Below are 55,060 nucleotides of genomic sequence, written 5' to 3' on the forward strand. Positions count from 1 at the left end.
GACCTGCTCGGCAAGGTCGCCGCCTACCGGCCGGATCTCGTGCTCACCGACATCCGGATGCCGCCCGCTTTCGCCGACGACGGTCTGCGCGCGGCGAAGCGGATCCGTCGAGAGTTTCCCGGGACGGCCGTGGTCGTGCTGTCCCAGTACATGGACGCCACCGGTGCGATGGAGCTGCTCGCGGACGGCGCGAACGGCATCGGCTATCTGCTGAAGCGCCGCATCCTCAACCTCGAGGACTTCCTCGACTCCGTTCAGCGCGTCGCCGACGGCGGATCCAGCATCGACTCGGATGTCATCACCTCGATGGTGCGCCGCGAGGTCCGCAACCATCAGGACGGCGGCATCGCGCAGCTCACACCGAGGCGGCTGGAGGTGCTGCAGTTGATGGCGCAGGGCTACAGCAATGCGCGCATCGCCCGAGAGCTCTTCGTGACGGAGAAGGCGGTCGCGCGCAGCATCGCTCTCATCTTCGTGGCCCTCGATCTGCCTCCGGATCCCGACGACCATCGCCGGGTCCTGGCCGTGATGCGCTTCCTGGACCGGTGACGGATCCGGCACGCTCAATCGGTCCCTGAGCTCGTCGAAGGGCCGCACCCGTGGGTCGGTGCACTATCCCCCGCGATGGCCGAGCTGAATCTCCGCGCGCAGCGTCGTCCCGCCGGGAACGGCCGACTCGAATGTCATCGTCCCGCCCAGCGTCTCGATCCGGTCCCTGAGGCTGCGCAGGCCGAATCCCGGGACCGCCCCGACCGGCCCCTTCCCGTCGTCGCTCACCGCGATCTGCAGGCGGCCGTCCCGCACGGCCAGGTCCACAACGATCTCGCGGGCGCCGGCGTGCTTCACAGCGTTGGTCAGGGCCTCGGCGATCACGAAATAGGCCGTCGACTCGATCTCGGCCTCCATCCGGCCGAGAGGGGCGGCGACCTCGACCCGCACCGGGGTCCGGACCTGGTCGGCCAGCGCGGATACGGCGGCCTCCAGGCCGTGGTCCTTCAGCCGGCTCGGCATGAGGCCCTCGACCAGGCCGCGCAGCTCGTCGAGCAGGGATCCGCAGCGCTCGGCGATCTGTGCAGCCTCCGCCCGGATGTAGTCCGCGTCGTCAGCCTGCCGCGCCATCCGCTGCACGTCGATGCCGACCAGGACGATCCGTTGCTGGGCGCCATCGTGCAGATCCTGTGCGATGCGACGACGTTCGGCGTCCGCGGCCACGACGATCCGGCGCCGAGAGGTCTGCAGCTCCTCCGCGGCCACGTGGAGCTGCTGCACCGCGGAGCGCAGCTCGACGATCAGCCGCTGCTTGTCCATCGCGAGTCCGAGCTGTGCGGCCACGGTCGCGACCAGCCCCCGGTCCGCGATCAGGTCGCGGTCATAGAGGAGCCCGCCCACAGGTGCCTCGACCGGACCGATCGGCCACCAGCCGCGCTCACCGGGTACGGCGAGCTCGCGCCCTGCGCTGTCGACGAAACGCGCTGGGTCTGTGTCCGCCGTCCAGAGGATCCTGGCGCTGGGGTCGCCCAGAGCCCGCACCGCGAGCGCATCGAGCAGCGCCGGCTCCACGGATGCCGCGGAGATGCCCGCGGCCACCTCCGCGACCTCACCCGCGTGACCGAACGCGCCGAAGGTCAGCCCCACGAGGAAGGCGACGGGCAGGCCACCGAGCATGAGCAGCTGGACGACGGTCGCGGCCTGCTGCACGCCGGGGCGGGAGTCGAGGTGCAGCATCACGACCGTCACGCCGATCACCGCGATGGCCGCGCACCCGTAGCCGATGAACGGGAGCAGTTGGCGGCGCGGGAGTGTCGCCATCCGCGAGAGCCGGATGCCCCAGAGGACGACCGTCGCCGCCAGAGCGAGCATGCCCACCGCCGCCTGCAGGGTCCAGACCACCTCGGTCACACCGGGTTGCAGGGCGACGATGATCTGCGGGGCCACGGAGACGAGATAGGCCACCGCCACGATGGCGCGGGCGGCCCTGCCGGGCAGCCGACCGGAGGGGAACGCGAGCAGCAGGTGCAGCAACAGGGCAAGCGGGAGGCTGGACGTCAGCGTGCCCAGGACGCGGAGCGCCGGGATGCTGTCGTCGTAGGTGCCGGAGGCCCACAGCGCCAACGCGGTGAGCAGCATCAGCCGCCCGATGGCGTTGTGCGGGCGCCGGTACCACGCGAGGAGGCCGGTGATGGTGAAGACCGCGACCAGCACGGTGTCGAGCAGGGATCCGCCGGGGCCCCTCGTCGAGGGGATCGCGAGCTCGACCAGGCAGAGGACGGCCATCAGGATGCCGATGCCGACCAGCGCCGCACGCAGGCTCGGCGTTCCCGCCCCCGGAGAGCGCCCGTCCGCGGTCGGCGGGCGCCGGTCGGTCGCCGGAATGCGCCCGTCCGCCGAGCCGTTGAGCGGTGTCATGCGTACAGGATCCCAGGACGGTCAGCGCAGCGGAACGGTTCCGGATCTTCAGGTGGCTCGCTCGGCCTGGAGATGTGTGGTCAGTGAAGGCCGGGGCGAGGCATGACGACCGACGGGTCCGGGCGGAGGATCAACGTGTCCCCCGGAGTCCAGGGCCGCTCGTAGTAGGGCGGCGCAGGATGCGTGCCCACGAAGTTGTACCGCGCGATGGACACGTAGTCCATGCAGAGGCGCGTCTCGATGCCGTCCCAGTTGTCGCCCGCGACCGTCGTGTAGCTCACGATCCGCCCCTGGCCGTCAAGGTTCACGGTGCCGCTCGCGCCTTCGCGCGGTCCGAAATCGATCGGCTCAGCCAGGAGCTCTCCCCGGCGTCCAAGGAGATTTCCGTCGGCATCGACCACGTCCGTGGTCTTGATCTGCGCGGGCGGGTGGCAGTTCTCTGCGCCCCCCACACGCTCCTGCTCAGATGTCGGGAAGCTGGCTGACGGCTCCGGTGTGGGCGTAGCGGACGGCTCAGAGGAGCTCGTCGGCGGAGTCGTTGCGTGCGGAACGGCGGCTGTGATGGCCGCGACGGCGGTGCCTGCGCCAACGGCGAGGGCGGCGACCACGAGCCCGGCGACCGCCCAGGTGGCGATCTTCGCCGCGCGATTCATGGCTTCAACTTAGCCCCGGAGCCAGACAGTTACGAGCCTCGGCCGTGCCAGATTTGCGCAACAGCGCGACCGTGAGCGCGAAGAGCAGCAGCGCCGTCGCCACCGCCCGCGAAAGCACCTGATCCCATGTGCCGCATACCCGCCTACGACCCGACCTTCGGCGTGGAGTCGCCCTGGCGGGCCTCCCACGCGGCGCGCATGAAGCGGCGCACGTCCTCGTCGACGCGGATGTCGCGGGGGCGCAGCGGGCGGGACAGGTACAGCCCGTCCAGCGAGGTCAGCCGCGACAGCGCGACGTAGGTCTGCCCGGGCGCGAACGCGCCGGATCCGAGATCCACGATCGCGCGATCATAGGTCTTGCCCTGGGACTTGTGGATCGTGACCGCCCACGCGAGCCGCAGCGGGAACTGCGTGAACTCCGCGACCACTTCGCGCGAGAGCGTCTTGGTACCGGGGTTGTAGATGTACCGGTAGCGCTCCCAGACCGCGGGTTCGACGTCGACCTCCTCGCCGTCGATCTCCACCCGCACGGCATCGCCGAGGATGCGCACCACGGTCCCGATCGTGCCGTTCACCCAGCGCGGCGGCTCGGGCGCGGCCGAGACGTCGTTGCGTAGGAACATCACCTGCGCGCCCTCCTTGAGCTGCAGCTCCTGGTCGGCGGGATAATTCGCCTCGCCGCGGCCGAAGTCGCCGGAGATGTCGGCCTTGGCCTTCTGCACCTTGCCGGGCAGCGCCGCGAGATGGCGGGCGTTGATGCCGTTCACGATGTCGTTGCGCGTGGCGAGTGTGATCATCGGGATCTCGCCCGGTGCCGGCTCGGGCGGCGTTCTCGCGCCCGCGTCGTTGAGCGCGCCCGCGATCTCGGCGGTCACTCGGCCGTAGCGCACGGCGTTCAGCATCGCCTTGAAGCCCGCATCGGACTGCCGGTGGATGTGCACGAGCTCGCGCACGTGCAGCGTCGCGCCGTGCGTGCCGATGTCGAGCAGTCCGTCGGTGGCCTCACCACCGGTCCACACCTTGGCGTCGAAGAACCAGAAGGAGCGGTAGTGGTCCTGGATGTAGCGCAGCTCGTCGCCGCGCGGCGGCACGGGGGCCAGCTGATACGGATCCCCGAACATCACGACCTGCACGCCGCCGAACGCCTCCGCCTTGCGGCCCCGCGCCTGACGCAGCGACCGGTCGATCGCGTCCATCAGATCCGCGTTGACCATCGACACCTCGTCGATAACGAGCGTGTCGATCGCGTTCAGGATCTTGCGAGTCGCATCCGACTGGTCGATCTCGCTGTCGGCGATGAGGCCGATCGGCAGGCGGAACAGCGAATGGATCGTCTGACCCTCGACGTTCAGCGCTGCCACCCCCGTGGGGGCGCAGACGGCGATCTGCTTCTGCGTGTTGTACGCGAAGTGCTGCAGCAGGGTCGATTTGCCCGTGCCGGCGCGTCCGGTGATGAACACGTGCTCGCGGGTGTCCTCGATCAGTCGGAACAGTTCTTCCTGTTCGGCGGAGAGGGTCGGCGTGCTCACGGTCCTCGAATTCTACCGGCGAGCGCCTTCTCTCACCGCGAGACTGCACTGGAATAACGAGACAGCACTCCGGGGCTGCAGTCTCGTCACTCAGTTGCAGTCTCGCGGACCCGGCCGGGCCACTCGGGCTTCCTGCAGGCGGACTTTCGTAGACTGACGCACATGGTGCAGTCGGCGGGGGTGCTGACGCCAGGCGTGCGGTCGCGCCGGGCGCGGAGCGCGCGTCGCCGTGCCTCGCTCTGGTCTGACCTCACCCTGCTGGCTGTCGTCGGCGCCGTGCTGGTGGCCGCCCTCGCCGCGGGCGGACTCACCGTGTACCGCGAGTTCTACAGCCCCTCCGCCTTCGTCACGCGCTATCTGACGCTGCTCAGCGAGGGTCGCGCGGCCGACGCACTGCAGCTGCCCGGCGTCGCCCTCTCCCACGGCGACCTCGACGACGACGCGTTCCGCTCCGCCTCCGATGCCCTGCTGCGTCATGACGCACTCGGCACACTCACCGACATCGTCGTGACCGACGAGCACCCCGACGGCGACGCCACCTCGGTCACCGTGACGTACAAGGCCGGGGGTCACGCCGGATCCTCCACCTTCCGCGTCGCTCAGGACGGCTGGATCGGCGTCGCACCCGCGTGGGAGTTCGCACAGAGCCCGCTCGCCGTCATCTCCCTCACCGTGCGCGGATCCGACCGGTTCTTCGTGAACGGCTTCGAGCTCGACCGCCGCCAGGTCGCGGCGCAGGGTGCGGACTCATCGGCGCTCGACGCGGTCCCGATGCTGGTGTTCTCCCCCGGGCTGTATTCGGTGTCCGTGAAGACCGCGACCGCGACCGCGACCGGCATCGGAGTGCTGGCCGACAAGCCGCTCGCCGACGTGCCGCTCGATGTGCAGGCCAGGCCCACCGACGCCTTCGTCAAGGTCGTGCAGCAGCGGGTCGACGATTTCCTCGCACAGTGCACGACGCAGCATGTCCTGCAGCCCACCGGTTGCCCGTTCGGTCAGACCGTGCCCAACCGCGTCGTCGACGGCCCCACCTGGAGCATGGTCAAGGGACCCGACATCACGCTGCAGCCCGACGGCGAGGGGTGGAAGATCGTGGCGACCCCGGCCACCGCACACATCGAGCTCGAGGTGAAGTCGCTCTACGACGGATCCGTGTCGCACGTCGATGAGGACGTGCCGTTCGAGGTGGACGGGACGATCCGGTTCCTGCCCGACGGATCCGCCTCGATCAGCATCACCTCACCCGAGCAGTCCGCTCCCCCGCCCGGGTCCGAGGGCTGACGCCGGCTGTTCCGCACGGGGTCGTCAGCGCCCGCGGGCGGCAGCCCTGGCGTCCTTCTCGGCGAGTTCGGCGAGCCGCGCGTTGTACTCCTCGAGCTCCGCATCGCCCGAGCGATCGGCAGCCCGGTCCTGACGCTTCTGCACTTTCGCGTCGCTGCGGCTCCACTGGATCGCGACCGTGATGGCGAGGATCAGCGTCGGGATCTCCCCCACCGACCATGCCACGCCGCCGCCCACGTACTGGTCCTGCAGCGGCGTCGCCCCCCAGGTGCGGCCCATGGATCCGAACCACTCGGCGACCATCAGGCCCGACTGCATCATGATCGCCATGCCGAAGAACGCGTGCGTGGCCATCACGGCGATGAGCGTGATCAGGCGTCCTGCGTACGGCAGCCGCCGCGGAACCGGATCCGCACCGATCAGGCTGAGCACGAACAGGTATCCCGAGATGAGGAAGTGCATCGTCATCCACTCGTGCCCGATGTGGTCGGTCATGGCCCAGCGCACGAGGTCGGTGAAGTAGAACGCCCACAGCGACAGCACGAAGATCGCCGCCGCCACGAACGGGTTGGTGACCACCCGCGAGAACGGCGAGTGCACGGCCCACAGGATCCATTCCCGCCCGCCGCGGGTGCCGTCGTCGCGCTTGTCGATCGCGCGCAGGGCGAGCGTGACCGGGGCGCCGGCCACGAGCAGCAGCGGGATCGCCATGGAGAGCATCATGTGCCCGAGCATGTGCACGCTGAACAGGGTCTCCTGATACGCGTTGATCGCGCCCCCGGTGACCCACACCAGCCCCAGCATCCCGAGGATCCAGAACACCGTGCGGTGGATCGGCCAGGCGTCGCCGCGCTTGCGCAGCCGGAGGACTCCGAGCACGTACAGCGCGATTCCGAACGCCGCGGCGGTCGCCCAGATCAGGTCGATGTTCCACGCCGTGATCCAGCGGATCGGGGTGAGTTCGGGGGGCAGCGGGGAGCCGGTGAGGATCTCGGCCGGCGTGCGCACGGTGGCCACCTCGAGGCCGGTGGGCGGCGCGGTGCGCGAGAGCGCGGCGGCGAGGCCGGAGGCGATGCCCATGAGGGCGAGCTCCAGCAGCACCAGGGTCCAGAACGGGCCGGATCCGCCCGCGTTCGCCGACGCGGAGCCGGATCCGTCCTGCTCGAGCTTCGGGATGAGCCGGGTGCGGTAGCGGGCTCCGAGCGCACCGAGCAGAATCAGCACGATCGCCTTGGCGACGATGAGTCCGCCGTAGGGCGTGAGCAGACCGGCCCAGTCGCCCACGGCGACGATGGAGCGGGCGATGCCTGAGACTGCGACCACGATGTACGCGGCGAGGGCGAGGGAGGAGTAGCGGCGCACGAGGTCCGCGAAGGTGAGGCCGCCCCTGGTCTTCTTCGCGCCGGCGGGCCTCTTGGCGCTCTTCGCCCCGGGCTTGGTGGAGGCGTGCGCACCGGCCGTGGCGCTGCCCTTGCGGGCGCCGCCACGCCCGGCGTCGGCGAGCTCGCTGCGGGATCCGCGCAGCACGATCAGCAGCACGAGGCCGCCGATCCACACCGCGGCGCCGACCGTGTGCAGCAGCAGCGAGTTCACCGCGGCGTCATGGCCGCTGAGCTCGCCCGCATGGCCCTGCGTGGCGAGCGGGACGAACGAGGCGGCGGCGAGGATCGCCGTGAGCAGAGTGGCGGTCCAGCCGCGGAAGGCGAACGCGGCGATCGTGATGACGGCGCCCGCGAGCACCGTCATCAGCCAGGCCTGACCGAGAGGGAGCTCGAGCAGGAACCGGCCCAGCTGCGCGCCGAACTCCGGCCCCGCGCTGAGCTTCACACCGAGCGTCTGCAGGAACGTGAACAGACCCGCCACGGCGCTTGCGACCGTGTAGACCGCGGCACCGATCGAGGCGGTGTCCAGTGCGATCTCGAAGGAGCGCGCCCCGCTGCGCAGGGCGAACAACGCGAGCACGAGGGAGCCCAGCATCGCCGCCGCGCCCAGGTTGCTGATCGTCTTCACGACGGGCAGGCCCCAGCGCACCACGGGTCCGGGATCGAGGAGCAGGTTGGGCGCTGCGCCGCCGCCGAACGCGAGCCCGGCGACGACGGCGAGGATCGCGGCGCCGACAAGGATCACGGGACCGGCGATGCGCAGCGTCGGGGATCCGGCGGGCAGGGCGGAGCGGGCGGCATCCGACCCGGTCTCGGGGCGGACCCCGGTGGCGGGGCGATTCACCCCTCCAGCCTATTCCGGTGTCGCTCGGGGTCTGCCGGGAGCCCGGCCGATCGCGAGGCCCCACGCGAAAGGCCGCCCCTCCGAGAGAGGGACGGCCTTGCGAGGCGAAGCCGGAATTACTTGACGGCAGCCTTGAGCTTGGAGCCGGCGGTCACCTTGACGCGCTTGCCGGCCGGGATCTTGATCTCGGCGCCGGTCTGCGGGTTGCGGCCCGTGCGGGCGGCGGTGGCGACCTGCTCGAAGGAGATCCAGCCCGGGATCGAGACCTTGCTGCCCTTGGCAACAGCGTCCGAGACCGTGGCGAACAGGGCATCGAGAACGCCGGAGACGGCAGCCTGGCTCTGGCCGGTGGCGCTGGCGATGCTCGCGACGAGCTCGGTCTTGGTGATGGACTTGTCAGCCATTTCATCCTCCAGCGACGGGATCCCGTCGCTTCGTATCAGAGTTCCGGATGGGCGGATGCCCCCCGTTGGTCGAACGACCGCCTTGAATGTATCAACCAAACCCCGGATTTCCGCGTCATTTCGCGGGTTTTGACGTTTTGAGACGGCGTGTCGCGCCTCATTCGTCACTCCAGTCACAGGGGCGGGCGCCCGGAGGTCACCGGCCGTGAGCGGCGATGAGGTCTCGCGCGGTGCGGGCGAACGCGGGAGCGACCCTGTTCTGTCCGTCGAGGTACCCGCCGACCAGGGCCGCATCGCGGAGCAGGACGAGAGAAGCCGCCACCGCGTCGGGGTCGCGCAGCTGCGCCCCCTCGGCCAGCTGCCTCAGCGTCTCGCGGAACCACTCGCGGTGCACAGCGATGAGGTCTCGCACCGGGCCCTGATCAGGGTATTCGGCGGCGGCGTTGATGAAAGGGCAACCGCGCGTGTGACGCTCACGGATGTCGTGCGCAATCCCGTCCACGACGAGGTCGAGCAGCACGGCGGGATCATCCGATGCCTCGGCAGCCAGCGCGAACAGTCCGCGCAGTTCTACGTCCTCGCCCTGGAGGTAAGCGAGGACCAGCCCCTCCTTGCCCGCGAACTGCTTGTACATCGTGGCGCGGGTGACGCCCGCCGTCTCGATGATCCGGTCGACGCCAACCGAGTGGATGCCTTCGCGATAGAAGAGCTCGGTCGCCGCGTCGAGCAGTCTCTGCCGCGCCGAGCCGGGGCGGACCGTCGTTGTGGTCGTCGTCATGAATGCCCTTCCTCGTCCATCGTGCCACACGGGAATACTCTTGTGTAGATAGAACGTTCAGTCTACCATGGGCAGCGAAGCAGCAGACGCGGATCCCGCAGACCACTCGAACACCGAATCACCCAAGGAGCACGACATGACCACCTCGACCAAGACCCCGATCGTCCTCATCCATGGGCTGTGGATGACGCCCAAGAGCTGGAACACCTGGGCGCAGCGCTTCCGCGACGCCGGCCACGAGGTGATCGTCCCGGGCTGGCCCGGTATCGACGACCGCGACGTCGAAGACATCCGGCGCAACCCCGAAGCGCTCAATGGCGTGGGCCTGAAGCAGATCGTCGACCACTACGAGCGAATCATCCGCGCCCTCCCGGTGAAGCCGATCATCATGGGGCACTCGTTCGGTGGCGTGATCACTCAGATGCTCGCGGACCGCGGCCTCGGTGCCGCCTATGTCGGAGTCGCCCCGGGGCAGACCGCCGGCATCACGACACTGCCGCTGTCGACGCTGTGGACGGGCACCCCGATCCTGTCCAACCCGTTCGGACGCAACGGCGCGAAGCCGCTGTCGAAGCGCCACTTCCACTTCACCTTCGGCAACGACCTGCCCCGCGCGGAGTCCGACCGGCTGTGGCAGGAGTACGCGGTCAACTCCTACAACCGCGTCTTCTTCGAGGGCGTCTCGTCCGTGCTCAATGAGAAGGGCGGCGTCACCCACGTCGACTACGACCGCACCGACCGCGCACCGCTCCTGGTCATCACCGGCGAGATCGACCACGTCGTGCCCCCGGCGATCGGCAAGGCCATCGTCAAGAAGTACCGCTCCAGCGGCAGCCCGGCGGTCGTCGACTACCGCGAGTACCCGGGCCGCACCCACCGGCTGGTGAGCCAGGACGGCTGGGAGCAGATCGCCGACGACGCGCTGGGCTGGGCCACCGCGAACGAGCTCCGCGAACCGGTGGCGACGCCCGAGGTGTGACGAGACCTCCGGACACGCAGAAGGGGCGAGGATCCGAAGATCCTCGCCCCTTGCGTCCCTGGGATGAACTCAGGGACCGGTAAGACTTACCAGCTCGACTTGGTCACGCCGGGCAGCTCGCCACGGTGCGCCATGTCACGGAAGCGGACACGCGAGATGCCGAACTTCGTGAGGACACCGCGGGGGCGGCCGTCGATGGCGTCGCGCGAACGGACGCGGGCAGGCGACGCGTTGCGCGGAAGCTTCTGCAGGCCGACGCGGGCGGCCTCGCGGGCCTCCTCGGTCGCGTTCGGGTCGACCAGGGTCTTCTTCAGCTCGGCACGACGCTCGGCGTAACGCTCGACGACGACCTTGCGCTGCTCGTTGCGCGCGATCTTGCTCTTCTTAGCCATGGATCAACGCTCCTCTCGGAATTCGACGTGCTTGCGAACCACCGGGTCGTACTTCTTCAGCACGAGGCGGTCGGGGGTGTTGCGGCGGTTCTTCTTGGTCACGTAGGTGTACCCCGTGCCCGCGGTCGAACGCAGCTTGATGATCGGACGGATGTCCTGAGCCTTCTTGGCCATTAGAGCTTCACACCCTTCGCCTGGAGGTCCGCGACGACCCGCTCGATGCCGCGGGCGTCGATCACCTTGATGCCCTTGGCGGACACGTTGAGCGTGATCTTACGACCGAGCGACGGAACGAAATACGTCTTCTTCTGCACGTTCGGGTCGAAGCGGCGCTTCGTCCGACGGTGCGAGTGCGAGATGTTGTGACCGAAACCGGGAACTGCTCCGGTCACCTGGCACACTGCTGCCATGATGACTCCTTCTCTACCGTGAGGCCGGACGGCCCCACCCAAGATCCCTTGTCTGCACGCCTCTCCCCTGCCCGATCGCTCGGTTCAGAAGGGGAGGCACACGAACTGCGCACAGGAGTGTGCGCAGACAAAGAGCTACTTTAGCACGGATCAGCGGCCGGGCGTGTCGGCGGCTGCCGCCGCCTCGGCGGCTCCCCGCCCCCAGCGGAACGGGGACACGGTCGGATCCCCGGGGATCCAGAACCGCCAGGGGAACGCATCCGTGCCGGCGTGACCCGCGACGCCCACCCGGGGTCCGGAGGCGACGTCGGCCAGCGGGTCCGCGAGCCACAGCTCGGCACGCGCTCCGGCCCACTCCGCCCCCGCGATCGCGTCGATGCCGTCATGACGGGGGTGCCGCAGGCCCGAGGCCTGGCCGAACCGGCCCGGCCCCCGTGCGAGGTCCCGCAGCTGCGTGGCGCGCAATTCAGGCTGAACGCCGGATCCGGGTCCGAATACGCCCGATCCGACGCGATCGGCGACGTCCGGCCTGAATTGTGCGCCGAGCCCCCGCCGCTCCGCGGCGACACCGACGCCGCGTTCCACCTCGCCGGCCCGCAGCAGCACACCACCGGCGACGCCGTCGGGTGCGCACACCACGTTCACGCAGGAGTGGATGCCGTGACTGAGGTACACGTACAGATGCCCGGGCTCGCCCCACATCGTGGCGTTGCGCGCGGTGCGGCCCATCCGGGCGTGGGAGCCGGGATCCGGCACCGGGCCCACGCCCTTGCCGTGGTAGGCCTCGACCTCGGTGATCCGCAGCTGCACCTCGGCGCCGTCCACGAACGTGCGCAGCCGGGCACCGAGCAGGCGCGGCGCCACCTCGAGCGGCAGCGCCTGCAGGTCCTCCCGCCGGGCGCGGCGCAGGCGGTCGCCGGCGGGCGGAAGACCCGCGCCGGTCATCACCGGTGCGGCGCCTGCGCGCACCACGACGGGTCGAAGCCGGCGAGCACGACGAGCTCCTTGCCGGTCTTCGTGTCGACGATGTGCGTCTGCATCGTGGTCGGCAGCGGCAGCAGCGACTGGTCGTAGGGGTTGTTCACGAGCTTGGGGGCCACCACGATCGCGCTGTACTGCCCGCTCGGGGACGGGCAGGCCTGCATGATCGCGTCGGATCCGGTCACGCTGAACAGCTTCGTCGCCTTGCCGTCGTCGTCCACCCGGGTGACGATCTGCCCGGTCGGCAACCCGGTGGCATCGCGGGTGGCGACCTGTCGCAGCGTGCCTCCGGGGAAGGGCGCGATCGTGCCCGGCACGCCGAAGTCGGGGGTGGAGGCGGCCAGGGGCTTCTCGGATCCGTCCGCCAGGTTCAGCTCGACCAGGTCGTTGCCGCGGCTGACGATCGCCGTGTAGGTGCCTCGGGAGATGCCCTCGACGGTCTGCGCGGCGCCGAGGGCCGTCGGCTTCGCCTTCGCATCGGAACGGTCCTCGACGTACAGCGCACCGCTGAAGTCGATGAACAGCGCCGAGGAGGAGTCGGGCACGAACGCCCACTGAGCGATGCTCGGCATCTTGTCCCCGACCGTGACGATCTGCGGCTCGCCGTCGCCCGTGAGCGACTGGCTCACCAGGATGCTCGCCCGACCGCTGGTCGCACTGATGCCCTTGTCGGTGAAGGTGTAGCCGACGAGGTTGCCGCGCTCGGACACCTGCAGGTTCGAGAGGAACCCGGGGCCGGGCAGCTTCAGCTCCCGCTGGTTCTTGCCCTTCCGATCCATCACCAGCAGCACCGACGTGCCGCCCTTCTCCGTCGCCACCACGAGGTGGTCGGCCGTTGCGCGGAAGTCGTCGATCTTCTCGTGCTGCACGACGGGGACGGCGTTCTTGCCGCCGAGGTCGGTGAGGAAGATGGTGTCGTCGCCGTCGGCGTTGCGCTGCAGCAGGAAGATCGTGGACTTCGGCGTCTGGAAGGTCGCCTGCAGCGTGCTCTGACGCTGCTTGTCGGTGCCGGTCGCATCCTTCACGGTGACCGTGTAGGTCGTGTCGTCGTCGAGCGGCACGGTGAAGCGGATCCCGAGGTTGCGCCCCGACGTGTCGACGGTGAACGGAGCCTTGGGGCTCACGCTCACCTGTTTCGGATCCACCTTCGCCAGCGGCTGGCTGGCGGTGATGATCATGCGCGTACCGGAGGCGTCGATCGCCGACTGCGCGTCGATCTTCACGCTGCTCACGCGCGGTCCCTGCAACAGCGTGATCACCCCGAACGCGGCGACCACGAGCACGAGCGCCCCGATCACCGCACCGAGGACCAGCGGGAACCGCCGGCGGCGCGCGACCGGGGCCGGCGTGGGATGGGGCTGCCACTCCGGGGGCTCGAGCCGCGGATCGGCGGGCTGCTCGAGCTGCGGATCCGCCGGCGACTCTTCGACATGCGCATCGTCCGGCACGAGGGGCGGATCCTCCTGGTGCACGCGCGTCGCCGCCGCCGCGGCCGGCGCCGGGGCGATGTCCGGGAACTCGGCCTCGGCCTGCGCCGGAGCGGCATCGGCCGTCGAGGCGCTTGTGCCCGATCCTGCGTTCGGCGTCCGCCGCGGTCCCGGAGTGTCGTCGAAGACCTGCTCGGGCGCCGCAGAGCGGGTGACCGGCTCATCCGCGGTCGGCACGGCGGGGACCTGCGGAGCCTCGGGAGCGTCCGCCGCAGTCGAGGCCCTCGGCGCGACGGCCTCGGAAGGCTCGGCCGGGCCGGAACCTTCCGGCGCCGCGGCTTCCACCCCGGCAGCCGCCTCCTCCGCCGCACGGCGCGCGCGCAACTCGGCGCGGGTGAGGGGGTGATCCGCGTCGTCAGTGCTCATAGGGGTCCTTCGGCTCCGAGATCTTCGACACACTGGCCGGCACGATCGAGAGCTTCCCGTCCGCGCTGGCGCGAACGGTCCCCTTCACCTGAATCCAGTCGCCCACAGCGTACTGGCCCTGCCAGCCGCTGATCTGCACGGGCACCGACGCCGGCTGCGCGTCGAGCACGCAGTGCGTGATGACCATGCGGGTCAGGTGCGCCTGATCCTTCGCGGATCCGCTGGGCGTGAGGAAGCCGGTGAGGGTCACCGTGGATCCGTCGTACTTCTCGGGCCGGGAGCCCGTGGCGAACACACTGGCCCAGCCGCCCACGCCGAACGTGCTGGTGTCGGTGTTCGCTCCGAGGGCGACGTCGTCGGCGCCGGCGAACAGCACGTTGCCCATCGGGGCGCGCTGCATCGCCATGTCCACCGAGAGGGACGCAGGAGGCAGCAACAGAGCTCCCGCGACGACGCCGGTCGCGATCACTCCGCCGGTCGCACCCAGCACCGTGCCCAGCACGCGGCGGCCGGACCGGGCGGGCGCGTGGTCGTGGTCATGCCCGTGGTCGGCGTCTCCGTGATCGTGACCGTGGTCCTGCTCCGCGCCGAGCGGCAGCACGCACGACCATACGGCGCCGACCAGCGTCGCGATCGCTGCGGCCACGGCGAACCACACCGTCTCGGGGCTGATGTAGAGCGTGAGCCGCCCCGTGAAGGCGAGGACGAGGGTGGCGATCGCGAGCGCGACGGCCAGACCGGCGCCGAGCCAGCGGGTGCCGAGTGCCTGCGCACGAGAGGGCCGGTGCGCAGTCGTCGTCTCAGGAAGAACCTCAGGCAAAGACGTTCACCCCGATCCCCAGGGCGAAGCCGAACAGGATCACGATGCCGACGATCCCGCCGAGGGTGCGGGCGGTGAAGGTGGTGCGCAGCAGCGCCATCATCTTGATGTCGACCAGCGGACCCACCAGGAGGAAGGCGACGATCGCGCCCGGCGAGAACGTCGAGGCGAACGAGAGCGCGAAGAACGAGTCCACGTTCGAGCAGATCGCCACCGAGATGGCCAGCGCGATCATCGCGACGACGGACAGCAGCGGGTTGGAGCCGATCGCCAGCAGCACGTCGCGCGGGACGAGCACCTGCACGGCGCCCGCGAGCGCGGATCCGATGATCAGCGCGGGCATCACGGCGCGCAGCTCGATGAGGAACTGGGCCAGGCTCCGGCGGATCCCGGATCCCTGCTCGTGCACGACGACCTCGCAGGTGTCGCGGAACCGCGCGGTGAGCAGCGCGTCGGGATCGGGATGCCGGCTGTACACCCAGCCGATCAGGTTGGCGACGAGGTAGCCGCCGACGAGACGGGCTACCAGGATCCCGCCGTCGAAGCCGAACGCGGCATGCGTCGTGAGGATCACGATGGGGTTGACGATGGGAGCCGCGATGAGGAACGTCAGCGCCTCCGCAGGTCCCAGCCCGCGCATCATCAGCCCGCGGGCGAACGGCACGTTGCCGCACTCGCACACCGGGATGAGCATGCCCAGCAGCGACAGCACGGCCCTGCGCGCCCAGCCACGCTTCGGCAGCACGCGCTCGATCACGCCAGCGGGCAGCCATACCTGCACCGCGATCGAGAGCAGCACCCCGAGGATCACGAAAGGCAGCGCCTCGAACAGCACGCTCAGTGACAGGGTGAGCCCGTCCTGCAGCCGGTTCGGCAGGCGGGCGGAGAACAGATGCGGCGCGAACACGTCGATTGCGACGAGGGCGGCCACTACGGCGACGCCGATCGCCGCACCGATGAGTGCCGTGCGCCCGGACAGCCGCGGCGGCGGGGTGCGCAGCGCGTGCGGAGTCGTCGCGCCGTCGCGCGTTGCGGTCGTACGGCGGCCGGGGGTCGTCAAGGTCACGCGGGGATCACTCCTGGGCGGCGTTCGCGCAGTTCGCACACAGTCCGAAGATGTCCACCACGTGCTCCGCGTCGCGGAAGCCGTGCTGGGCCGCGGTGCGCTGCGCCCACTGCTCGACGTCGGTCGCCTCGATCTCCACGGTCATCCCGCAGGAGCGGCAGATCAGGTGGTGGTGGTGGCCCTCGCTGCTGCACGCGCGGTAGAGCGCCTCGCCCTCGGGGCTCTGCAGCGAATCGGCCTCACCAGAGGCCGCGAGTCCGGCGAGGGCACGATAGACGGTGGCCAGGCCGATGCCGGTATTGGCCTCGCGCAGGGCCTGGTGCAGCGACTGCGCGCTCACGAATCCGCGCAGGTCGGAGAGCTCCTCGCGCACGCGTTCGCGCTGCCACGTGTTCCGCTGGGCCATGCCTCGAGTCTAGAGCGGGGTGCTGGCCTGCGGCTGGGAGCGGCGTATCCGTGACCTCCGAGCGAGGATGGGGTCGTTGAGCGAGGACGCCGCACGGTCGTTGAGCGAGGACGCGCAGCGACCGAGACGAAACGCAGACCGAGACGAAACGCGGCGACCTTGCGAGATCACCGCGTTTCGTCTCACGGGCGCTGCGCACGTGTTCGCTCAACGACCCCGGAAGGGGTCAGGCCTCGGTGCCCTCCGCGGGTGCCTCGGCCCCGTCGGTCTCTGCCGGGCTCTCCGTCTCGGGGGCGGGGGCGGATCCGGATGCCTCGCTGCCGAGAGCACCGTCGGGGCGGATCAGCTCGCGCACCTCGGCCATGAAGCTGGTGAGTTGCTGCTGCTGCCAGCGCAGCTGCCGGGCCCGGTCGTCGGCGTCGCGCACGACGTTCGCGGTGTGCGCGGTGACCATGTCGACGATCTTCTGCGACTTGGTGCGGGCGCGGTCGAGGGTCTCGCGGGCGCGCACCTGCGCCTCGGCCTCGATCGCGCTGGCCTGCGAGCGCATCAGGCGTTCGTAGTCCTCGGCCTTGGCGGAGATCCGCTCGGCGTGCGCCAGCGAGGACGCGACCTGCTCGTTGGCGTCGGCGGTGATGCGCTCCGCGTGCGCGACGGCCTGGTTGTGCAGCACGAGGAACTCCTGCTGCGCGTCGTCCTGACGGCGCGTGAGGGACTCCTCCATCTCCAGCACCCGCGCGTTCATCTCGCGCACCTCGCGCTCGGCGGAGACGCGCAGATCGGTCGTCTCCCGGGTGACCATCGCGCGCAGCGCCGCGGCGCCCTTCTCGGCCTCGGTGCGGATCGAGTGCGCCTCCTGCTCGGCGTGGTTCACCTTCTCGGCGGCGTGCGCGGCCTCGCGCTCGACCTGCGCGGTGTGCGCGGTGAACTCGGTCTCCATCTTCAGGCGCACCTGGTCGGCGTCGCGCTCGGCCTGCGCCGTGATGCGCGCGACGTCGGCGTCGAGTTCGGCGCGCTTGGCGGCGGCCTCGTCGCGGGCGGCGTCGAGCAGACGCTCCGCCTGCACCGCGGCGTTCTGGATCAGGACGCTGGCCTGCTCCTCCGCCACGCGCAGCACGGTCTCGAACTGCGAGCGCGAGGTGGCCTCGTCGATGTCCTCCTGGGATCCGGCCAGAGCGGTGCTCAGCGACTGGATCTGCTGCGCGGACTCGGCGATCTTGGCGTTCGCCGTCGCGAGGTCGGACTCCAGTTTCGCCGCACGCTTCTCATGCGCGGCGGTCGCCTTCTCCAGTTCCTCGCGGTGCTTATCCGCGACCTTGCTGAGCTCGCCGCGCAGGTGCGCGTCGGCCTTCGCGCCGGACTCGGACGCGCGCCGCAGCTCCTCCGTGAGGGCGGTCAGGTGCGCGTCGACCTCGGTCTTGTCATAGCCGCGGAAGCCGATCGTGAAGGACTGCTGCGTCGTAGGGTTGTCCAGCAGCTGATCGAAGAAGTCGCCCTGGGGGCCTTTGTCCTCGGTTGCTCGGTCCTCGGTTGCCTCGGCCACGTGCCGCGCCTTTCTGTTCGCCCCTCCTTCTCCCGGGCAGGGGGGATGTGCCGGAAGGATGGATGCGGAGGGTGAATCGCGTCGTCCGGCGCCCCTGGGTGCGGGGTCCGCGATCCGCGCGAGTCCTGAAGATCCTAACCCGGCGTTCCGTTGTGCCGACAGGGCTGGAGCCCGGCTGGGCGCGGAACGATCGGCAGGAGGATCGCCGCGTCGACGCAGCCCGGTCCGGGCGCCGTTCACGCCGCTGAGCTGTCGGCGTCCTCGGAACGGATCCCGGCGACCACCGCGCGGACCGCGACCTCGGCGCGACGGCGCTGCTCCGCCCGGTCCACGCCGGAGAGCGGTCCGCGCAGGCAGAGCTCCGCGAAACCGTGCACGGTGGCCCAGCACGCCCAGGCGGCGTCGTCGCGGCGTTCGGCGGAGAGCTCGCCGGCCGCGACGAGATCGTCGAGCGCGGCAGTCAGCGCCACGAACGCGGGAGCCTTCCGCACCGTCGCAGGATCCGGCGGCCGGATCCCGAAGAAGACCACCCCGAACCATCCCGGCTCATCCAGGGCGAAGTCGACGTAGGCGACGCCGATCCGACGCAGCCGCGCGGCCGGAGAGCGGTCGGAGGCATCGGTCATCGCGGCGGCCAGACCCGGTTGGATCGCGGCCGCGGTCGCGTCGAGCAGTGCCGCACGGTTCGGGAAGTGCCGGTACGCGGCGTTCGGCGACACCCCGGCCCGTCGGGTCGCCTCGCGGATCGTCACCGCCGAGGGCCCGCCCTCACGGCTGAGTTCGATCGCCGCCTGGACGAGGGCGGTCGCGAGATCGCCGTGATGGTAGGCCACCAGATCTCCTCCCCTCGGGACCGGTTCCGCCTCTTGAACCGGCTTCGCGCGATGTGTACGGTGTGAACATAGCAGATGTGGACGCCGTGAACATCGGTGCCCTCGGCGCGACTGGAACGACCAACGGAGGATGTCATGACCGCTCTGCCCCCTGTCGTCGACGAGCAGACCTGGCGCGAGGAGCTTGCGAAGCTGCGCGTCCGCGAGAAGGCCGCGACCCGCGAGCTGGACGCGATCGCCGCCGCGCGTCGCCGGCTGCCCGCCGTGAAGCTGCCCGAGTACACACTGATCGCCGAGGACGGCTCCGCCGTCAGGCTGGCCGACATCTTCGACGGGCACAGCCAGCTGGTCGTCTACCACCACATGTGGACGGATGGCGCGACCTGGCAGTGCCCCGGCTGCACCGGCGGGACGGCGCAGTTCGCGCGCCCCGACATCGTGGAGCCCCTGGATGCACGATTCGTCATCGTCACCAACGGGCCGATGGACGAGATCCTCGCGTACAAGAAGCGCGTCGGGAACCTGATGACCTGGTACTCGGCGGCCGGCACGAGCTTCGGCGCCGACATGGACGCCGGTCCCGGCGAGGGATTCGGATACAACGTGTTCCTGCGCGACGGGGACGACGTCTACCGCACCTGGCACACCTCCGGCCGCGGGGCCGAGCAGTTCATGCTCACCTTCGCGATCGCCGACGTGCTGCCGTACGGGCGCCAGGAGGTCTGGCAGGACGTTCCGGATGGCTGGCCCCAGCACCCGACCTATGAGGGATGGCCGGGATCGAAGGAGATCGCCGAACGCTACGGCGATCCGACGGCCTAGCCTCCAGGATCAGGCCCTGGGGCAGGCCTTCGGGTCGGCCCCAGGGCCCCGTCCCGCGTTCGGCGCCGCGGGATTCACCCGGTGCGCGGGCTCGGCCTCGTCAGCGGTTCGTCCTCGACAGTGCGCAGCGTGCGCAGCCAGGCGACCTTCTCGGCGTCGTCCTCGCCGAGCGAAGCCGGCATCGGCGCCCCGGTCACGGCGGACCGGGGCGGCAGCAGCGCGACGGCGATGGCGGTGGTGAGCGGAACGGCGAGCACGAGCCCGATCCCGCTGCACAGCGTGCGGACGACCTCCGTCGCGATGTCCTCCAGGCTCAGCAGGCTCACCATCGGCTGGTCGTACACGTAGAGCAGGAGCACCACGCTCAACGAAGCCCCCACGTAGGCGAACACGATCGTGTAGATGGTGGAGGCGATGTGGTCTCGACCGATGCGCATCGCGCGGCCGAAGAGCTGCCGCCGAGAGAGCTCCGGGGCGACGGCGCGCAGCTCCCAGACGGAGGAGCTCTGCGTGATCGTCACGTCGTTGAGCACGCCCAGGCCGGCGATGATGATCGCGCAGGTGAGCAGCCCCTGGAAGTCGACCTGCGGCACCATCGGCGCCAGGAACCCGCCGCTCTCGTCGATGCCGCTCAGCCTGGTCGTGCCGACCGCCAGCTGGGCCAGCATCGCGGTGATGGCGACGCCCGCCAGGGTTCCCGCCAGCGCTGCGCTCGTGCGCATGGAGATGCCGTGCGCGAGATACAGCACGACGTAGAGGATCGCAGAGGAGCCGACGAGGGCGATGGCCATCGCGGGCCCGGCGTGAAGCAGGGCGGGCAGCATGAACATCACGATCATGGCGCCGCTGAACACCAAGCCGACGAGGGCGAGCAGGCCTCGCAGCAGTCCGACCACGACGACGACCAGCGCGAACAGGCCGGCCCAGACCGCCAGGGGGACGGTTCTGACCACACCGAACGCCGAGACCCCCGGATCCACGCCACCCGGCTGAACGATGTTCGACTGCCGGGGCAGCTGGACGACCATGAGCTCGAGCCGGTCGCCGGGACGCAGACCCGCACGGGCGAACGGCCCGTTCAGCATGGTCGTGACCTTGTCGCCGGCACGGGCGCCGCTCTCGATCCTGACCTGGGCGATCAGGCAGGGCGCGGCGGCCGCGCCTCCCGCAGCAGGGGCGACCACGCCACCGGAGCCCGATTGGCCATTGGGACCGGCGCCCGCTCCCCCGGAGCCCGAGCCGGGTGCCCCGCCGGATCCGCCGCCCGCCGATGGTGGCAGATCCGCGCAGTCGGTCAGCTTCAGGATCTCGCCGGTCGGATAGGTCGTGCTCCGCGCGGACGCGGAACCGGTCGCCAGCCCTCCCGGACGCGCTGCGGAAGGCCAGAGAAGCAGCAGTCCGACGATCGTCACCACCCCGACGACGATCAGGGTCGTCAGCAGAATGCGCCGGGGAGTGCGCGCTACCCGAACCTGACGGATCGCGGCCGTGTCATGTCCGTGCCCGTGTCCCATCGCCGAACTCCTCCACTCGCCCCGGGAGGATTGTCGCCCCGGGAAGGCCGGTCGCGCGGCACGCGGGCAGGCGTGGCGAGTCGGCGGTCGATCACGGCCGGTTGACCGCCGCCGCGGTGCCGGCCGTCGAGCGCACCACGCGATCCCGACGGGATCCGATCGCGCGGCAGACGAGGTAGATCACGAACGAGACCGTCGTGATGTAGGGGCTCACCGGGAGTGTGCCCATCACCGCCAGCAGGATGCCGCCGACCGCGGACACCACCCCGAACACGGCCGCCAGCACCGGAACCGACAGCGGGCCCGAGCGCACCCGCATCGCCGCGGCGGCCGGGGTCACCACGAGCGCCATCACCAGCAGCGCGCCGATGATGTGCACCGCGACCGCCACGACCAGGCCGAGCAGCAGCATGAAGGCGAACGAGACCCCGACCGTGGGGACACCGCGAGCGGCCGCGGACTGCGGGTCGAGCGAGTCGAAGCGCAGCGGCCGCCAGATGAGCAGCAGGCCCAGCAGCACGAGGGCGCAGATCCCGGTCAGCCAGCCCAGCTGGTCCGACTGCACCGAGACGATCTGGCCCGTCAGCAGGCTGAACCGCCCCGCGGCGCGCCCGTTGTAGAGCGAGAGGGCGAGGATCCCGATGCCGAGGCCGAACGGCATCAGCACGCCGATGATCGAGTTGCGATCGCGTGCGCGGGCACCCAGCCAGCCGATGATCGCGGCGGCGATCAGGGATCCGACGATCGAGCCGGTGACGACGTCGACGCCGACCAGCAGGGCGACGGCGGCGCCCGCGAAGGACAGCTCGCTGATGCCGTGCACCGCGAAGGCCATGTCGCGCTGCATCACGAAGACGCCGATGAGGCCGCCGACGAGACCGAGCACGGCTCCCGCCCAGACCGAGTTGGAGACCAGCGCGAGGATCTCGCCGTACTGCGACAGACCGCCGAACATGGCCTGGCCGATGTCCGCGAGGTTCATGCGTGCAGCTCCTCATCCGGGCCGTCGTGGTCGTGATGGTGCGCGGCGGACTCCGCGTCGGGCGCGCCGACGACGACGAGCCGGCCGCCGACCTCCGAGACGAACACGGGCACGCCGTAGAGATCCGAGAGCACTCGCGTGGTGAGCACCTCGTGCGGGGTGCCCAGCGTGAACCGCCCGTTGGCCAGGTACAGGATCCGGTCGACGATGTCGAGCACCGGGTTGATGTCGTGGGTCACCAGCAGCACCCCGGCGCCGGTGCGGCGGTGCCGGTCGATGAGCTCCACCACTGCTCGCTGATTGGCCAGGTCGAGGCTGGTCAGGGGCTCGTCGCAGAGCAGCAGTCGCGGGTCATCGGCGAGCGCCTGGCCCACGCGCAGCCGCTGCTGCTCGCCGCCGGAGAGGGTGCCCGCGGGACGGTTCGCAAAGGAGGAGGCACCCACCGCCGCAACCAGAGCGTCGATCCTGGCGCGGTCGCCGCGGCGCGGGATCGGCAGGCCGAACCGGTGCCCGTCGACGCCGAGCGCGACCAGGTCACGACCCCGCAGCGACGTCTCGGCCGGCAGCGGACGTGCCTGCGGGAGATAGCCGATGCGGCGGTTCCCACGTCGGCGCACCGGCTGCCCTGCCGCCTCGATGGTGCCTTCGGAGAGGTCCTGCAGCCCGAGGATCGCGCGCAGCAGGGTGGTCTTGCCGGTGCCGCTGGGGCCGAGCACCGCGACCAGCTCGCCCGGGGCGACGTCGAGGTCGAGTCCGCTCCACAGCTCCCGGTCGTCCCGGCGGATGCCGGCGCCGCGGATCCGCAGCAGCGGAGCGGCCGGAGAGGCAGCGGGAGAGGTCACTTGTCGAGATTACGCGAGAGCGTGTCGATGTTGTCCTTCATCCAGGTGAGGTAGGTCTTGCCGTCCGGAACGAGCTCGGTGACCTCCTGGACGGGCACCCCCCTCTCCTTCGCGACACCGATGATCTTCGTGGTCTCGGCACCGCCGGCCTGGGCGTTGGCGAACAGCGCCTTGACCTGACCCGACTCGACGAGGTTCGTCGCCTCCAGCAGGGTCGCGGGCGGCACGTCCTGGCCCTCCTCCACCGCGTGGCTGAACGCCTCGGGGGTCACATTCACCAGGCCCGCCGCCGCCGTCAGGTACAGAGGAACGGGCTCCGTGACGAAGATCTTCTCCCCCTGGTGCGCACCCTTGATCGTCGCGAGCGAGGAGTTCAGCCCCTCAATGCCCTGCTGGAACGTCGCGAGGTTCTTGTCGAAGTCCGCCTTGTGCGCCGGGTCGATCCCGCTCAGCTCGTCGGCGACCTTCTTCGCGACGTCCTCGACGACCGCCGTGTCGTACCAGACGTGCTCGTTGAAGCCCTCGGCGGTCTTCATCCCGTCCTCGCCCTTCGGCCAGCTCGGCGCGAACGTCACCGCGGTGACCACCGGCGCCTTGCTCCCCGACTTCGAGACCAGGTCGCCGAAGAAGGCGTCGTAGCCGCCGCCGTTCTCCAGGATCAGCTTCGCCCCGCGCACCTTCAGCTGATCGGCGGCGGTGACCTCGTACTCGTGCGGATCCTGCGACAGGGACGCGATCACGGAGGTGACCTCGACGTGCTCGCCGCCGATCTCCTTCGCAATGTCGCCCCAGACATTGGTCGAAGCCGTCACCGCGATGGTCCCGCCACCGGACGACGATCCAGGGTCCGCCGTCGCGGAGCAGCCCGCGAGGGCGAGGATGGATGCGGTGGCGAGCGCGAGGGCGGCGAGCGGTTTCTGCATATCTCGAGCGTACGGTAAATGAGAATCATTATCAAAACGGAGAAGAAGGATGTCGACGGGGCTCGAGTTCGAACACCGGTCGTCCGACTCACCGCTGATCGAGCAGGTCTGGCGGAGCAGGAGCACCGGCGCAACGACGATGATGTCGGTGGCGCGTGCGCACTGGGACCTCGTGTTCTGGGAGGACTCCAAGGGCCTCCATGCCGGCGTGCAAGGCCCCGAGACCCGGGCCTCTGAAGCACCTGTGCCCCAGGGTGCGTCTTTCCTCGGGGTGCGGTTCGCGCTCGGCACCCGGCTCAGCGGATTGTCGCCCTCATCGCTCGTCGATCGCTTCACGACGTTGCCCATCGCGTGCGGCGAGGTCCGCATCGGTCCGGATCAGGTCCGCCTCCCTCGTTACAACGATGCCGAAGACTTCGTCGAACTGCTGCTCCGGCGCGAGCTCGTCCTGGTGAGTCCGCTCGACGACGCAGCGGTGAGCTCCCGGACGCGTCAGCGTCGCTACCTTCACGCGGTCGGCATGCCCTTTCGCACCGTGCAGCAGATCGCGCGTGCTCACGATGCCGCCGTCCTACTCCAGCACGGTCGGGCGCCTGTCGACGTGGTGCAGGAGTGCGGCTACTTCGACCAGCCGCACCTCGCGCGTTCCGTGCGCCGATTCATCGGCAACTCCGCCGGAGAGCTCGCTCGCGAGTCACCCACCATGATGCCGCTGTCGTTGCTGTACAAGACGAGGAAGGAACTCGCCGGGTACGTTCCACATAAGAGCCCCGAACCCTCAGCGAGGAGAGAACCGTGAGCCAGACCTCTGCACCGACCACACGTCGCGTCGTGCTGTACGAACTGATGTCGATCGATGGCTTCGCTGATGATCCGGGAGAGGGCGAGTGGCTGCGGGACACCGGGACCGGGATCGGCGACTTCCTGGCGGAGACCATCTCGACGCAGGACGCGGTGCTGCTCGGGCGGCGCACCTACGACAAGTGGGCGCCGTATTGGCCGACTTCGACGGTGCAGCCCTTCGCGGACTTCATCAACGGCACACCGAAGTACGTGTTCAGCTCCTCACCCCTGGAGCCGGCATGGTCGCACTCGTCGCACGTCACCGGATCACCGGCCTCGTTCGTCGCCGATCTCAGGAATCAGGCCGGCGGCGACATCGGCATTCACGGCAGTCTGTCCCTTGCACGTGAACTGATCGCCGCCGAGCTCGTGGATGAGATGCGGCTGATCGTCGCTCCGAGCCTGGCCGGACGCGGGAAGAGACTGTTCGGAGACGATCCGGACGGCGTGCTGCAGCGCTTCGAGCTCGACACGGTCGATCGGTCCGGCGGCTGCCTGCTGCTGCGCTACCTGCGCATCGCGTGAGTGCAGGCGAGGACGGAGCGCGGACCCCGCGAGGGGCCGCGCTCCGTCGTCCGCATCAGCCCCGCAGCCAGACCGTGCTCTCCCCCGGCACCGCACCGTCGACGAGCGCGCCGAGCACCGGCTCCTCCCCGGCGGCGAGCGCGAACGGCTCCGTGCCGAAGTTCGTCACGACCTGCCACCCGTTGGGGCGGGCGAAGCGCAGCACGTCGTCACGGCCGGTCTCGATCCACTCCAGGGTCTCGCCGGTCTGCAGCTCGTGGCGCAGCGCGAGCGCCCGACGGTAGGCGTTCAGCGACGACGACGGATCCGCATCCTCCGCCTCGACCGCGTAGCTCGCGAACCAGGCCGGCTGCGGGATGTGCGCGCTGCCGGTGCCGAATCCGAGCGATGACCCGGTGCTCGCCCACGGCAGCGGCACACGGCAGCCGTCACGTCCCAGGCCATCGCGCTCCGGATCCGCGCCCCTGAAGAACGCCGGATCCTGCCGGTCCTCGGCCTTGATGTCGGCGACCTCGTGCAGGCCGAGCTCCTCGCCCTGGTACAGGTAGGTACTGCCGGGCAGGCCGAGCAGGAACAGGGATGCGGCGAGCGCCCTGCGGCCGCCCCGCTCCAGATCGACCTGATCCGCGGGTCCGCCGGCGAGGATCCACGCCGAGCCCTGCTTGACCTGCCGACCGTTGAGCGGCTCGAGGCCGTAGCGGGTGGCGTGCCGCACCACGTCGTGGTTGGAGAGCACCCAGGTGGAACTGGATCCGGTCGCCTCGCTCTGCGCGAGGTTGTCGGTCACGATGTGCCGGAACTGCGCGGCGTCGAAGTCGGCCTCGAGCAGGTCGAAGTTGAACGCCTGGCCGAGCCCCTCGGGCGTCGCGTACTTGGCGCGCCGCTCCGGGGTTGCGACCCACGCCTCGGCCACGGCGATGCGCGGAGGGTCGTACTCGTCGAACACGCGACGCCATTCGCGGTAGATCTCGTGCACCGCGTCGCGATCCCACAGCGGGTGCTGGCCGGTCGTCCGGTCCATCGCGTCGAGCTCGGCCTGACTGGGCAGCACCGCCGGCAGATCCTTGCTGAGGCCATGCGCGACATCGATGCGGAAGCCGTCGACACCGCGGTCCGACCAGAACCGCAGCGTGTGCAGGAACTCGGCGTGCACGTCGGGGTTGTCCCAGTTGAAGTCGGGCTGCTCGGTCGCGAAGTGGTGGAAGTACCACTGGCCATCGCCGACCGGCTCCCAGGCGGGGCCGCCGAAGACGCTCGTCCAGTCGGCGGGCGGCAGCTCGCCGTTCTCGCCGAGTCCGTCGCGGAAGATGTAGCGGTCGCGCTCGGGCGACCCCTTGGGGGCGGCGAGCGCGGCCTGGAACAGCGCGTGCCGGTCGGAGGAGTGGTTCGGCACGATGTCGACGATCACCTTGATCCCGTGGGCGTGCAGCGCCGCGATCATGTCGTCGAAGTCGTCGAGGGTGCCCAGGCGCGGATCCACGTCGCGGTAGTCGTCGACGTCATAGCCGCCGTCGGCGAGCGCCGACGGGTAGAACGGGCTCAGCCACACGGCGTCGACGCCGAGCCCGGCCAGGTAGTCGGCCTTGTCGGTGACGCCGCGGATGTCGCCCAGCCCGTCGCCGTTCGAGTCGGCGAAGCTGCGCGGATAGACCTGGTAGACGACGGCCTGGCGCCACCAGGCGGCGTCGGCGGATCCGAGCGCGGGAACTGCGGTGGCGAGGACTGCATCGGTCATGGAAAGGAGCTCCTTCGGTGTTGCGGTCTGACGGGCGGGTGCGCCCGACGCGGAGGCGCCGGCCCGGGCGATCGGCCGTTCGATCGTCCGGGCCGGCGGGTCTGTCAGCCCTTGACGGCGCCCTGGGTCACGCCCTCCATCACCCAGCGCTGGGTGAACAGGTAGGCGACGATCGCGGGAGCCATCGCCATCAGGTAGGAGGCGAAGGCCACGTTGTAGTTGCTGCTGAACTGATTCTGGAACAGGTTCTGCCGCACCGGGAGGGTCTGCAGCGCCGGATCCGAGATGATCAGCGACGGCATCATGAAGTCGTTCCAGGCGTAGAGGAACGCGAAGATGCCGACCGTGGCGCTCATCGGGCCGAGCAGCGGGAAGATGATCCGCCAGAACGTCTGCCAGGTGCTCGCGCCGTCGATCCGCGCGCTCTCCTCGAGCTCGAGCGGGATCGAGCGCAGGAATGCGGTGAACAGAAGCACGCTGAAGCTGAGCTGGAACATCGTGGCGAGCAGGATCACGCCGAACGGATTGTCCAGATGGGTGAGCCCGGTGAGCTGGATCTGCGGCAGCGCCACCACCGGGAACGGTATGAACATCGCGGCCAGCAGGTAGAAGAACGAGTACCGGAACAGCCGGTGGTCCCAGTTGCGCACGATCGCGTACGACGCGAACGCGGCCAGCACCACGGTCAGGAACACGGTGCCCGCGGTGACGAGCAGCGAGACCCCGGCCCCGACCGGGAACTTGGTGAGGTCCCAGGCCTGCGTGAACCCGTCGACGCTGAACGGCGCCGGGAGCGAGAACGCGTTGCCGTCGACCGCCTGCTTCGACGTCTTGAACGCCATGGAGATCGTGGCGTACAGCGGGATCAGCACCGTGACGGTGCACAGGATCAGGATGATGGTTCCCGACCAGTTGACCCGCTCGATCTTCACGCGCGGCTTGCGGCCGACGGTGGTGAGGGCCTCGGTGGTGAGAAGAGTCTGCGTGGACATCAGAGTGCGTTCCTTCCGCGGGTCACGGACAGCTGCAGCAGGGAGATCAGGATCGCGACGATGAAGAAGATCGTCGCGTTGGCCATCTGATAGGCGTAGTCGCCGCCGTTGAAGCCGGCGATGATCGTCATCGCCACACTGCGGGTCGCGGTGCCGGGACCACCGTCGGTGAGGCCCTTGATGATGTCGTACGCGTTCAGGAAGCCCTTGAATCCGAGCACGATGTTGATGACGAAGTACCCGGCCACGAGCGGCACCGTGATCCGGGTGAGCTGCTGGAACTTGCTCGCCCCGTCGATGTCCGCCGCCTCGTAGACGTCCCCCGGGATCGAGAGCAGGCCCGCGATGTAGATGAGCAGCGTGCCGGGGATCGCCTGCCAGGCGGTCACGATCACGATGCCGACCCAGGCCAGATCCGGATTCGCCAGGATGCTCGTCGACAGCCACGGGATCCCCGTCGCCGTCCCGAGAGCCGGGATCGAGTTCGAGAACAGGAAGTTGAACACGTAGGCGATGATGATGCCCGAGATGACCATGGGGATCACGAAGATCGCCCGCAGGCCGGTCTTGAAACGGATCCGCGAGACGAGCCCGACGGCCAGCAGGAAGGCGAGCACGTTCACGACGATCACGGTGGCGATCGAGAACCCGAACGTGAACAGGTAGCTCTGCAGAATGGCCGGATCGCTGAACGCGGCGATGTAGTTGGTGAACCCGTTGAAGCTCCAGGTGCCGATCCCGATCGAGTCGGTGAAGCTGAAGAAGATGCCCATGACGGCGGGGACGGTGATCGCCAGCGTGAACAGCACCAGCGTCGGCAGCAGGAACAGATAGTAGATCGGCTCGATCCGGCGGCTGCTGCGCCGGATCTTCCGGTCACCGCCCGTCACGATGGTCGTCGTCGTGCTCATTTCGCGGTGCCCTTCGTGTCGCTCGGAAGCTTCGGGGCGAGGAAGGCGGCGCGCGCCCAGTCCGCGTCCATCGTGCTCAGGGTGTCCTTGACGTCGCCCCCGAGGGCGATCGCCTGGACGTAGTTGAAGACCGGGATCGTCTTCGGCACCAGCACCGAAGCCCCCTGGTAGACCGCGCCCTGGTCGTAGTACGGGATCATCCCGGCGATCCGCGGATCGTTCGGCATGGTGGCGTCGGTGGTCGGTGCGAAGCCGAGCTGCGCGGCGTTGTATGCGTCGATCACGGACGGCTGGTAGAGGTAGGCGAGGAAGTCGCGTGCAGCCTTCTGGTGCTTGGATCCGGTGGGGATCATCGCGGCGAGGTCCATGTTCACGCGGACCTTGAGATCCTTCGGATCGTTCGTCATCGGCAGCGGGAAGGTGCCCAGCTGCAGGTCGGGGGACGTCTTGGCGATCTCGCCGAACGCCCACGGCCCCTGCAGATACATGGCGCCCTGACCCTTCGCGAACGCGAGGTTGCCGTCGACGTAGGCCTGGCTCCCTGCGTTGGGCTGGGTGTAGTTCTTGATGAGCTGCGTCATCTGGTCGACCGGCTTCGCGAAGTCCTTGGAGAAGGACGTCTGCGAGTTCGGGCCGACGTTCGTGCCCTCCTCGTTCATCTTCTTGAAGAAGTCCACGACCGGCACCTCACCGCCGACGGCATAGTCGTACCAGCCCTGACCGATCGTCCAGTTGTCCTTGAACGTGCCGTAGAACGGGGTGACCCCAGCCGCCTTCAGGGTGTCGCTCGCGGCGATCAGCTCGTCCCAGGTCTTCGGCACCTCGATGCCGTACTTCGCGAAGATCTCCTTGTTGTAGATCACCGAGGCGGCCATCACCGAATACGGCAGCACCGTCGTCTTGCCGGGGCAGATGCCGTACTGGTCCAGCAGCGGCTGCAGATCCTTGCGGATCCGTCCTGCCTCCTCCGTGTCTGACAGGTCGGTCAGCGCGCAGCGCTGCACGAATCGGGCGACCTCGAAGTTGTAGTTCGCCAGCATCAGGTCCGGCGGGTTGCCGCGGACGAAGCTGGCCGAGACCACGTCCACGCCCGACGTGTCGATCTCCACCCGCACCTTGCTCTGCGAGGCGTTGTAGTCGTTCACGACCTTGGTCATGAAGTCGATCGCCTCGCGCTTGCTGAACGTGAAGCGGACCGTCTCGCGACCGTCTGCCGGCGCGCAGCCGGCTAGGGCGGTGCCCGCGATCGTCAATGCCGTGATGACGGCGAGCACTCTCGCCGTCCGCGTTCTCTTCCCAGACACCATCGTCCTCGTCCCTTCCGGCGGATCCACCGCTCCGCGGCCTGAGAGCCGGCGGCGCGATCCTTGTTCCGGAGATTAGATTTTGTTCCCGAATCAACTCGGGCAAGGGATACTCTGACAGAGGTCCACCCGAGAGGTCAAGCACGAATGCCGAGATCCGCCGCGCCCGACACGGCACCCGACGTCGCCCCCGACGCCGGTCCCGAAGTCGCGCTCGTTGCGGGCCGCGACGCCCCCGCCACGCCCGCCGTCAGCCGGCCGAGCCTCGGCCAGGTGCTCGACTTCGCGTGGGGTCGCGGGCCGTTCACCGCCACGGAGGCGATGGCCGGTGCTTCGCTCACCCGTTCGACCACGATCGACGCGATCGACACCCTCGTCGCGGCGGACGTGGTGCGCGAGCTCCCGAACGCCCGCGACGCCGGCGAGTACTCGGGCGGACGCCCCGCCCGCAGATTCGAGCTGCCCGCCGACCTCGGCGCCGTGATCGCCCTGGACGCCGGCGACACGCACCTCGGCGTGACCGTGACCGACCTCGCGCGCACCCCGCTCGCGCACGTGCGCACCGACCTGGATCGCCAGCACACGGTGGGTCAGCGCCGGACCGCCATCCTGAAGCACCTCGACGCGGCGCTGTCCGCGAGCGGCGTCCCCCGCGACGGCATCCTCGCCCTGTGTGCCGGCGTCGCGGCTCCCGTGGCACGCAACGGTTCTTCCCCGCCCCACCCCGACGGCTTCTGGGAGCGCACCAACCCCGGCCTCGCCGAGCTTCTCGCCGGATGGGCGCCCGTGGTCGAGATCAAGAACGACGCCGTGCTCGCGGCCGCCGCGGAGGGCGATCTGGGCGAGGCCGTCGGGTGCCGCGACTACATCGCGCTCATCGCCGGCGAGCGCTTCGGCGCGGGCGCCGTGGTGGACGGGCACATCCTGCACGGCGCACACGGCGGCGTGGGCGAGATGGTGCTCTTCGACCACGTGCGCGGGGTGGACTCCGCGCACGGCCTCGGCCCCACGATCACGCGTATCGCGGACGAGCTGCTGGACTCCGGCGACGCCGAGGCCGACGGCGCTCTCGCCGCGCTCGCCACGGAAGGGCTCCGGGCGGATCGCATCCTCGCCCTCGCTGCAACCGGGGATCCGGACGCGGCGAGGGTGGTGCGCGAGACCGGCGCCTATCTGGCCCGGGTGGTCGCCGTGCTCGGCAGCACCTACGACCCCGAGCGCGTGATCATCTGCGGGGCGATCGCCGAGGACATCGAACCGGTGCTCGACGCCGCGCGCGACGTGCTGCGTCCGCTGCTGGACCTGCCGGCGCCGGCGATCCTGCGCTCACGCCTCGGCGCCGACATCGTGCTCGCGGGCGCGGTCTCCACGGCCCTCGCCTCAGCGCGCGCCGTCGGCCTGCCCCAGCTCGTGGCGCAGAGGCTGCACGGCTGAGGCGAGCCGGGACGGCTGCGGCCGCGTCAGTCCACCAGCAGCGCGGGCTCCTCGAGCACGGCGGCGACGTCGGCGATGAACCGGCTCATGCCGTCGCCGTCCACGACGCGGTGGTCGAAGGATCCGGCGACCGTGGTCACCCAGCGCGGGCGCACCTCGCCGTCGACGACCCAGGGCTTCTGGCTGATCGTGCCCATAGCCACGATGCCGGCCTCGCCCGGGTTGATGATCGGGGTGCCCGCGTCCATCCCGAACACGCCGATGTTGGTGATCGTGATGGTGCCGCCCTGCTGGTCCGCCGGGGTGCTCTTTCCGTCGCGCGCGGTCAGGGTGAGCCGGTTCAGAGCGCGCGCGAGGTCCTTCAAGCCCAAGTCCTGTGCGTCCTTGATGTTCGGCACGAGGAGGCCCCGCGGGGTGGCCGCGGCGATCCCGAGGTTCACGTAGTGGCGCACCGCGATCTCGGCGCCGTCAGCGGTGTCGATCCAGGCGGCGTTGACCATCGGGGTGCGGCGCACGGCCCAGATCACGGCGCGGGCGACGATCAGCAGCGGCGACACCTTGATGTCGGCGAAGTCGGGTGAGGCCTTGAGCCGCTTGACGAGCTCCATGGTACGGGTCGCGTCGACCTCCTTCCACACTGTCACGTGCGGGGCGGAGTAGGCGCTCTGCACCATCGCCGAGGAGGTCGCCTTGCGCACGCCCTTGACCGGGATCGACTCGGTGCGGCTCTCGTCGGCGCCGGCGCGAGCGGGCGAGGGCGCGATCCCGCGAGCCAGACCGACGGGTGCCGGCTGCGGCGCGGGCACGGTCTCCTCGCGCACGTCGCCCCATTCCGGGGTCTGGATGTTGCGGAACACGCTGGCCTGCTCGGCGTGCTTCATCACGTCGTCGCGGGTGACCTCGCCGTCCGCCCCGGAGGGGGTGACCTGGGTGAGGTCGACGCCGAGATCGCGCGCGAGCTTGCGGATCGGCGGCTTCGCGATCACCCCGACCGAGGAGCGCACCGGGCGCTCGGCGGGACGGCGGCGGCGCGAGGTCGCCTCCGCACCGGAGCCGTAACCGACGAGCACGGATCCGGATCCCTCCTCCGCCGGCGCAGCAGCGGGAGCCGCGGCGGGGGCGGCCGGCTCGGCAGCCGAGGTCAGGAACGTGATGATCGGGGTGCCGACGTCGATCGTCTTCCCCTCTGGCACGAGCAGCTCGCCGACCGTGCCGGCGTGCGGCGAAGGCAGCTCCACGAGCGACTTGGCCGTCTCGATCTCGCAGATCACGTCGTTGACGGCGACGGCATCGCCAGGGGCGACCCGCCACGTGACGATCTCGGCCTCGGTCAAGCCCTCGCCGACGTCCGGCAGGGTGAAGGTCTGGGTGCTCATCAGAGTTCCTTTCGGAGGGAATCTCTCGGTCGGAGTGTGCCGAACTCAGTCAGTATCGTGCGGATTCGACCGCGACGGGCGGAAGCCGACCAGATCGACTGAGTTCGGAACCCCCGGAGGAGGTCATCAATACGCCAGAGACCGGTCGACGGCCTCGAGGATCCGGTCCGGATCCGGCAGGTAGGTGCTCTCGAGCTTCGCCGGCGGGAACGGGGTGTCGTAGGCCGAGACCCGCAGCACCGGCGCTTCGAGGGCGTAGAACGCCCGCTCCATGACGGTCGCCGCGATCTCGCTGCCGAGGCTCACGAATCCCGGCGCCTCCTGCGCGTAGACCATGCGGCCTGTGGAGCGCACCGAATCGAGGATGGGGCCGTAGTCCACCGGCGACAGGGAACGCAGGTCGACGACCTCGCAGCTCGTGCCCTCGGCCTCGGCGAGCGCCGCGGCCTGCAGCAGGGTCGACACCATGGCGCCGTGCCCGACCAGGGTCACGTCGGATCCGCGGCGCACGACGCGCGAGGCGTGCAGCGGCAGCGCCGGGGCGGACAGGTCGACCTCGCCCTTGGGCCAGTACCGGCTCTTCGGCTCGAGGAAGATCACGGGATCGTTCGACGCGATCGCCTCCTGGATCATCCAGTACGCGTCGTTCGGGGTGGACGGCGAGACCACGCGCAGGCCCGGGGTGTGCGCGAAGTAGGTCTCGGGGCTCTCCTGGTGGTGCTCGACGGCGCCGATGTGCCCGCCGTAGGGGATTCGGATCACGATCGGCATCGAGACCCTGCCCTCGTGCCGGGCCGTGATCTTCGCGAGCTGCGTGGTGATCTGGTCGAAGGCGGGGAAGACGAAGCCGTCGAACTGGATCTCGATGACGGGGCGGAACCCGCCCATCGCCAGGCCGATCGCGGTGCCGACGATGCCGGACTCGGCGAGCGGGGTGTCCAGCACGCGCTGCGGGCCGAAGTCGCGCTGCAGGTGCTCGGTGACGCGGAAGACACCGCCGAGTGCGCCGATGTCCTCGCCCATGAGGAGCACCCGGGGGTCGTCCTCCATGGCCTTGCGAAGACCCGCGTTCAGAGCCTTGCTGAACGGCATCGTCTCGATGCCGGTCCGGGTCGTGTCCACGGTGGTCATGCGCGGGATCCCTTCACGATTGCAGGACGATTGCAGGAATCCAGGATGGATCCGCCCTCAATCTCCTGCAGAGTGCGAATCATCCTCGATTCCGAGACGCCAGCGGTCATGCGCCGGCCCCGAACGAAGCCTCGTACTGCGCCTGCCAGGCCTTCTGCTCGGCCATCAGCGGGTGCGGGTCGCTGTACACGTTGTCGAAGATCGCCTCGGCCGTCGGAGAGCCGAGAGCGAGGGTGCGCACGCGCAGGTCTTCGGCGGCGTCCGCGGCCTCGGACTCGACGTCGGCGAAGAAGGATCCGGCGGCTCCCCGGTGCTCCAGGTAGGCGCGCATGCGGGCGATCGGGTCGCGCAGCGCCCACTCCTGCTCCTCGTCGCTGCCGCGGTACTTCGTGGGGTCGTCGCTCGTGGTGTGCGCTCCCATGCGGTAGGTGACGGCCTCGATCGCGCGCGGACCCTGGCCGGTGCGCGCCTCGTCCAGCGCGCGGCGGGTGACCGCGTAGCTCGCGAGCACGTCGTTGCCGTCGACGCGGATCGACTCGATGCCGTATCCGGCGCCGCGCTGGACGAGCGGCACCCGGGACTGGGTCGACACCGGCACGGAGATCGCCCAGTGGTTGTTCTGCAGGAAGAACACCTCGGGGGTCTGGTAGCTCGCCGCGAACACCATCGCCTCGTGCACGTCGCCCTGGCTGGAGGCGCCGTCGCCGTAGTAGACCATCACGGCCTGGTCGCGGTCGACGTCACCGGATCCGCACTTGCCGTCGAAGACGATCCCCATCGCGAGGCCCGTCGCATGAAGGGTCTGCGAGCCGAGCACGAGCGTGTAGATGCGGGTGTTGCCGTTGCGCGGATCCGTCGGATCCCATCCCCCGTTCGAGGTGCCGCGCATGAGCTTGATGATGTCGACCGGATCCACGCCGCGGATGCGGGTGACGGCGTGCTCGCGGTAGGAGGGGAAGATCGTGTCCTGCGGGCGCGCGGCGCGGGCGGATCCGACCTGGGCGGCCTCCTGCCCGCGGCTCGGCGGCCACAGCGCGAGCTGGCCCTGGCGCTGCAGGTTCGTGGCCTGGGTGTCGATCGCGCGGATCGCGACCATGTCTCGGTAGAGCTGCTCGAGCTCGCCGTCGGGCAGGGCCTCGATGAGGGGCAGGTACTCCTCCGCGGCGGGGTTCGGAGCGAAGCGGCCGTCGGCATCGAGGACGCGGACGGTGGGGATATCGGCGTCAGTCACCTTGTCTACGGTAACCGAGCTTTCCCCGTCTGCAGTGGAGGGTGCGCACAAACGATCCCGAGGCGTGTGTGACGATCCCCACGGACGCATGCGGGCGCGCGGATATCCAGGTGTCCCACGTATTAATGCCAGGTCCCCCTAGCTTTTTACATGGACGGCCTTGCATCGTTCGGATCCTCGGATCCCGCGCATCCGGTCCGCGGATGCGCCGCCCTCACGATCAGCGCTGGGCAGCGGCCACGGCGAGCACGCGGGGCAGCGACTCGGCCTCGCCGACCGAGATGCGGATCCCGTCTCCGGGGAACGCCCGCACGATGAGGCCGGCCTCCTCGAAGGCCGCAGCGACGTCGGCGGTCGCCTCGCCGGTGGGCAGCCAGACGAAGTTGCCCTGGGCGTCCGGCACGTCCCAGCCCTGTGCACGCAGGCCCTCGACGAGCTCGGTGCGACGTTCGACGATCACTGCGACGCGGGCGCGCAGCTCGTCCTCGGCGTCGAGGCTGGCGATCGCGGCGCGCTCGGCGGCAGCGGTGACCGACAGCGGGATCGCCGTGGTGCGGGCCGCGTCCAGCACGCGCGGGTGACCGATCGCGTAGCCGACGCGCAGGCCGGCGAGTCCGTACGCCTTGGAGAAGGTGCGCAGCACGACCACGTTGGGGTGTGCCTCGAAGATGCGCTCGGCCAGGCTGTCGACGGCATCGGGCGCGGTGACGAACTCGGCGTAGGCCTCGTCGAGCACGATCAGCACGTCCCGCGGCACCTTCGCCACGAACGCCGCGAACTCGGCGCTGGTCACGATGGGACCGGTCGGGTTGTTCGGCGTGCACACGATCACCACGCGGGTGCGCTCGGTGATGGCGGCGGCCATGGCGTCGAGATCGTGACGGGCATCTGCGGTGAGCGGCACCTGCACCCCGGTCGCCCCGGCCACCAGCGGCAGCCCGGGGTAGGCCTCGAACGAGCGCCACGCATAGACGACCTCGTCGCCGACCGTCGCCGCAGCCAGCACGAGCTGGTACAGGATCGCGACGCTGCCCGAGGCCACGTGCACCGCATCGGGCGCGACGCCGTAGCGCTCGCCCAGCCGTGCGCGCAGTGCTCCCGCGGTCGCGTCGGGATAGCGGTTCATCGGCGTCGCGTCGACGAGCGCGGCGAGGACCGAGGGCAGCGGCTCGAAGGGATTCTCGTTGCTGGAGAGCTTGAACGCGTCGGCACCGGCCTGCTTGCCCTGACGGTACGGCGGGAGGGCCGCGATCTCTTCGCGGATGCGGGGCAGGATCTCTTCGCTCACGGGTCGAGTCTAGATCTCCTGACGGGCGGGACACCGGGGTCCCCGCTGCCGCAGACGCCGGCGTCGAGCCGATTCTGCCGGCGGATCCGTCGGCGGGCGGCCGGTCCGAATCTCCCCGGCGGATCCCGGGTTCGGATGCGAGAATCGGCATCATGAGGTTTCTCATCCGCGTCATCGTGAACGCCTTCGCCATCTGGGTCGTCAGCCTGATCACCATCCTGGAGGTCACGGTCACCCCTTACCCGCCCGGCGGGATGGTGCCCCTGCTGGTCACGCTGCTCGCGATCGGAGCGGTCTTCGCGATCGTGAACACCATCGTCGGCACCGTGGTGAAGATCGTGGCGATCCCGCTCTACATCCTGACCCTCGGGCTGATCTCGCTCGTGATCAACGGATTCCTGCTCTGGCTGGCCGCGTGGATCACCGGCTTCTGGGGCTGGGGGCTGCACGTCGGCGGGTTCGGCTGGACCATCGTCGCCGCCCTGCTCATCGCCATCATCAACGCGGTCTTCAACGCGATCCTGCGCCCTCAGCGCCAGCGCGACCGCGACCGCTGAGGCGGCCCCCGGGGCGGCCCCGCCCTCGCCTCGGCAGTCGCCCGCCGGTCACTTCGCTCCGGGCACACGCGTCGCCGTGAAATCGGTGGAGTCGGTCAGCGCGGCGCCCTCGTAGACGGAGAAGTGCTCACGGATCGCGTCCATCCGCGGATCCCCGGACTGCTCGGCCAGGCGCACCGTCTCCTGGTACGCCGAGAGCTGATGCGCCGGCATGGTCAGGTCGATCCCATGCCCCGGCAGGGTCGTGCGCGTGATGACCAGCCCCTGCGACGATCCCAACCCGTCGGGCCGTCCCCCTCCGGCGAGCCCGGCGACCGGATCGTCCGTGTGCCGGACCGCGACGTGGTCCACGTTCTCGGGCAGCGCGGGCTCCGTCGGCGACCCGACCGTGTACACGCCCTGCACATCGAACTGGCCGGACTGCGCGACGAGATCGACGTTCATGCCGCCCTGCGAATATCCGACGAGGTCGACCGGCGTCGTCTCGTCAGCACCCGCCGCATGCAGTGCCGCGACCGTCGCCTTGTACGAATCGGACTCCTTCCGCTCGACGTACGCCTGGACGTTCGAGTTCATGTCCCAGGGCTCCGACGCGGGCTGTCCTGGTCGGGTGCCGTCGACGTAGGCGACGAACCGCGAGGATCCGTCGGCCAGCGCGTACTTCTCGACGCGCACCTGGGGCGCCTGGCCATACGGAATGCGGGCGACGGCGTCGCCCAGGGTCGCCGGCGCCGTCGGAACGGGGAGTGCACCGGGGCTCGCGCCCGCACCCCCTGAACTGCTCGCGACGAATCCGGGGGTGCGCGTGCGACTGAGCAGCAGGTCTCCGGGGCGCGGTCCCGCTGCGCCCCTCCCGGGGGCACCGGGACCGGCGGCGCCGTCGACCAGCACCACCCCCGGTGTCGGCATCAGCGGCACGCGCGGTGTCTGTCCCATCCTCGGCGCCACCGACATCAGCAGAAGCAGCGCCCACTGGGAGAGCTCAGCCTCGGCCGCCCCTGCGTTCAGCAGCGCGAGGCGCAGGGCCGGGCTCAAGGTCGAGAGGATGTCCCAGGCCGTCCCGCTGGTCTCGCTGAGCGGGCTTCCCGGCGTCGCCGTGAAGCCTTCGAATGCCCCCTGGGCCCAGGTCTTCAACAGCTCGCGCCGGGCCTGAACCAGGCGCGGGTTCTGCGCGAGGATCTCCTCGATCCGATGCTGCGAGCGCTTCACGAGTTCCGGATCCGTCACGCCCGACATCTCACGCTGAGCGCGGAGCTCGGCGATCTCGAAGATGTCGGCCATGGTCGCGGTCTCACTCGCGAGCTCGTCCAGTTCGGCGCCGACCGCGTCCAGGCGGTTCGCCGCGGGCCACACCGGCATGGTCGCGCCATACCGTGACCCTGGCGGCAGGGCCGACGACTGCAGGATCGCCGGGATCTCCAGCAGTTCCTCCCGGGCGACCTGGACGGCGGCGGAGTCGGCGCGCATGCGGCCCGCCATCGCCCGCAGGTCGTCGGGATCCACGGCGACGATCCCGCCATGCGTGATCTCCACGTCGCTTCCCATTGACGTCACCCCGCCCGCAACCCGGACTGGATCGACTCCAGCTGGTCGAGCACGCCGACGAGCTCACGCTGCTGCGCGGCGCATCGCTCGAGCATCAGCTCGATCGCGCGGGCCTTCCACGCGCAGTCGGCCGCGAGCGCGCACAGATCGGCGATCGCGCGATCCAGCCGCTCTCGCGCGCGGTCGCAGCGCAGCATGGCCTCCGCGAGCATCCAGGATCCTTCGGCAGTGACGGGAGCGATGGCGAACATGACAGCGACTCTGCCGGAGGCCGAGTCCGCGCAGGACGAGGTTCCCGTGACCCGTGCAGAGCCCGCGGATCCCCTGCCTTGTGGAGGACGAACGGCGCGCACTTCGCCACCCGCGCTTCGCCGCCTGCGTTCCGCCGCCCCGCTCCGCCGCGCCGCGCTCGGCCGCCCGACTCGTTACGGCACGGACTCGTTACGGCACAATGGAGCCATGACCGAGTCGGACCCGTTCCGCGTGATCTTCGTGTGCACGGGCAATATCTGCCGGTCCCCCATGGCGGAGGTCGTCTTCCGCGACATCGCCGCCAAGCAGGGCCTCGGCGACCGGATCGTGTCGACCAGCGCCGGGACGGGCGACTGGCACGTGGGCGAGCAGGCCGACAGTCGCACGATCGACTCCCTGGCCCGCCGCGGCTACGACGGAACCAAGCATCGCGCGCGCCAGTTCACCTACGACTCCTTCGCCGAGAACGACCTCGTCGTCGCCCTGGACCGCACTCACGAGCGGATCCTGAAGCAGTGGGCGCGCGACGAGTCGGAGGAGGGCAAAGTGACCCTGCTGCTCTCGTTCGAGCACAATCCGACCGTGCTGGATGTGCCGGACCCCTACTACGCCGACGCCCGGGTGTTCGACGAGGTGCTCGGTATGATCGAGAGAGCGAGCCACGGCCTGTTCGGCCAGCTCGAACCCGCCATCCGACCGCCGCGTCCGTGACGTCCCTCGCCCGTGACGGCACCGCGGAGTATCGGACCGACGGCATGATCCACGACTCTTCCGGAGGACACCCCGTGACCGCCTCGCTTCCCGTCCAGCCTCTCAGCCCGCTCGACGGCCGCTACCGCGCCGCGGTCGCCCCGCTCGCCGACTACCTCTCCGAGGCCGGCCTGAACCGTGCCCGCGTCGAGGTCGAGGTGGAGTGGCTGATCGCCCTCACGGACCGCGCTCTGTTCGGCACCGCGCCGCTCGCCGAGGCCGACAAGGACCGTCTGCGCGGCCTGTACCGCGACTTCGGCCAGGCCGAGATCGATTGGCTCGCCGAGAAGGAGGCGGTGACCCGCCACGACGTGAAGGCCGTGGAGTACCTCGTCCGCGACCGCCTTTCGGCGCTGGGCCTGGACGCCATCGCCGAGCTCACGCACTTCGCCTGCACGAGCGAGGACATCAACTCCGCCTCCTACGCCCTCACCGTCAAGCGCGCCGTCGAGCGGGTGTGGCTGCCCGCGCTCCAGGACGTGATCGCCAAGCTCCGCGAGCTCTCGGTCGAGCACGCCGACGCCGCCATGCTGTCCCGCACGCACGGCCAGCCGGCAACGCCCTCGACCATGGGCAAGGAGCTCGCGGTGTTCGCATGGCGGCTGGAGCGCGTGGTCAAGCGGATCGAGGGATCCGAGTACCTCGCCAAGTTCTCCGGCGCGACCGGCACCTGGTCGGCGCACCTCGCCGCCGAGCCCGACGTCGACTGGCCGATGATCGCCCGCGAGTACATCGAGGGCCTCGGCATCGACTTCAACATCCTCACCACCCAGATCGAGTCGCACGACTGGCAGGTCGAGCTGTACGACCACGTGCGCCATGCGGGCGGGATCCTGCACAACCTCGCGACCGACATCTGGACCTACATCTCGCTCGGCTACTTCGCGCAGATCCCCGTCGCCGGCGCGACCGGATCCTCGACCATGCCGCACAAGATCAACCCGATCCGCTTCGAGAACGCCGAGGCGAACCTGGAGCTGTCCGGGGCGCTGCTGAACTCCCTGTCGCAGACCCTCGTCACGAGCCGGATGCAGCGCGATCTCACCGACTCGACCACGCAGCGCAACATCGGCGTCGCCTTCGGGCACTCGCTGCTCGCCCTGGACAATCTGCGCCGCGGCCTCAACGAGATCTCGCTCTCGCGCGACGTGCTGCTCGAAGACCTCGACCACAACTGGGAGGTGCTCGCCGAGGCCATCCAGACCGTGATCCGCGCGGAGGTCGTCGCCGGGCGCTCCACGATCCAGGATCCGTATGCGCTGCTCAAGGAGCTCACCCGCGGTCACCGTGTGGGCGCGGCCGACCTCGCCGAGTTCGTGCAGGGCCTGGAGATCGGCGACGCCGCGAAGCAGCGCCTGCTCGCGCTGACCCCGGCGACGTACGTGGGGCTCGCGGAGACGCTCGCGAAGTAGGGAACTCGCTCACGCCGAAAGGACGGATGCAACTCTGCAGGACGGATCCTCGGATCCTGTCCTGTGGACGTGCATCCGTCCTTTGTTCGTGAGGCTGGTTCCGGGCCCCGATGCCCCGGGCTCAGGCCTCGGCGGGTGCGGCTGCGGGCGCGCCGGAGTGCTCGCCGGCGCGGTCCTTCGGCATCGCGAGGATCGCCACCAGCATGAGCGCTGCGGTCACGGCCGCCGCGATGAACACCCAGGTCGAGGCGTGCACGACGGTCGCCGGGTCCTCGGATCCGCCACCGGAGGCGATGATCGCGTTCGAGATCGCACCGAACACGGCCACGCCCACGGCGCTGCCGGCCGAACGGGCGAACGTGTTCATCCCGGTGACCGCGCCGCGCTCGCCCCAGCCGACGGATGCCTGCGCGACGATGAGCGTGGGCGCGGCGGTCCAGCCCAGGCCGAAGCCGATCACGAAGGCGACCGCGGCGAGCGTGTAGGCGTTCGGATACGGCCCGATCAGCGCCAGCCCGATCGCGGCGAGCACGGCGATCGACGCCCCGATCAGCGCGGTGAAGCGGAACCCGTGCCGCAGATACAGCCGCCCGGCGTTGGCGGCCGAGAGCGGCCAGCCCAGGGTGAGCGCGGCCACAGCGAGCCCTGCCAGCAGCGGCGGCACCGCGATCGCACCCTGCAGATACGCCGGCGCGAAGCTCGTGATGCCCGTGAGCAGGGCGCCGATCGCGAGCGAGGCGAGCGTCGTGGTGAGGATGAGGCGGCGCGAGATGAGCCGCAGGTCGATGATCGGCTCGGCCGCGCGGCGCTCCACGAGCGCGAAGGCGACGAGCGCCAGCGCACCGCCGACGAAGCAGACCAGGCTCGGGACCGACAGCCAGGCCCAGGCATTGCCGCCCTCGAGGATGCCGAGGATGATGCCGGTCAGACCGATCGTCAGCAGCCCCGCGCCGAGGTAGTCGATCCGATGCCGATGCTTGTCGATCTGCTCATGGAAATGCCTCACCAGCATCCATCCCGCGATCAGGCAGAGCGGGATGTTGATGAAGAAAATCAGCCTCCAGGCGTCGAACTGGGCGAACAACCCGCCCAGCGCCGGGCCGATCACCGAGGACAGCGCCCAGACGCTGGCGATGTATCCCTGCACGACGGCGCGCTCGGACAGCGTGTAGATGTCGCCGACGATGGTCGCGACCATCGGCCCGACGGCCCCTGCGCCGAGTCCCTGCACCAATCGGAACAGGATGAGCGAGGTCATGCTCCACGCGAGTCCGCACAGGATGGATCCGACCAGGAACAGGGCGATCCCGAAGAGCACGATCGGCTTGCGGCCGACCGTGTCGGCGAGCTTGGAGTAGATCGGCACGCTCACGGCCTGCGCGAGCAGGTAGATCGAGAACAGCCAGGGGAACTGCTGGTAGCTGCCGAGATCGCGCACCACGCTCGGCACGGCCGTGGCCAGGATCGTCGCGTCCATCGCGATGAGACCCATCGCGAGCATGAGCGAGAGCAGCACCGGGCCGCGATCGGATCGGAGTCCGACAGAGGCGCGATCGATCGTCATGCTCACCCTGGGGTCAAGGCGTTCCGGATCCGGGCTATTCCCGGTCGACTACGCCTTCGGCGCGTCGCCCTCCGCGGATCCGGATGCGTCGTCCGAGTCGGCATCGACCGTGCCCGTCGTTCCCGGTGCGGCTGCGGTGTCGTCGACCTTGTCATAGAGCACCGGGCGGTCGTGGGTCTTGGTGAAGTCCGCAGGGTCCACCGCAAGGATCAGGATCGAGAGGATCAGCAGGGCCGCGATGAAGATCCCGCCGGTCACGATGAAGGCGAGGTTCCACGGCGGGATGGCCGCGTAGGTGCCCTTGTCGACGGCGCGCATCACCTTGTCGGTGAAGGCGCCCGTGGCGATCAGCGTGACGACGCCGGCGAAGACGCCGCACAGCAGCGACAGCCCGATCAGCTGCACCGGCCGGAACAGATCCCTGCGCCTGGTCTTCTCGGTCATGCGGATCCTTCGTTCTCGGCCGGCGCCGTGCCGGCGGTGTCGATGCCCGAACCAGTGGAGCGGGAGCGGGGGCTGAGCCCTGCGATGCCGAGGAACACCGCGACGACGGCGGCGTACGCGCCGAAGATGCCCACGGCCAGGGTGATCCCGGTCAGCGTGAACGAGCCGGCCTCGGCGATGGAGTAGTTGAGTGCGTAGGTCGTCGGCACGCACAGCAGACCGACCGCGAGCGCCAGGCTCAGGGATCCGATCAGGATCGCGTCGCGGGCGCCGTCGGCGACGACCGCCGGCGCGGTCCCGGCGCGGGCCTGACGGCGGGCACGGAGTCCGGCGAGGAGCTCGACGAGCCCGCTCAGCGCACCCCACGCGATCACGACGACGAAGAACAGGGGCGTGGAGCGCCACGCGGGCACTCCCCCGGCCATGCCGGTGATGACGGAGATCACGGCGAGCAGCACGTGCGGCCAGCGCCAGCCCGCGGGCGCCACCAGCCATGCGGCGAGCATGTGGATCAGCGCCGTGACGAGAGCGAAACCGCTGAACACCGAGAGCCCGACGACCGCCGAGTGGTTCGCGGTGAACGTGATCATGAGCGCCGCGACGGCGGCGAAAACGGCGCGCGCGAGCTGCACGGTGCCCATGGACATCGTGCGCAGCTGGAACGTGCGGGTGGCGGGCATGACGGATCCTCGGGTCCCTGTGCTTCGAGCCCGTCGCGCGGTCTCGGGGACCAGGCCTCAGTAACCGCTTCGACGGGTTCTACGGCCGCCCCGATGGACGGGCGGACCCTGCCAGTCTACGCGCGTGATCCTAGGCGCCCGCTCGGGAGGCAGGCTCCGGCGCATCCGGATCCCGATCGCCCGCATCCGCATCCGGATCCGGATCCTCGGCGGTGCGTCCGTCCTTGCGGCGCGGTTGCAGCTCGCTGAGCAGGGTGCCCGCGATGATGAGGGCCGCTCCGAGGATGGCGAGCGGCGGGATCCGCTCCCCCGCGATGCGCCCGACCACGCCCGCCCACACCGGTTCGCCGGTGTAGATGATGGTCGCGCGGGTCGCGGAGACCGAGCGCTGCGCCCAGTTCATCGTGAGCTGGATCAGACCGCTCGCGACGCCCATGCCGAGACCGGCGAACAGCCAGACCGGGTCGAAGGCGGGGATCGCCTCGCCGACGGCGGGCATGGTGGCGAAGCCCAGCAGCGACGCGGTGAGCAGCTGCACCACCGTCAGCCGCCCCACGTCGAAGCGCCCGCCGAAGAGGCTGATCAGGATGATCTCCCCCGCGATCGGCAGCGTGCTGATGAGGGTGAGGATCTCGCCCTCGCCCAGCTGGATGCCGCGGGATCCGATGCCGGCCACCAGCAGCAGGCCGACGAACGCCAGGCCCGCCCCCACCAGGGTCAGCGCCCTCGGCGGCTTGCGCAGCACCAGCCACTGCAGCAGCGGAACGAGCGGCACGTAGAACGCGGTCATGAACGCGCTGGTGCTGGAGTCGATCGTCTGCAGGCCCGCGGTCTGCAGACCGTAGCCGCCGTAGATGGCGGCGCCGATGGCCGCGCCGGCCCCGAACTCGCGCCACGTCATCCCGTGCAGCGAGCGCCAGAAGACCGCCGCGGCGAACACTCCCGCCGCGAGGAACCGGAACCCCACGAAGAACCACGGCCCGGAATGCTGCATCGCCGTGTGCACGACGAGGAACGTGCCGCCCCAGATGATCGTGATCCCGACGAGGGCCCACTCCTGCACGGACAGTCCCAGGAGGCGACGGGAGACGGGGCGATTCACGGTAATACGTTACGGGGTCGGGCGGTGCCGCATGCGCGAGCGCGTGCGCTCAGCCGGCGGTGGACTCCGCGGTGGCGATCCAGAGCCGGCCGGATCCGGTCACCTGCACGTGCGCCGGCCGGCTCACGAACACGGAGGCGGCGCGGGGCACGTCCGCTGTCTCGTCGCCGGCGGACAGGGTGAACGATCCGTCCGTGGCGATCGCGATCGAGGGGCCGGCCAGCGCGATCTCGGCCGCGCCGGTGACCGCGAGCAGCTCGAACGGCACTTCGGCGCCGGTGGCGTGGATGCGCGGGCGGTAGCCGAGCACGTTCTCGGCGACCTCGACGGGGACGAGGTGGTCGTCGTCCGACGCGGTGAAGGTCAGCACGCGCTCGAGCTCGGCGGTGTCGACGTGCTTGGGGGTGAGCCCGCCGCGCAGCACGTTGTCACTCGGGCCCATGAGCTCGACGCCGGCTCCGCGCAGATAGGCATGGATGTTGCCGGCGGGCAGCCAGAGCGACTCCCCCGCGGCGAGCGTGATGTGGTGCAGCATCAGGGCGACCGCGATGCCGGGGTCGCCGGGGTAGGCCTCGGCGAGGCGCGTGATCAGCTCGAAGCGGCCGTCACCCGACGCCGCGGCCACGAGCGCGGCGACGGCGAGGTCCACGGCCGCACCGCCGGCCAGCAGCCAGGAGAACCCGGCGCGCAGCCCGTCGGGGCCGGCCAGCTCCTCGCGCCAGGGCGCCAGCGAGTCGGATCCGGATCGCGCCGCGAGGGCGTCCACATCGGCGAGGATCTCGGCGACGGGACGGAAGCCGCACAGCGCCTCGAAGCCGTCCTCGAGGGCGACGATCAGCTCGGGCTTGGCATAGGGATCCTTGTAGTTCCGGTGCGCGGCGGTGAGAGGGATGCCACGGGCGTTCTCATCGGCGAATCCGGCCTCGGCCTGGGCCGGGGTGGGATGCGCCTGGAGCGACAGGGGCGCGCCCGACACGAGGATCTTGAGCAGGAACGGCAGGCGGGAGCCGCTCTCGTTCTCCCAGTCCAGCAGCGTCGCCCAGGGTTCGCCGGCGACGGTGCGCGCCGGGGATCCGGGGTGCGCGCCGAGCCACAGCTCCGCCTCCGGGCCGCCGGTGCCCGCGGTCCCGAGCACGCCCGCGACGCCGTCCAACCGGCCCCAGGCGTAGTCACGCGGCTCATTGCCGATGGGGACGAACAGCGGGCTCGAGGGGGCACTCATGGGTCTCCGTTCAGCGGATGCAGAGGGTCCCTGCCAGCGTATCGAGCGTCGCCGCGGCGGGCCGCCCCGTTTCGAAGCGCGCGAATTGCCGTGACCCGAGGCCGGGAAGGGTCATTCGCGCGCTTCGAAACGGCGATCAAGGCGCGCGGATCCGCGGGATCCGGACGAAGATGGCTCCATGAGCCAGCCCCGCCCCGCCACCGCCGCGACCGCCGCGATCCGCTCCGCCCGCGACCTGCTGCTCGCGCACGCCTCCGATTACGCGGGCGCCCGCGCGGTCTTCCACTGGCCCGCGCTGTCCGAGTTCAACTTCGCCCTGGAGTGGTTCGACGTCGTGGCCGGCGAGACGCCGAACCGGCCTGCGGTGCAGATCGTCTCGGCCGATCTGACGAGCAGAAGCTGGACCTACGGCGAGCTCGCGCGCCGCTCGAACCAGGTCGCGAACTGGCTGCAGGGCCTCGGGATCCGCCGCGGTGACCACGTGATCGTGATGCTAGGCAACACGATCGATCTGTGGGAGACGATGCTCGGCCTCACCAAGGTCGGGGCGGTCGCGATCCCCACTTCGACGCTGCTCTCCCCCGCGGATCTGGCCTACCGCGCGGAGAAGGGCGAGGCACGCGCGATCGTGACGCTCGGATCCCTCGCCGACCGCGTCTCCGAGCTGCCCGAAGACATCGAGCGCATCGCCGTGCCCGACACGTCTGGCGCGGCGGCGCCCGCCGGCTGGCACGACTTCGCCGGCTCGAACGACGCCGAGAACGACTACGAACCCGACGGTCCCACCCCGGCCGGTGACACGAGCCTGCTGTACTTCACCTCGGGCACGACCAGCCGGCCGAAGCTCGTGCAGCACACGCACGTGTCGTATCCGGTCGGGCACCTGTCGACCATGTGGTGGCTGGGCGTGCGCGAGGACGATGTGCACCTGAACATCTCCTCGCCCGGCTGGGCCAAGCACGCCTGGTCGAGCTTCTACTCGCCGTTCCTCGCCGAGGCCACCGTGTTCGTCTACAACTACGACCGCTTCGACGCGAACACGCTCATGGAGGTCATGGAGCAGCACCGCGTCACGACGTTCTGCGCCCCGCCGACGGTGTGGCGCATGCTGATCCAGGCCGATCTGAGCCGGCTCCCGCACCCGCCGCGCGAACTCGTCGGCGCCGGCGAACCGCTGAACCCCGAGGTCATCGGTCGCGTGCGTCAGGCCTGGGGCGGCACGATCCGCGACGGCTTCGGGCAGACCGAGATGACGGCCTGCGTGGGCAACTCGCCGGGCCAGGTCGTGAAGGACGGATCCATGGGTCGCCCGCTGCCCGGATACCCGGTGGTGCTGGTGGATCCGGTCACCGGGGCGCGCGTGGACGGCGACGCGGATGGCGTGGCCGAGGGCGAGATCTGCCTCGACCTCGCGGAGCGCCCGCTCGGGCTCATGGCCGGGTACTACGCGGATCCCGATGCCACCGCGCGCTCACGCGAGGGCGGCTTCCACCACACGGGCGACATCGCGACCCGCGACGCCGAGGGGTACCTGACGTACGTCGGGCGCGCGGACGACGTGTTCAAGGCGTCCGACTACAAGATCTCGCCCTTCGAGCTCGAGTCGGTGCTGCTCGAGCACCCGGACGTCATGGAGGCGGCGGTCGTGCCGAGCCCGGATCCGACCCGCCTCGCGGTGCCGAAGGCGTATGTGCTGCTGACCGCGTCGGCGCACGACGACCTCACCGCGACCGCCGGCTCGATCTTCGCCTACGCCCGAGGCCAGCTCTCCCCGCACCTCTGGGTGCGGATCATCGAGTTCGTGCCGGAGCTGCCGAAGACGATCTCCGGCAAGATCCGCCGCGTGGATCTGCGCGCTCGCGAGGCCGAGCGCATCGCGAGCGGCGACGAGTCGGGCCAGCACCACGACCGCGACCACCGCTGACCGGGCCGCTCCCCTGTCGTTTCAGAGCGCGCACTTTGCTGTGGATCCGGCCCGGATCCAGCCATTTGCGCGCTTCGAAACCCTGAGGGGCTGCGAGCGGACGTCAGCGCGCGTCGTAGTCGGCGCGGGACTGCTCGATCGTGGCGTGGTTGGCGATCGCCCACTGTGCGATCGTGTGCGCGATCTCGACGAAGGTGCTGCCGAGAGCCGTGAGCCGATACTCCACCCGTGGCGGGACTTCTGCGTAGGCGGTGCGGATCACGAGCCCGTCGCGCTCGAGCTGGCGCAGCGTCAGGGTGAGCATGCGCTGGGAGATCCCGGGGATGTGCCGCAGCAGGTCGCTGAACCGCATCACGTCGTCGCCGAGGGTGGCGACGACCAGCAGCGACCACTTGTCCCCTACCCGGTCGAGAACGTCGCGGATCATGCGCCCCACCTCGGGACCGCCTGGCTGCCCCTCGCACGAGCGCTCGTACTCGGAGAGATCCGCAGGCGCGGCGGGCGCCGGCTCGCTCACGGTTCTGCCCCTGTGCGCCGGTGACACCGATGTGCCTTTTGTACGCGTCTCCACGATGCTCCATCCTTTACTTACTGATCGTAACAAGGTGACGATCGATAACAAGAAGGAACCTCATGCTGATCGCCCTGTGGATCGTCAACGCGCTGCTAACCCTCGCCATGCTGGGCGGCGGCGGCATGAAGCTGATCACCCCGAAGCCGGTGCTCGCCGAGCGCGGGATGGCCTGGACCGAGGACTTCTCCGCAGGCTCGATCAAGGCGATCGCCGCCCTCGAGGTCGTGGGCGCGATCGGGCTCATCCTGCCGCTCGCGACCGGGATCGCCCCGATCCTCACCCCGCTCGCCGGCGCCGGTCTCGCAGTCATCATGCTCGGCGCCGTCGTCGTGCACCTGCGCCGCAAGGAGACGGCGACCCCGGCGATCGTCCTCGCCGTGCTGGCCGTGGCGAGCGCGGTGCTGGGCTTCCTCGCCATCCGCTGAACCCGCTCGCCGCGCTCCCGGATCCGGCTCAGGTCGCGATCCTCGAGTTCAGGTCGCACTATCTGCTGTTCCCAGCCGCCGGAAACAGCAGATATTGCGACCTGAACGATGTCATCGCGACCCGAACGAGGGGATCCGGCGCCGGCGGAGCGGCCGGGGTCCGGGCGGCTCAGAGGTCGGCGATGACGATCCGTCCCATACGCATCAAGTGCTCGTACGCGTTCGGCCGTTGCATCAGCTCGCCGAGATTCGCGGGCACGACCTGCCAGCTCACGCCGAACCGGTCTACGAGCCAGCCGCACTGCTCGGCCTGCGGCACGGCGCTGAGCGCCTCCCAGATCCGGTCGATCTCCTCCTGTCCGTCGCAGTCGATCTGCAATGAGAACCCGGGAGTGAACGTGAAGTCCCTGTCGACGGGAGAATCGAAAGCCGCGAAGCGCTGCCCGGCGAGCAGGAACTCGGAGTAGATGATCGGCTCGTCGACGTGCGGAGGCTCGGTCACCGGATACTCGACCTGACGGGTGATCCCCGACGGCGGCAGCAGCTCGCCGTACAGCCCGATCGCCTCCTGCGACCTGTTCCGCACGGGCCCGCCGAACACGAGCATCGGGGTGATCAGCGGCGCGGGCTCGGCATCGCGGTCCATCAGCTTCAGCTGCCAGCTGACCCCGTAACGATCCTCGACCCAGCCGTACAGGCCGCTGAAGAAGTACTCCCCAATGTCCATCAGCACGAGGCCGTCTTCGCCGAGTCTGGTCCAGGTGCGGTTGATCCAGGCCCGCGCGGCATTCTCATCGTCGAAGCGGCGCGGATCCACACTCAACAGAAACGAGATCGCCGGGTTCGGCGCGAATTCGGATCCGGCGTTGATCAAGGTGATCCGGTAGCCGTCGATCTCCACGTCCACGGTGAGCGGCTTCCCGGCGAACGAGCGCTGGAACTCCGGCAGTCCGTCGACGGGGTAGCGCGCGACGACCCGCGAAGTGGTGCGGTCGAACACCGACGCGTAGAAGGCCCCGGCCTCCTCGGCAGCATGGTCGCACCAGATGTTGGGGGTGATCCGCTGGGTCATATGGGGGAGCTCCTCGCACGCCGACGGTCCCCCCAAGAACTCCAGAGTGCTCGACCGCACGCTCTCACCGCAAGCGCCCGGCGGAGATCGGAGCACCGTGCGGGGTTCGCGGTCAGCCCCGGTCCGCCCTCAGCGCCGTCCGACTTTGAGCCGAGGCTTCGCCCTCACCACCGGAACGGAGGCCGTGATGACGGCGTCGACGACCATGGAACCGTCGGTCGGGCCGATGACCGGGATCGCGGTGGTCGGGGTGACCTCGATCGGATCCACGGGCATCCGCGCCAGTTCGCGATGCGCCTTCACGTACGCGGGGATGAGCAGCGCCGCCGCGCCCAGCCACGCGAGCGGGTTGCTCAGCGCGACGCCGGGGTAGCCGATGAGGGCACCGAGCACGACGGCGGCCCCGACGCGCATCACGAGCTCGATCACGCCGGTGACGGTCGGGATGAGCGTGTGCCCGAGGCCCTGCAGGACGCCGCGCAGCACGAACAGCACTCCGAGCGCGGTGTAGCTGACACCGTTGATCAGCAGCATGAGGGCGGCGAGGCGCACGACCTCGTCGGATCCGTCGCCGATGAACACGCGCACCATCGAGGATCCGAACAGCACCAGCAGCGCTCCGAGCACGACGGCCGTGATGACGGCCATCCAGATCGCCTGCGTCACGCCGCGGCGAATGCGGTCGGGCCGACGTCCGCCGAGGTTCTGCGCCGCGTACATCGAGGCGGCGAGTCCGATCGAGGCGAGGAACGCGACCGCGATGCTGTCCACGCGGGAGGCGGTCGTGTATGCGGCGACGGCGACGGGGCCGAGCATGTTCAGCGCGACCTGCACGGTGATCGTGCCGATCGCGATGATCGAGGCCTGGAAGCCCATCGGGAGGCCGAGGCGCAGGTGCTGGACGATGTCGTCGCGGGTGACCCGCCAGTCGGCCCGGTGCACATGCAGCACCGGGAGCTTGCGCCACACGTACACGAGGCACAGCACGACCGAGACGCCCTGCGCGACGACGGTGGCCCAGGCGGCGCCCGCGACGCCCCATTCGAACGTGCCGACCATGAGGATCACGAGCACGATGTTCAGCGCGCAGGAGACGGTGAGGAACACGAGTGGGGTGCGCGAGTCGCCGATCGCGCGGATCACCGCGGAGAGGTAGTTGAAGAACATGATCGTGCTGCCGCCGATGAAGGTGACCTGAGTGAACACGGTCGCCTCGGGCATCAGCACCTCGGGCGTCTGCAGCAGGGCGAGCAGCGGCGCGGTCACGAGCGGGGCGCCGACCGAGATGATGATGCTCGTCGCGGCGGTCAGCAGCGTGCCCGTGGCGACCGACCGTCGCACCGCGGCGTGATCGCCCGCGCCGTATGCCTGCGCGGTCGGGATCGCGAAGCCGCTGCTGAGTCCCCATGCGAAGCCGATCAGCAGGAAGATCAGGCTGCCGGTCGCGCCCACGGCGGCGAGCGAGTCGACGCCGAGATGGCGGCCGACGACGATCGCGTCGGCGAACTGGTAGAGCTGCTGCACGACATTGCCGATCAGCAGGGGGACGGCGAAGGCCAGGATGACGCGCCAGGGGCGGCCGGTGGTGAGGGACGTGGACATGCGGAACTCTTCGGGCGGGGATCGGCGGGGGACGAAGCAAGGCCCGCCGTGATCGGTCACGGCAGGCCGTTTCCCATGGTATCGAATCGATTCGGTGAATCGGTAGGGGGTGCGGGAACTTTCTGCCGGGTCGGGTCAGTCGGTGCGACCTCCGCCGCCGTATCCGCGATGCACATCGGGATCGAGTCCGTGTGCGGCGGCGAGGCGGGTCACGAGGGCGGCGAACGCCTCGCGCTCGGCCGGATCCAGAGGGCTCAGGACGTCGGCGTTCTGCTGCTCCGCCGCCGCGCGGAGGGTCCGCAGAGTGGCACGGCCGTCCTCGGTGAGATCGAGGCGGTGGTGGCGGCGATCGTCGGGATCGCGTGTCCGCGACACCAGGCCGGCCGCCTCGAGAGTGTCGACGAGCACGACCACCCGGCTGGGCACGGCGCCGAGCCGGTCCGCCAGCGCCCGCTGACTGAGCCCGGGGTTCTGCATCAGGATCCGCAGCACGCCGGCCGTCGCCGGGGTGAGGCCGGCCGGCTTCACGAGTTCGGCGAATCGCGCGGAGGCGAATGCGCCGAGCTGGGACAGCAGGAACCCCGTGCGTGCGGGTCGGCGAGCGGCATCCATGGGTCCAGCATAGTCCTCTTGACAGAATGATTCATGCCATGCATCATTTCAGTCATGACCGATTCTTCGCCTGCTTCCCGTCGCCCCGGCGGGCCCCCGCTGGGCCCGCTCGCGATCGTCGCCTTCGCCCTGACCATCGCCGGCGTCGTGGTGCTGCTCGTGGGCACCGGGTCGGTTCCTGCGCCGTTCGCCTCCGCCGCCGACGTCGCGAGCTGGTACACCGCCCACGCCCTGCCGATCCGCATCGCGGCGACTCTGCAACTCGGCGCCGCCGTGCCGCTGGGGATCCTCGCCGCCTCGATCTACGCCCGCCAGCTGCGCCTCGGCGTGCGCGTGCCCGGCCCGGTCATCGGCCTGTACGGCGGGATCGGCGCCTCACTGCTGCTGCTCGTCTCGGCCCTCGTGACCTGGGCGCTCGCCTCCGGTCCCGATGCCGCCGATCCCGGCAGCGCCGCGACCCTCGGGCGACTCGCCTTCGGGCTCGGCGGTGTCGGCTACGCCGTGGGCATGGGACTGCTGATCGCCGGCATCGCCGTGCCGGCGTTCATCCTGCGGCTGATCCCGCGCTGGCTCGCGCTGGCCGGGCTCGTGCTCGCGGCCGTGGGCGAGCTGTCGTTCCTCTCGCTCGTGATCGACCCGCTGCAGGCGCTGTTGCCGATCGTGCGCTTCGGGGGCGGAGCCTGGCTGATCGCAGCAACGTTCCTGCTGCCCCGGGACAGGCCGCGGCGAGGTCCGCGCACCGCGGCCGCGGAGGACGCGTCATGAGCACCGCGCTCGTCGTCGGCGCGAACGGCGCCATCGGCGAGGCCGTCGCACCCCGGCTCGCTGCGGAAGGGCATCGGATCCTCCTGGTATCGCGCCGACCGGATCCACTGGCCGCACTCGCGGACGCGCTGCGCGGCGACGGTCACGACGCGGAAGCGGTCGCGTTCGACGCCGCCGAGGCGGGCGCGCTGGCGGAGTTCCTGGCCGTGCACGCCCCGGAGGGGATCGACGTCGCAGTGAACAACCTCGGCATCGCGCACCTGCCTCGTCCGCTCACCGAGATCGACGACGTGGAGTTCGCCCAGGTGCTCGCGGTCGACCTGCTGGGCCTGTCCCGGTGCCTGCGCGCGGAGCTCGCTGCGATCCGCGACGGTGGGGCCGTCGTGAACGTCGCTTCCACCGCAGGCCTCGGCGGTGCCCCCGGCATGTCGGCCTATGCCGCCGCCAAGCACGGCGTCGTCGGCCTCACCCGCACCACGGCGCTCGACGAGGCCGCCCGGGGCGTGCGCGTGAACGCCGTCGCGCCGGGGCCGATCGCGTCGGGCTCGGTGCTCGACCAGCCCGCGGAGGTGCGCGAACGCATCGGCCGGTTCATCCCGATGCAGCGGATGGGGCGCCCCGAGGAGGTCGCCGAGGCGATCGCGTGGCTGGCCTCACCCGCCGCATCCTTCGTGACCGGCGTGGTGCTGCCCGTCGACGGCGGCAAGACCGCCGCGCTCTGACCGATCCGAACGGAGACCTCATGGACCTGTTGACCCTGCTGCGCGAGTTCCTCGTGCTCGTGCACCTCGTCGGCTTCGCTCTGCTGCTCGGCGGCTGGGCCGCGCAGGCGGTGCGGCGACGCTACGTCACCACGACCCTGTTCCGCACGGGGCTGGGGGTGATGATCGCGTCCGGACTGCTGCTCGCGATCCCCTTCCCCGCCGGCGTGCACCTCGACTACCTCAAGCTCGGGGTGAAGCTGGTGGTCGCCCTCGCCATCGGCGGCGCCTTCGGCGTCGTCATCACGCGGGAGCGCGCCGGCCGGCCGACCGCCACGGCCTTCTGGACGATCGGCGCCCTCGCCGTGCTGAACGCCGGGATCGCGATCTTCTGGCACGGCGCCTGACCGGTCGCCCGGCGCCCCCATTTACGGGTCGTCCCCCTGAGCACGGTCTATAGGTCGTGCTCAGGGGGACGACTCGATGAAGGAGGGGCGCTCAGCGGAATCGGCGCAGCCTCAGGCTGTTGCCGACCACGAACACGCTGGAGAACGCCATGGCGGCCCCCGCGAGCATCGGGTTCAGCAGGCCCAGCGCAGCGATCGGGATCGCGGCGACGTTGTACGCGAAGGCCCAGAACAGGTTCGTCTTGATCGTGTCCAGCGTGCGCCGGGAGAGCCGGATCGCGTCGGCCGCGGCGCGCAGGTCGCCCCGCACGAGCGTGATGTCGCTCGCCTCGATCGCGACGTCGGTTCCCGTGCCCATCGCCATGCCGAGGTCGGCGGTGGCGAGCGCCGGAGCGTCGTTCACCCCGTCCCCGACCATCGCCACCACGCGACCCTCGGCCTGCAGCCGGGTGACCGCGTCGACCTTGCCCTCGGGCAGCACCTCGGCGATCACCTCCTCGATGCCGACCTCCGCGGCGATCTGTCGGGCGACCGCCTCGTTGTCGCCGGTGAGCAGGATCGGCGTGAGGCCGAGGCGCTTGAACTGGGCGACCGCGTCGGTGCTCGTGGGCTTCACGGTGTCGGCGATCACGACGATGCCGCGGGCGGATCCGTCCCACCCGACCGCGATGACGGTCTTGCCTCCCGCTTCGGCCTCGGCCTTCGCGGCCGCAACCCGGGGGCTCAGGCGCTCCGCCCAGTCCGCGAGCAGCGCCTCCCGGCCGACGAGCACGGCGTGCCCGTCGACGATGCCCTGCACACCGCGGCCCTCGAGATTCTGGAAGGACTCGACCTCGGGAAGCGGATCCGCGGTCGTCCCGTCGAGTGCTCGAGCGGCCGAAGCCGCCACGGCGGCGCGGGCGACGGCCTGCGCGATGGGGTGCTCCGACGCGTTCTCCAGCGCACCTGCGAGACGCAGCAGCTCGGCCGGATCCGTTCCCTCCTCCGCGATGACGCCCGTGACCTCCATGCGCCCGCTCGTCACGGTGCCGGTCTTG

General features: G+C 70.1%; 55 protein-coding genes (2 of these 55 only partly in view). 15 read left to right on the forward strand and 40 right to left on the reverse strand.

Features of this window, described 5'->3' with window-relative positions; genetic code table 11:
* A protein-coding gene (locus tag ACTJI8_RS06245) for a response regulator (protein ID WP_440732559.1) crosses the window boundary here: on the forward strand, positions 1 to 549 show its 3' portion. 105 nt of this gene lie to the left of the window's left edge; 549 of the gene's 654 nt are visible here — the last part of the coding sequence; its start codon lies off the left edge, out of view; it ends in the stop codon at positions 547 to 549.
* Between the two features lie 63 nt (positions 550 to 612).
* Here ACTJI8_RS06245 and ACTJI8_RS06250 read toward each other — a convergent pair whose 3' ends face one another.
* The 3 genes from ACTJI8_RS06250 to ACTJI8_RS06260 form a co-directional block, all read right to left on the reverse strand.
* Positions 613 to 2,406 carry a sensor histidine kinase gene (locus tag ACTJI8_RS06250; RefSeq protein WP_440732560.1) on the reverse strand — a complete coding sequence of 598 codons (1,794 nt, stop codon included), beginning with the start codon at positions 2,404 to 2,406 and terminating at the stop codon, positions 613 to 615.
* Between the two features lie 80 nt (positions 2,407 to 2,486).
* Positions 2,487 to 3,059 carry a hypothetical protein gene (locus tag ACTJI8_RS06255; protein WP_440732561.1) on the reverse strand — a complete coding sequence of 191 codons (573 nt, stop codon included), beginning with the start codon at positions 3,057 to 3,059 and terminating at the stop codon, positions 2,487 to 2,489.
* Between the two features lie 143 nt (positions 3,060 to 3,202).
* Positions 3,203 to 4,588 carry an ATP-dependent DNA helicase gene (locus ACTJI8_RS06260; protein WP_440732562.1) on the reverse strand — a complete coding sequence of 462 codons (1,386 nt, stop codon included), beginning with the start codon at positions 4,586 to 4,588 and terminating at the stop codon, positions 3,203 to 3,205.
* 162 nt (positions 4,589 to 4,750) lie between these two features.
* On the opposite strand from ACTJI8_RS06260, the gene ACTJI8_RS06265 reads away from it, so the two are divergent.
* Positions 4,751 to 5,869, forward strand: a complete 1,119-nt coding sequence (locus tag ACTJI8_RS06265; RefSeq protein ID WP_440732563.1) for a hypothetical protein — start codon at positions 4,751 to 4,753, stop codon at positions 5,867 to 5,869.
* A gap of 24 nt (positions 5,870 to 5,893) precedes the next feature.
* Here the strand turns inward: ACTJI8_RS06265 and ACTJI8_RS06270 are convergent, their stop codons facing one another.
* The 3 genes from ACTJI8_RS06270 to ACTJI8_RS06280 all read right to left on the reverse strand — a co-directional run bounded on the left by ACTJI8_RS06270 (position 5,894) and on the right by ACTJI8_RS06280 (position 9,277).
* The gene (locus ACTJI8_RS06270; protein ID WP_440732564.1) at positions 5,894 to 8,095 is read right to left on the reverse strand and encodes a cytochrome c oxidase assembly protein; all 2,202 of its coding nucleotides are present in this window, start codon (positions 8,093 to 8,095) and stop codon (positions 5,894 to 5,896) included.
* Positions 8,096 to 8,211: 116 nt separating this feature from the next.
* On the reverse strand, positions 8,212 to 8,499 hold the full coding sequence (locus ACTJI8_RS06275) for an HU family DNA-binding protein (RefSeq protein ID WP_045250850.1): 288 nt from the start codon (positions 8,497 to 8,499) through the stop codon (positions 8,212 to 8,214).
* A gap of 196 nt (positions 8,500 to 8,695) precedes the next feature.
* On the reverse strand, positions 8,696 to 9,277 hold the full coding sequence (locus ACTJI8_RS06280; protein ID WP_440732565.1) for a TetR/AcrR family transcriptional regulator: 582 nt from the start codon (positions 9,275 to 9,277) through the stop codon (positions 8,696 to 8,698).
* Positions 9,278 to 9,413: 136 nt separating this feature from the next.
* Here ACTJI8_RS06280 and ACTJI8_RS06285 point away from each other — a divergent pair, with 136 nt between their 5' ends.
* Positions 9,414 to 10,256, forward strand: coding sequence for an alpha/beta hydrolase (locus ACTJI8_RS06285; protein WP_440732566.1), 843 nt, complete (start codon positions 9,414 to 9,416; stop codon positions 10,254 to 10,256).
* Positions 10,257 to 10,342: 86 nt separating this feature from the next.
* Here the strand turns inward: ACTJI8_RS06285 and rpsN are convergent, their stop codons facing one another.
* The 10 genes from rpsN to ACTJI8_RS06335 all read right to left on the reverse strand — a co-directional run bounded on the left by rpsN (position 10,343) and on the right by ACTJI8_RS06335 (position 18,560).
* The gene (rpsN, locus tag ACTJI8_RS06290; RefSeq protein WP_233311002.1) at positions 10,343 to 10,648 is read right to left on the reverse strand and encodes a 30S ribosomal protein S14; all 306 of its coding nucleotides are present in this window, start codon (positions 10,646 to 10,648) and stop codon (positions 10,343 to 10,345) included.
* 3 nt (positions 10,649 to 10,651) lie between these two features.
* Complete coding sequence (gene rpmG / locus ACTJI8_RS06295; RefSeq protein ID WP_045250846.1) at positions 10,652 to 10,822, reverse strand: 50S ribosomal protein L33; 171 nt, start codon at positions 10,820 to 10,822, stop codon at positions 10,652 to 10,654.
* The gene (gene rpmB / locus ACTJI8_RS06300; RefSeq protein ID WP_045250845.1) at positions 10,822 to 11,058 is read right to left on the reverse strand and encodes a 50S ribosomal protein L28; all 237 of its coding nucleotides are present in this window, start codon (positions 11,056 to 11,058) and stop codon (positions 10,822 to 10,824) included. The genes rpmG and rpmB overlap by 1 nt, the downstream gene beginning before the upstream one ends.
* A gap of 150 nt (positions 11,059 to 11,208) precedes the next feature.
* Complete coding sequence (locus ACTJI8_RS06305; RefSeq protein WP_440732567.1) at positions 11,209 to 12,003, reverse strand: DNA-3-methyladenine glycosylase; 795 nt, start codon at positions 12,001 to 12,003, stop codon at positions 11,209 to 11,211.
* Complete coding sequence (locus ACTJI8_RS06310) at positions 12,003 to 13,892, reverse strand: hypothetical protein (protein WP_440732568.1); 1,890 nt, start codon at positions 13,890 to 13,892, stop codon at positions 12,003 to 12,005. The genes ACTJI8_RS06305 and ACTJI8_RS06310 overlap by 1 nt, the downstream gene beginning before the upstream one ends.
* Entirely contained in the window at positions 13,882 to 14,712 is an 831-nt protein-coding gene (locus ACTJI8_RS06315) for a TIGR03943 family putative permease subunit (RefSeq protein ID WP_440732569.1), read from the reverse strand. Before ACTJI8_RS06315 ends, ACTJI8_RS06310 begins: the two co-directional genes overlap by 11 nt.
* Positions 14,705 to 15,691 (reverse strand): permease, encoded by a 987-nt coding sequence (locus tag ACTJI8_RS06320; protein ID WP_440733200.1) that lies wholly within the window; start codon positions 15,689 to 15,691, stop codon positions 14,705 to 14,707. Before ACTJI8_RS06320 ends, ACTJI8_RS06315 begins: the two co-directional genes overlap by 8 nt.
* A 94-nt stretch (positions 15,692 to 15,785) precedes the next feature.
* The gene (locus ACTJI8_RS06325; RefSeq protein ID WP_440732570.1) at positions 15,786 to 16,184 is read right to left on the reverse strand and encodes a Fur family transcriptional regulator; all 399 of its coding nucleotides are present in this window, start codon (positions 16,182 to 16,184) and stop codon (positions 15,786 to 15,788) included.
* A 226-nt stretch (positions 16,185 to 16,410) separates the two neighbouring features.
* Entirely contained in the window at positions 16,411 to 17,727 is a 1,317-nt protein-coding gene (locus ACTJI8_RS06330; protein WP_440732571.1) for a cell division initiation protein, read from the reverse strand.
* Positions 17,728 to 17,963: 236 nt separating this feature from the next.
* Positions 17,964 to 18,560 (reverse strand): TetR/AcrR family transcriptional regulator, encoded by a 597-nt coding sequence (locus ACTJI8_RS06335; RefSeq protein ID WP_440732572.1) that lies wholly within the window; start codon positions 18,558 to 18,560, stop codon positions 17,964 to 17,966.
* A 135-nt stretch (positions 18,561 to 18,695) separates the two neighbouring features.
* On the opposite strand from ACTJI8_RS06335, the gene ACTJI8_RS06340 reads away from it, so the two are divergent.
* Positions 18,696 to 19,382: a DUF899 family protein gene (locus ACTJI8_RS06340; RefSeq protein WP_440732573.1), complete on the forward strand. Its 687-nt coding sequence runs from the start codon at positions 18,696 to 18,698 to the stop codon at positions 19,380 to 19,382.
* A gap of 74 nt (positions 19,383 to 19,456) precedes the next feature.
* Here the strand turns inward: ACTJI8_RS06340 and ACTJI8_RS06345 are convergent, their stop codons facing one another.
* The 4 genes from ACTJI8_RS06345 to ACTJI8_RS06360 form a co-directional block, all read right to left on the reverse strand.
* Positions 19,457 to 20,896 carry a YibE/F family protein gene (locus ACTJI8_RS06345; RefSeq protein ID WP_440732574.1) on the reverse strand — a complete coding sequence of 480 codons (1,440 nt, stop codon included), beginning with the start codon at positions 20,894 to 20,896 and terminating at the stop codon, positions 19,457 to 19,459.
* A 91-nt stretch (positions 20,897 to 20,987) separates the two neighbouring features.
* Positions 20,988 to 21,878 carry a metal ABC transporter permease gene (locus ACTJI8_RS06350; protein ID WP_440732575.1) on the reverse strand — a complete coding sequence of 297 codons (891 nt, stop codon included), beginning with the start codon at positions 21,876 to 21,878 and terminating at the stop codon, positions 20,988 to 20,990.
* The gene (locus tag ACTJI8_RS06355) at positions 21,875 to 22,720 is read right to left on the reverse strand and encodes a metal ABC transporter ATP-binding protein (RefSeq protein ID WP_440732576.1); all 846 of its coding nucleotides are present in this window, start codon (positions 22,718 to 22,720) and stop codon (positions 21,875 to 21,877) included. Before ACTJI8_RS06355 ends, ACTJI8_RS06350 begins: the two co-directional genes overlap by 4 nt.
* Complete coding sequence (locus ACTJI8_RS06360) at positions 22,717 to 23,643, reverse strand: metal ABC transporter solute-binding protein, Zn/Mn family (protein ID WP_440732577.1); 927 nt, start codon at positions 23,641 to 23,643, stop codon at positions 22,717 to 22,719. Before ACTJI8_RS06360 ends, ACTJI8_RS06355 begins: the two co-directional genes overlap by 4 nt.
* A 49-nt stretch (positions 23,644 to 23,692) precedes the next feature.
* Between ACTJI8_RS06360 and ACTJI8_RS06365 the strand changes: the two genes are divergently transcribed.
* On the forward strand, positions 23,693 to 24,442 hold the full coding sequence (locus tag ACTJI8_RS06365; RefSeq protein WP_440732578.1) for a helix-turn-helix domain-containing protein: 750 nt from the start codon (positions 23,693 to 23,695) through the stop codon (positions 24,440 to 24,442).
* On the forward strand, positions 24,439 to 25,011 hold the full coding sequence (locus ACTJI8_RS06370) for a dihydrofolate reductase family protein (RefSeq protein ID WP_440732579.1): 573 nt from the start codon (positions 24,439 to 24,441) through the stop codon (positions 25,009 to 25,011). Before ACTJI8_RS06365 ends, ACTJI8_RS06370 begins: the two co-directional genes overlap by 4 nt.
* Before the next feature lie 55 nt (positions 25,012 to 25,066).
* Here ACTJI8_RS06370 and ACTJI8_RS06375 read toward each other — a convergent pair whose 3' ends face one another.
* From ACTJI8_RS06375 to ACTJI8_RS06390, 4 genes are all read right to left on the reverse strand, one after another.
* Complete coding sequence (locus ACTJI8_RS06375; RefSeq protein ID WP_440732580.1) at positions 25,067 to 26,746, reverse strand: glycoside hydrolase family 13 protein; 1,680 nt, start codon at positions 26,744 to 26,746, stop codon at positions 25,067 to 25,069.
* 104 nt (positions 26,747 to 26,850) lie between these two features.
* Positions 26,851 to 27,738: a carbohydrate ABC transporter permease gene (locus tag ACTJI8_RS06380; protein WP_440732581.1), complete on the reverse strand. Its 888-nt coding sequence runs from the start codon at positions 27,736 to 27,738 to the stop codon at positions 26,851 to 26,853.
* Positions 27,738 to 28,649 carry a carbohydrate ABC transporter permease gene (locus ACTJI8_RS06385; RefSeq protein ID WP_440732582.1) on the reverse strand — a complete coding sequence of 304 codons (912 nt, stop codon included), beginning with the start codon at positions 28,647 to 28,649 and terminating at the stop codon, positions 27,738 to 27,740. The genes ACTJI8_RS06380 and ACTJI8_RS06385 overlap by 1 nt, the downstream gene beginning before the upstream one ends.
* Positions 28,646 to 29,956 carry an ABC transporter substrate-binding protein gene (locus ACTJI8_RS06390; RefSeq protein WP_440732583.1) on the reverse strand — a complete coding sequence of 437 codons (1,311 nt, stop codon included), beginning with the start codon at positions 29,954 to 29,956 and terminating at the stop codon, positions 28,646 to 28,648. Before ACTJI8_RS06390 ends, ACTJI8_RS06385 begins: the two co-directional genes overlap by 4 nt.
* A gap of 144 nt (positions 29,957 to 30,100) precedes the next feature.
* Here ACTJI8_RS06390 and ACTJI8_RS06395 point away from each other — a divergent pair, with 144 nt between their 5' ends.
* Entirely contained in the window at positions 30,101 to 31,387 is a 1,287-nt protein-coding gene (locus ACTJI8_RS06395) for an ROK family protein (protein WP_440732584.1), read from the forward strand.
* A gap of 26 nt (positions 31,388 to 31,413) precedes the next feature.
* Here the strand turns inward: ACTJI8_RS06395 and ACTJI8_RS06400 are convergent, their stop codons facing one another.
* The 4 genes from ACTJI8_RS06400 to ACTJI8_RS06415 form a co-directional block, all read right to left on the reverse strand.
* Positions 31,414 to 32,763, reverse strand: a complete 1,350-nt coding sequence (locus ACTJI8_RS06400; RefSeq protein WP_440732585.1) for a dihydrolipoamide acetyltransferase family protein — start codon at positions 32,761 to 32,763, stop codon at positions 31,414 to 31,416.
* 126 nt (positions 32,764 to 32,889) lie between these two features.
* A complete protein-coding gene (locus tag ACTJI8_RS06405) occupies positions 32,890 to 33,894 on the reverse strand; it encodes an alpha-ketoacid dehydrogenase subunit beta (protein WP_440732586.1) in 1,005 nt (334 codons plus the stop codon).
* Positions 33,895 to 34,000: 106 nt separating this feature from the next.
* Complete coding sequence (locus tag ACTJI8_RS06410; protein ID WP_440732587.1) at positions 34,001 to 35,125, reverse strand: thiamine pyrophosphate-dependent dehydrogenase E1 component subunit alpha; 1,125 nt, start codon at positions 35,123 to 35,125, stop codon at positions 34,001 to 34,003.
* Between the two features lie 220 nt (positions 35,126 to 35,345).
* Positions 35,346 to 36,413 (reverse strand): histidinol-phosphate transaminase, encoded by a 1,068-nt coding sequence (locus tag ACTJI8_RS06415; protein WP_440732588.1) that lies wholly within the window; start codon positions 36,411 to 36,413, stop codon positions 35,346 to 35,348.
* A 152-nt stretch (positions 36,414 to 36,565) separates the two neighbouring features.
* Between ACTJI8_RS06415 and ACTJI8_RS06420 the strand changes: the two genes are divergently transcribed.
* Complete coding sequence (locus tag ACTJI8_RS06420; protein ID WP_440732589.1) at positions 36,566 to 36,970, forward strand: phage holin family protein; 405 nt, start codon at positions 36,566 to 36,568, stop codon at positions 36,968 to 36,970.
* A gap of 48 nt (positions 36,971 to 37,018) precedes the next feature.
* Here the strand turns inward: ACTJI8_RS06420 and ACTJI8_RS06425 are convergent, their stop codons facing one another.
* Both ACTJI8_RS06425 and ACTJI8_RS06430 read right to left on the reverse strand, forming a co-directional pair.
* On the reverse strand, positions 37,019 to 38,515 hold the full coding sequence (locus ACTJI8_RS06425; protein ID WP_440732590.1) for a hypothetical protein: 1,497 nt from the start codon (positions 38,513 to 38,515) through the stop codon (positions 37,019 to 37,021).
* 5 nt (positions 38,516 to 38,520) lie between these two features.
* Complete coding sequence (locus tag ACTJI8_RS06430) at positions 38,521 to 38,766, reverse strand: hypothetical protein (RefSeq protein ID WP_440732591.1); 246 nt, start codon at positions 38,764 to 38,766, stop codon at positions 38,521 to 38,523.
* 208 nt (positions 38,767 to 38,974) lie between these two features.
* Here ACTJI8_RS06430 and ACTJI8_RS06435 point away from each other — a divergent pair, with 208 nt between their 5' ends.
* A complete protein-coding gene (locus ACTJI8_RS06435) occupies positions 38,975 to 39,478 on the forward strand; it encodes a low molecular weight protein-tyrosine-phosphatase (protein ID WP_440732592.1) in 504 nt (167 codons plus the stop codon).
* A gap of 44 nt (positions 39,479 to 39,522) precedes the next feature.
* Positions 39,523 to 40,929, forward strand: a complete 1,407-nt coding sequence (gene purB / locus ACTJI8_RS06440) for an adenylosuccinate lyase (protein ID WP_440733201.1) — start codon at positions 39,523 to 39,525, stop codon at positions 40,927 to 40,929.
* A 121-nt stretch (positions 40,930 to 41,050) separates the two neighbouring features.
* On the opposite strand, the gene ACTJI8_RS06445 is transcribed toward purB, so the two are convergent.
* The 5 genes from ACTJI8_RS06445 to manA form a co-directional block, all read right to left on the reverse strand.
* Positions 41,051 to 42,493 (reverse strand): MFS transporter, encoded by a 1,443-nt coding sequence (locus ACTJI8_RS06445; protein WP_440732593.1) that lies wholly within the window; start codon positions 42,491 to 42,493, stop codon positions 41,051 to 41,053.
* A 48-nt stretch (positions 42,494 to 42,541) separates the two neighbouring features.
* Positions 42,542 to 42,937 (reverse strand): hypothetical protein, encoded by a 396-nt coding sequence (locus ACTJI8_RS06450; protein ID WP_440732594.1) that lies wholly within the window; start codon positions 42,935 to 42,937, stop codon positions 42,542 to 42,544.
* Entirely contained in the window at positions 42,934 to 43,617 is a 684-nt protein-coding gene (locus tag ACTJI8_RS06455; protein WP_440732595.1) for an acyl-CoA synthetase, read from the reverse strand. Before ACTJI8_RS06455 ends, ACTJI8_RS06450 begins: the two co-directional genes overlap by 4 nt.
* Positions 43,618 to 43,747: 130 nt before the next feature.
* Entirely contained in the window at positions 43,748 to 44,719 is a 972-nt protein-coding gene (locus tag ACTJI8_RS06460) for a DMT family transporter (protein WP_440732596.1), read from the reverse strand.
* Between the two features lie 49 nt (positions 44,720 to 44,768).
* Entirely contained in the window at positions 44,769 to 45,941 is a 1,173-nt protein-coding gene (gene manA / locus ACTJI8_RS06465; protein ID WP_440732597.1) for a mannose-6-phosphate isomerase, class I, read from the reverse strand.
* A gap of 178 nt (positions 45,942 to 46,119) precedes the next feature.
* On the opposite strand from manA, the gene ACTJI8_RS06470 reads away from it, so the two are divergent.
* Positions 46,120 to 47,865, forward strand: coding sequence for an AMP-binding protein (locus ACTJI8_RS06470; protein WP_440732598.1), 1,746 nt, complete (start codon positions 46,120 to 46,122; stop codon positions 47,863 to 47,865).
* A 103-nt stretch (positions 47,866 to 47,968) separates the two neighbouring features.
* Here the strand turns inward: ACTJI8_RS06470 and ACTJI8_RS06475 are convergent, their stop codons facing one another.
* Entirely contained in the window at positions 47,969 to 48,382 is a 414-nt protein-coding gene (locus ACTJI8_RS06475; protein WP_440732599.1) for a winged helix-turn-helix transcriptional regulator, read from the reverse strand.
* A 116-nt stretch (positions 48,383 to 48,498) separates the two neighbouring features.
* On the opposite strand from ACTJI8_RS06475, the gene ACTJI8_RS06480 reads away from it, so the two are divergent.
* Positions 48,499 to 48,864, forward strand: coding sequence for a DoxX family protein (locus tag ACTJI8_RS06480; RefSeq protein ID WP_440732600.1), 366 nt, complete (start codon positions 48,499 to 48,501; stop codon positions 48,862 to 48,864).
* Positions 48,865 to 49,033: 169 nt separating this feature from the next.
* Here the strand turns inward: ACTJI8_RS06480 and ACTJI8_RS06485 are convergent, their stop codons facing one another.
* From ACTJI8_RS06485 to ACTJI8_RS06495, 3 genes are all read right to left on the reverse strand, one after another.
* Positions 49,034 to 49,936, reverse strand: coding sequence for a VOC family protein (locus tag ACTJI8_RS06485; RefSeq protein WP_440732601.1), 903 nt, complete (start codon positions 49,934 to 49,936; stop codon positions 49,034 to 49,036).
* A gap of 129 nt (positions 49,937 to 50,065) precedes the next feature.
* A complete protein-coding gene (locus tag ACTJI8_RS06490; protein WP_440732602.1) occupies positions 50,066 to 51,538 on the reverse strand; it encodes an MATE family efflux transporter in 1,473 nt (490 codons plus the stop codon).
* A gap of 135 nt (positions 51,539 to 51,673) precedes the next feature.
* Complete coding sequence (locus ACTJI8_RS06495) at positions 51,674 to 52,150, reverse strand: MarR family winged helix-turn-helix transcriptional regulator (protein WP_440732603.1); 477 nt, start codon at positions 52,148 to 52,150, stop codon at positions 51,674 to 51,676.
* A 54-nt stretch (positions 52,151 to 52,204) separates the two neighbouring features.
* Here ACTJI8_RS06495 and ACTJI8_RS06500 point away from each other — a divergent pair, with 54 nt between their 5' ends.
* The 3 genes from ACTJI8_RS06500 to ACTJI8_RS06510 are packed head-to-tail and all read left to right on the forward strand — an operon-like array spanning position 52,205 to position 54,023.
* Positions 52,205 to 52,915 (forward strand): hypothetical protein, encoded by a 711-nt coding sequence (locus tag ACTJI8_RS06500; RefSeq protein ID WP_440732604.1) that lies wholly within the window; start codon positions 52,205 to 52,207, stop codon positions 52,913 to 52,915.
* Entirely contained in the window at positions 52,912 to 53,637 is a 726-nt protein-coding gene (locus ACTJI8_RS06505; RefSeq protein WP_440732605.1) for an SDR family NAD(P)-dependent oxidoreductase, read from the forward strand. The genes ACTJI8_RS06500 and ACTJI8_RS06505 overlap by 4 nt, the downstream gene beginning before the upstream one ends.
* A 20-nt stretch (positions 53,638 to 53,657) precedes the next feature.
* Entirely contained in the window at positions 53,658 to 54,023 is a 366-nt protein-coding gene (locus ACTJI8_RS06510) for a Fe-S protein (protein ID WP_440732606.1), read from the forward strand.
* A 91-nt stretch (positions 54,024 to 54,114) separates the two neighbouring features.
* Here ACTJI8_RS06510 and ACTJI8_RS06515 read toward each other — a convergent pair whose 3' ends face one another.
* A protein-coding gene (locus ACTJI8_RS06515) for a heavy metal translocating P-type ATPase (protein ID WP_440732607.1) crosses the window boundary here: on the reverse strand, positions 54,115 to 55,060 show its 3' portion. The gene runs 1,361 nt beyond the window's last position; the window shows 946 of its 2,307 coding nt (coding positions 1,362-2,307); its start codon lies beyond the right edge, outside the window; its stop codon occupies positions 54,115 to 54,117.

The sequence above is a fragment of the Microbacterium sp. 22303 genome, assembly GCF_052045265.1.
GTDB lineage: Bacteria > Actinomycetota > Actinomycetes > Actinomycetales > Microbacteriaceae > Microbacterium.

What these genes read in the sequence shown, in the direction of transcription:
- ACTJI8_RS06250 (WP_440732560.1), bottom strand. Translation starts at nt 2,406, where the DNA reads ATGACACCGCTCAACGGCTCGGCGGACGGGCGCATTCCGGCGACCGAC.
- ACTJI8_RS06255 (WP_440732561.1), bottom strand. Translation starts at nt 3,059, where the DNA reads ATGAATCGCGCGGCGAAGATCGCCACCTGGGCGGTCGCCGGGCTCGTG.
- ACTJI8_RS06265 (WP_440732563.1), top strand. Translation starts at nt 4,751, where the DNA reads ATGGTGCAGTCGGCGGGGGTGCTGACGCCAGGCGTGCGGTCGCGCCGG.
- ACTJI8_RS06275 (WP_045250850.1), bottom strand. Translation starts at nt 8,499, where the DNA reads ATGGCTGACAAGTCCATCACCAAGACCGAGCTCGTCGCGAGCATCGCC.
- ACTJI8_RS06280 (WP_440732565.1), bottom strand. Translation starts at nt 9,277, where the DNA reads ATGACGACGACCACAACGACGGTCCGCCCCGGCTCGGCGCGGCAGAGA.
- ACTJI8_RS06285 (WP_440732566.1), top strand. Translation starts at nt 9,414, where the DNA reads ATGACCACCTCGACCAAGACCCCGATCGTCCTCATCCATGGGCTGTGG.
- rpsN (WP_233311002.1), bottom strand. Translation starts at nt 10,648, where the DNA reads ATGGCTAAGAAGAGCAAGATCGCGCGCAACGAGCAGCGCAAGGTCGTC.
- rpmG (WP_045250846.1), bottom strand. Translation starts at nt 10,822, where the DNA reads ATGGCCAAGAAGGCTCAGGACATCCGTCCGATCATCAAGCTGCGTTCG.
- rpmB (WP_045250845.1), bottom strand. Translation starts at nt 11,058, where the DNA reads ATGGCAGCAGTGTGCCAGGTGACCGGAGCAGTTCCCGGTTTCGGTCAC.
- ACTJI8_RS06305 (WP_440732567.1), bottom strand. Translation starts at nt 12,003, where the DNA reads ATGACCGGCGCGGGTCTTCCGCCCGCCGGCGACCGCCTGCGCCGCGCC.
- ACTJI8_RS06310 (WP_440732568.1), bottom strand. Translation starts at nt 13,892, where the DNA reads ATGAGCACTGACGACGCGGATCACCCCCTCACCCGCGCCGAGTTGCGC.
- ACTJI8_RS06325 (WP_440732570.1), bottom strand. Translation starts at nt 16,184, where the DNA reads ATGGCCCAGCGGAACACGTGGCAGCGCGAACGCGTGCGCGAGGAGCTC.
- ACTJI8_RS06340 (WP_440732573.1), top strand. Translation starts at nt 18,696, where the DNA reads ATGACCGCTCTGCCCCCTGTCGTCGACGAGCAGACCTGGCGCGAGGAG.
- ACTJI8_RS06345 (WP_440732574.1), bottom strand. Translation starts at nt 20,896, where the DNA reads ATGGGACACGGGCACGGACATGACACGGCCGCGATCCGTCAGGTTCGG.
- ACTJI8_RS06350 (WP_440732575.1), bottom strand. Translation starts at nt 21,878, where the DNA reads ATGAACCTCGCGGACATCGGCCAGGCCATGTTCGGCGGTCTGTCGCAG.
- ACTJI8_RS06360 (WP_440732577.1), bottom strand. Translation starts at nt 23,643, where the DNA reads ATGCAGAAACCGCTCGCCGCCCTCGCGCTCGCCACCGCATCCATCCTC.
- ACTJI8_RS06365 (WP_440732578.1), top strand. Translation starts at nt 23,693, where the DNA reads ATGTCGACGGGGCTCGAGTTCGAACACCGGTCGTCCGACTCACCGCTG.
- ACTJI8_RS06375 (WP_440732580.1), bottom strand. Translation starts at nt 26,746, where the DNA reads ATGACCGATGCAGTCCTCGCCACCGCAGTTCCCGCGCTCGGATCCGCC.
- ACTJI8_RS06380 (WP_440732581.1), bottom strand. Translation starts at nt 27,738, where the DNA reads ATGTCCACGCAGACTCTTCTCACCACCGAGGCCCTCACCACCGTCGGC.
- ACTJI8_RS06385 (WP_440732582.1), bottom strand. Translation starts at nt 28,649, where the DNA reads ATGAGCACGACGACGACCATCGTGACGGGCGGTGACCGGAAGATCCGG.
- ACTJI8_RS06390 (WP_440732583.1), bottom strand. Translation starts at nt 29,956, where the DNA reads ATGGTGTCTGGGAAGAGAACGCGGACGGCGAGAGTGCTCGCCGTCATC.
- ACTJI8_RS06395 (WP_440732584.1), top strand. Translation starts at nt 30,101, where the DNA reads ATGCCGAGATCCGCCGCGCCCGACACGGCACCCGACGTCGCCCCCGAC.
- ACTJI8_RS06400 (WP_440732585.1), bottom strand. Translation starts at nt 32,763, where the DNA reads ATGAGCACCCAGACCTTCACCCTGCCGGACGTCGGCGAGGGCTTGACC.
- ACTJI8_RS06405 (WP_440732586.1), bottom strand. Translation starts at nt 33,894, where the DNA reads ATGACCACCGTGGACACGACCCGGACCGGCATCGAGACGATGCCGTTC.
- ACTJI8_RS06420 (WP_440732589.1), top strand. Translation starts at nt 36,566, where the DNA reads ATGAGGTTTCTCATCCGCGTCATCGTGAACGCCTTCGCCATCTGGGTC.
- ACTJI8_RS06425 (WP_440732590.1), bottom strand. Translation starts at nt 38,515, where the DNA reads ATGGGAAGCGACGTGGAGATCACGCATGGCGGGATCGTCGCCGTGGAT.
- ACTJI8_RS06430 (WP_440732591.1), bottom strand. Translation starts at nt 38,766, where the DNA reads ATGTTCGCCATCGCTCCCGTCACTGCCGAAGGATCCTGGATGCTCGCG.
- ACTJI8_RS06435 (WP_440732592.1), top strand. Translation starts at nt 38,975, where the DNA reads ATGACCGAGTCGGACCCGTTCCGCGTGATCTTCGTGTGCACGGGCAAT.
- purB (WP_440733201.1), top strand. Translation starts at nt 39,523, where the DNA reads ATGATCCACGACTCTTCCGGAGGACACCCCGTGACCGCCTCGCTTCCC.
- ACTJI8_RS06445 (WP_440732593.1), bottom strand. Translation starts at nt 42,493, where the DNA reads ATGACGATCGATCGCGCCTCTGTCGGACTCCGATCCGATCGCGGCCCG.
- ACTJI8_RS06450 (WP_440732594.1), bottom strand. Translation starts at nt 42,937, where the DNA reads ATGACCGAGAAGACCAGGCGCAGGGATCTGTTCCGGCCGGTGCAGCTG.
- ACTJI8_RS06455 (WP_440732595.1), bottom strand. Translation starts at nt 43,617, where the DNA reads ATGCCCGCCACCCGCACGTTCCAGCTGCGCACGATGTCCATGGGCACC.
- manA (WP_440732597.1), bottom strand. Translation starts at nt 45,941, where the DNA reads ATGAGTGCCCCCTCGAGCCCGCTGTTCGTCCCCATCGGCAATGAGCCG.
- ACTJI8_RS06470 (WP_440732598.1), top strand. Translation starts at nt 46,120, where the DNA reads ATGAGCCAGCCCCGCCCCGCCACCGCCGCGACCGCCGCGATCCGCTCC.
- ACTJI8_RS06480 (WP_440732600.1), top strand. Translation starts at nt 48,499, where the DNA reads ATGCTGATCGCCCTGTGGATCGTCAACGCGCTGCTAACCCTCGCCATG.
- ACTJI8_RS06485 (WP_440732601.1), bottom strand. Translation starts at nt 49,936, where the DNA reads ATGACCCAGCGGATCACCCCCAACATCTGGTGCGACCATGCTGCCGAG.
- ACTJI8_RS06490 (WP_440732602.1), bottom strand. Translation starts at nt 51,538, where the DNA reads ATGTCCACGTCCCTCACCACCGGCCGCCCCTGGCGCGTCATCCTGGCC.
- ACTJI8_RS06495 (WP_440732603.1), bottom strand. Translation starts at nt 52,150, where the DNA reads ATGGATGCCGCTCGCCGACCCGCACGCACGGGGTTCCTGCTGTCCCAG.
- ACTJI8_RS06500 (WP_440732604.1), top strand. Translation starts at nt 52,205, where the DNA reads ATGACCGATTCTTCGCCTGCTTCCCGTCGCCCCGGCGGGCCCCCGCTG.
- ACTJI8_RS06505 (WP_440732605.1), top strand. Translation starts at nt 52,912, where the DNA reads ATGAGCACCGCGCTCGTCGTCGGCGCGAACGGCGCCATCGGCGAGGCC.
- ACTJI8_RS06510 (WP_440732606.1), top strand. Translation starts at nt 53,658, where the DNA reads ATGGACCTGTTGACCCTGCTGCGCGAGTTCCTCGTGCTCGTGCACCTC.